We start from the raw sequence: 57671 nt of genomic DNA on the forward strand, positions 1-57671 counted from the left end.
CTCCGTACGGGCCGCCGGTGGCACCGGGCGCAGGAAGGCCAGCGTGAGGATCGAGGCCGCCGAGGTGACCGCACCGCCGACGAACGGCACGGCGTGGCCCAGGCCGAACAGCAGGCCCCCGACCGGGCGGCCGAGGAGCCCGGCCACGCTGGTCCTGGCCTCGTTCCCGGCCAGCGCGCCGGCGATCCTGGGCTGGTCGACGATGCCGCGCAGCAGGTTCACCTCGGCCAGCGAGTAGATCACCGCCGCCGTGCCGTCGGCCAGGGCGACCAGCGCGAACAGGGCGAAGCCGACCTCCCCGGCGACCACCCCGCTCACCACCACGGCGACCATCGCGAGCGCGGTGGCGAGCCGGGCGGTCTCCGCGCCGATCATCAGCGTGCGGGCGTCGCGGCGGTCGACGTACACCCCTCCCGGCAGGTAGAGGACCAGGTAGGGGACCATGCCGAACGAGGCGATCAGGCCGGCCGCGACCGGGGAGTCCAAGACGGCCAGGGCCAGCAGCGGGTAGGCGATCGCGGTGGCCCGGGTGCCGAGGAACGAGATCGTCGAACCCGTCCAGAACAGGACGTAGTCGCGGATCATGAACCGAGGGCGTGCCGGATGTCGGGGTCGTCGGGGTCGAGGTCGCAGGCCCTTCTCAGGTCCTCCCGGGCGGTCTCCTCCCGGCCCAGGGCCCGGTGGGCGACGGCGCGGTTGAAGTAGACGGCGGCGTTCTCGTCGAGTTCCAGGGATCTGGTGAGGTCGGCGACGGCGCCGGTGGGGTCGCCGGACTCGTACCGGAGGATGCCGCGGTTGGCCCAGATGGAGGCCAGGCCGGGGGCGCCTTCGAGGGCCACGTCGAAGGCGGCCATCGCGGCCGCGTGGTCGCCCTGGGCGGTTTCGAGCTGGCCGAGCACGGCGTGGAGGTGGGGGTTGCGCGGATCGAGCGCGAGACCCGCCACGACGTCGGCGCGGGCGGCCTCGTGGTCGTCGAGCATCTCCAGGATGCCGGCGCGGTTCACGTAGGCGTTGAGGAAGCCGGGGTCGAGGTCGATGACGTGGTCGAAGTCGGCTTTCGCGCCCTCCAGGTCGCCTTGGCCCAGGCGCAGTTCGCCCCGGTTGTAGTAGGCCTCCGGCAGCGGCGGGCTGACCGCGATCGCGGTCTCGTAGTCGGCCAGCGCGGCGTCGGTGTGGCCCAGGCGCAGGCGCAGGTTGCCCCGGTCGAGGTAGTGGTCGGGGACGGCCGGGTCGTAGGCGATGGCCCGGTCGAGGTCGTGCAGGGCTTCCTTGGGGTGGCCCAACGTGGCCAGGAGCTGGGCGCGGTTGGCGTGCAGGACCATGCGGTGGAGCGGGTGGGCGCCGTCGGGGAGTTCGTCGGCCAGGGCGATCGCCGACTCGACCAGGTCGAGGGCGGCGTCGAGGCGGCCCTGCCGGAGCTCGATCAGGGCTTTGCCGTTCTGGTCGAAACCGAGCTTGAAGGCGCGTTCGCGCGGGTCGGGGAGGATCGTGGAGATCGCGATGGCCTCGTTGATCCAGGCGGTCGCCCGGCCGAGGTCGCGCTGGGCGGGGTCGGGGTGGCGGGCGTCGAGCATCGCGGTGCCGTAGGCCGACGACGCGTGGACGGCCGGGTCGAGGCTGGTGCGGCGCGCCTGGTCGTACACGACCAGGGCCTCTGACCGGCGGCCCAGGCCGCCCAGAGCGGTCGCGGTGCGCTGCGCGAACCGCCACCAATCAGGCGAACCGGCTTCGGAGAGCGCCAGTCCCCGCTGCCCGAGGTCCACGACGGCGTGCAGGAAGCCCTCCCCCACGCAGCGGTCGACGGCGGCCCACAGCGCCTCGACGGCGGCGGCCGGGTCGCTGCCCCGCTCGAGGTGCCACGGGAGCGCGCCGAGCATCTCCTCCCACCCGAGCTCCGCGGCGCGGCGGTCGTGGAGCTCCTTCCGCACGGCCGGATCGAGCGCCTCGTAGGCGGCCCACGCCTCCGGATCGCCGGTGGTGCCGTCGGAGGCGATCACGTCGGCGGGCGCCGACGAGGCCTCGACCATGACCACGGTGACGCCGGGCAGCCGCCGCGACAGCACCTGGAGCAGCTCCAGATCGGTCGGGTCGGCCTCGTGGACGTTGTCGGCCACCAGCGAGACGCCTTCGGGCATGACGGCCAGGGCCAGCTCGGCGATGCCGTTGGCCAGGCGCAGCGTGCGGCGCGGCGCCGGGACCAGGATGCGCTCGTCTTCCGGGAGCGTCGCGTCGATCGGACGCCGTCGTCCCGGGGCTCGCTCGCGCATACCCGGGAGAACGGCGTCGATCTCGATGTCGTATCGGTCGGCAAGGCCGGGGGAACGCTCCAGTGCCTCGGTCACGAGCACACGGAGCAGTGCTCCGCCGAACGTGTAGGGCCCGCGCAGCCGCCGATGCGCGTTGACGGCGGCCATGAACAGAGGTGGCGCCCCGAGCGTGCGGAGCGCCGCCGAGCGGTCACGAGAGAGGTCTCCCCGAACCCAGATCTGCCGAGGCCCGGCACTCACCCCTTGTGGATGACGCTCGCGGTCCCGGTGAGTTTCACCGTGCCGGGCTTGCGGACAATGATCTTCTTCATCGTGCCTCTTTCCCCGCTAAAGGGTTCCCCACTTTGGGCAACAACGCACAATTATTAGTACGATTGTGCGTTTCGCCAATAGTAGAGACCGACTATCTGGGGGTGAATTCCGAAGAACGGGCAGAAGTCAGGATTTTCTCCCCATAAAGCACAACCGAAACGCCTCTTTCCTCCCTGCACACTTCGCGCCACCCGTACTTCCGGTAGAGCGACACCGCGGCGCCCTGCTGCAGGGTCGTGTCACCGCGCAGCACCGAATAGCCCAGCTCATGGGCCCGTTCCTCCAGGGTCTCCAGGATCAGCGCGCCGTAGCCGCGCCGCTGGTGGTCGGGGTGGACGCGCAGGCGGCACATCTCGGCCACCTCGTCGTCGACCCGGCGCAGGCCGCCCATCGCGGCGATGCGGCCGTTGGGCAGCTCGCCCACCAGGAACTCGCCCCGGTCGTCGAGGTAGACCTCTTTGATCCGGGGGAGGTCGTCGTCGTAGTAGACCCCGTCGCCGGGGGCCAGGCCGACCTGGGCCAGGCCCAGTTGGTGGAGCTCCCACACCTTGTCGAGATCGGTCAGGCCGAAGCGGCGCACCCGCAAGGGGGCCGTCATATGTTCATCGGCAGGTCGTCGAATGTGACCGGCGCGCGGAGCAGCGCCTCGTTCTTCAGGTCGTCGAGCCCCGGCACGTCGTTGCCGTTCTTCGCGACGACCGCCTTGATCAGATCGCCGACGCGACCCATGACCAGCTCCGTCCGGTGGATGTGGTCGATGCGGTGGAGGGCGTCGAGGCCCTGCTTGACCGCCTCTTCGGGGTCTCCCTCCAGCAACCGGCACATGGCCAGGTCGATGCGGATGAGGGTCTGGTCGAGGGGCTCGCCGGCGTACTGGCCCAGAGCCTGTTCCAGCACCACGTCGGCCTCGAGGGTCTCGCCCAGCTTGACCAGGACGTCGCCCTGGTAGAAGTAGAGCTGCCGCTCGGTGTATCCGAACGCGGCGTCCTCCTGCTCCGAGGGCACCATCTGGGCGAAGGCCGCCCGCGCCCGGGACAGGGCCCGCTTGGCCTGCTCGACGACGTCCTTCTTCTGGCCGGTCGCCCCGGCGAGCATCGCCAGCGCGCGGGCCTCCACGACCGGGGCCATCGTCTTGGCCGCGCACGGGGTCTGCCCCGCCAGGTCGCGGCTCTTCTTCGCGAGGGTCAGGGCCTCACGCGGGTCGCCGTAGTAGAGCGGCACCAGGGATTCGCGGGCGGTCACCCACGCCCGCAGCGCGCGGTCGCCGGTCTCGTCGGCGGCGGTGCGGCCGGTGCGGAAGAAGGTCCGGGCGAGCCGGTGGTCGCCCAGGTCGATCAGGATCATGCCGGTCAGGCCCGATAACTGCGCCGCCATGCGGCACAGCCGCTCCTGCAGGTCGACCGGCTGCCGCCGCTCCAGCGCCTTGCGGATCGCGGAGAACTCGAGCTGCACGTCGCAGAGCAGGCGTAAGGGCGGGGTGTTCATGTATTGCCGGCCGAAGCCGATGGTGGCCTCTTCCCACTGGTCGAGCATCGCCGGGGAAACCGTGGCGGACACCATGACGTCGTCCATCTTGCGCCGGTTGTTCTCCGTGGCGGCGAGCACCTGGGCGTCGAGCCCAACCGCCGTCGCACCGGCACCACCGGCGAGGAGCTTCAGCAGCGTCCTCCGTAGCACGTTCTCGTCCTCCTCGCCCCCGCCCTGCGCGGAGCCACCGCCGTCCGTCTGGAGCAGCAGTTCGCGCGGGACCGGGGAAACGTCGGGTCTTACCTCTTGGGGGTCGCCGCCGCGTACGACGCCCGGCATCCGGTGGCCGTGGCCGCAGATGCACGGACCCTCATATCCGAGGGCGACCGGTTCAACCCGGTAGACGGTGCACAGGTAATGGAGGTATTCGGGTCCGGGCCGCTTGAGCCCCGACTCGTACGCCGACAGGAGGGTCTCCCCGATCCCCGGAGGGTTCTTGCCGTCTCGCTCGAAGAGAGCGCGTACCTGCTCGATGACGTCGGCCAGGGCGATGCCGTGCGAGAGGCGGTGGCATTTGATCCGGGACGTACCGAACTGAACCGAGCATGCCTCGAAGATCTCCTCGGCGATGCTCGCCAGACTCCGCCCGTTGGCCAGGCCCCTGGCCCGCACCCGCCGGGCGGTCTCCGTTTCCTTGTGCTGCCTGCCGGACATACCGGCCCCTCTCCGTGGCCGGCCGTACGCGCCGTCCACATGTCCCGACCGGTCCACAATTCGTTGACACAGCGTAACCTTGAGGTTGCACTGCGCCCAGAAGAAATAATGGACCAGATTTGGTGTGGCCCGGATCTGCAATAGAACGTGCTGATAGAGGATCGTCCACCGGCGGACGACTTTCTTCAACCCACTTGGTGTTAACCGCATCCAACGCCCGCTTATCGCCTCGTTGACCCATCAAGCCGGGTGAGTCATCTTGGGCCAACCAGCACCGAACACAAGGTTCGGAATGCGGGAGAGGAAGGACGAATCGTTGGGGGAGGACGATTTCGGGCATCTGGAGCGCCTCGCTTCGGAGCTCGACTCGCGGGGACTCCTCGCACGGGTCGTAACCACCCAAACGGGGCGGGCCTTCGTGCGAGTGATCAACCCGAAGGCGACGAGTCTCACCGAGAACGTCGTCTGCAAGTCGGCCGACTACTGGTGGTCCTGGGGGGAACGGATGCATCGCGTCGATGATCCGGCCGGAGCCGCCACGAAAGTCGCCCGAGTTCTCGCCGCGGTGGGCGAGTAGATCGCAGACGGCGACGGGCCGGGTGAAGCGCAGTCACCCGGGGCCCGCCGCCACCGCCGCGGCCCCACGGAGCCGGCGGGCGGCCCGGTGCGGAACGTTCCCTCGGGAACGTTGTGGCCGGCCCGCCGGCTCCGAATCTCCTCACGGTTTCCACGGTTTTCCCTGGTCTGCCGCCCGCTGACGCGGGTGGCACTGGGGGGGATCCCCCTCTCGGAGAAAGGCACGAGACACGCTTCCGGGTGCGCGTCTCCGCCCCGCTGACCGCCACAGGAGCACCCGTCCCGCCGCCCTCCGCGGCCCGGTGGGACGATGCTCACGTCCCCCGGCGTGAATGTGACGACAGCCGGTTCGATCGGCAATATGGGTGCAGGCCTGCCCGAAACCGACGAGCCGATCCGAGGGGGATCCACTCCGTGTTCCTGCTCTCCCCGAGCCCTTCCCCGTCCCCTACGCAAACGGGCCTTCTGCCCGACGCCGGGACCGCAGCCAAGACCCTGTGCGAGACGGACGAACTCGGGATCTGCAATGTGGTCAGCAGCTGGATACCCAACGCCGACTGGGCCAAGATCATCGCCGGTCTGATCGGCGCGGGCATCGCGGTCATCCTGATTCTGCTGGTCGCCGTGCTGCTGCGCGCGATCGTGCACCGCCTGATCAAGCGCATCACCACCCGCGCCTCCTCCGTGTCGATGCCGGAGCGGCTGCGGTCCCGGTTCGGCGGTCCCCAGGAGGGCCTGGACGCGATCCTCGCCGAACGCCGCCGTCAGCGCTCCGAGACGCTGGGCTCCGTCCTGCGGCACGTCACGTCGATAGTGATCCTCGGCACCGCCCTGCTGATGATCATCTCCCGACTCGGACTCGACCTGGCGCCCCTGCTGACCAGCGTCGGAATCCTGGGCGTGGCCATAGGGTTCGGCGCCCAGGAGCTCGTCAAGGACTTCATCGCCGGCATGTTCATGCTGATGGAGGACCAGTACGGCGTCGGCGACGTGGTCGACGTCGGCGTCACCACGGGCACCGTCGAGGCGGTCAGCCTGCGCATCACCCGGCTCCGCGACGTCGACGGCAAGGTCTGGTACGTCCGCAACGGCACCATCACCCGGGTCGCCAACGAGTCGCAGGGCTGGTCGCGCGCCCTCGTGGACATCCCCGTGGCCTACGACTCCGACGTGGCCCAGACCAGGGAACTGCTGGTCGGCGTGACCACGGAGATGTGGGAGGAGCAGGACTACCGCGACACCATCATCGTCGAGGAGCCCCAGGTCTTCGGCATGGAGCAGATCTCCGGGACGGCCATCGTCTTCCGCGTCGTCGCCAAGACCGCGCCGGGCAAGCAGCACGAGGTGGCGCGCGAGTTGCGGACCCGGATCAAGAGGGCCTTCGACGCGCGTGGCATGGCCATCGCCACGATCGCGTGACACCGGCACTCGGGAGCTGTTTTAACCTGAACGGGTGAGCAGCGAGCAGACGTTTTACGACCTCGTCGGCGGCGAAGAGACCTTCAACCGCCTGGTTCGGCGATTCTACGAAGGCGTCCGCGAAGACCCGCTGCTCAAACCCCTCTATCCCGACGACGACTTCGAGGGCGCCGAAGATCGTCTGCGGATGTTCCTGGTGCAATATTGGGGTGGCCCGAATACCTACAGCGTCGAGCGCGGCCACCCCCGGCTTCGCATGCGCCACGCCCCGTTCGTGATCGGCGAGGCCGAGCGCGACGCCTGGCTGAGGCACATGGGCGACGCCGTCAACGAGCTCCAGCTCCCCGCCGAGCAGGAGAGCAAGCTGTGGCAGTACCTGGTTTACGCCGCCCACAGCCTGGTAAACGCATGAGATGACCTCCCCCTGGTGGCGTGACGCCGTCGTCTACGAGATCTACGTCCGCAGCTTCGCCGACGCCTCGGGAGACGGCGTCGGCGACCTCCCCGGAGTGACGAGCCGTCTCCCCTATCTGGCCGAACTGGGCGTCGACGCCATCTGGCTGACGCCCTTCTACACCTCGCCGATGGCCGACGGCGGTTATGACGTGGCCGATTACCGCGACGTCGATCCCCGTTTCGGCACTTTGGCCGATTTCGACGCCCTGGTCGAGGCGGCCCACGGGCTGGGCCTGCGGGTGATGATCGACATCGTCCCGAACCACAGCTCGATCGACCACCCGTGGTTCCAGGAGGCGCTGCGCGGCGTCAAGCGCGACCGCTACATCTTCCGGCAGACCACCAACGACTGGCAGTCGGTCTTCGGCGGCCCGGCCTGGACCCGCGTCGCCGACGGCTCCTACTACCTGCACCTGTTCGCCCCCGAGCAGCCCGATTTCAACTGGCGCAACCCCGAGGTGCACGCCGAGTTCCTCGACGTCCTGCGGTTCTGGCTCGACCGGGGCGTCGACGGCTTCCGGATCGACGTGGCCAACGGCCTCTACAAGGCCGAGGACCTGCCCGACACTTCGGCCGGGTTCGTCTCGGACAGCCCGATGTCGAGCCGCCCCGAGGTGCACGGCGTCTACCGGGAGTGGCGGGCCCTCATGGACACCTATCCCGGCGACCGGGCGTTCGTGGGCGAGGTGTGGACCGACACTCCGGAGGACCTCGCTCTCTACGTGCGTCCGGACGAACTCCACCAGAGCTTCAACTTCGCCTGGCTGAAGGCCCCGTGGTCGGCCGACGCGTTCCGGGCGGTGATCGACAAGACGCTGACCGAGATCGCCGCCCCGACGTGGGTGCTGTCCAACCACGACGTCGTGCGCCATGTGACCCGCTACGGCGAGGGATCGCTGTCGCCGTCGGGCGGAGTGGATCGGGCGAAAGCCGCACTCCTGGCCATGTTGGCCCTCCCCGGGTCGGCATACCTCTACCAGGGGGAGGAACTCGGCCTCCCCGAGGTAGTGGAAATTCCTCCGGACAGGCGGCAGGACCCCACCTTCTTCCAGACCGGCGGCGAGCTCCCCGGCCGCGACGGCTGCCGCGTCCCCCTGCCGTGGTCGGGCTCCGCGAGCCCCTACGGCTTCGGCACGGGAGAGCCGTGGCTTCCCCAGCCGTCGAGCTGGGCGCTGCTGACCGCCGAGCGCCAGTCGGCCGATCCGACCTCGACGCTGTCCTTCTACAAGGCGGCGCTGGCCTGGCGGAAGCAGATCATGTCCGGCGACGGGATCGAGTGGCTCCCCGGCCCGGCCGACACGCTGTTCTTCCGCCGGGGCTCGGCGATCTGCGCGGTCAACTGCGGCGACGAGGCGGTGCCGCTGCCCGGCCACAAGGAGATCGTCCTGGCGACGACCCCGCTGACCGACGGCCTCCTCCCGCCGGACGGCGGAGCCTGGCTGCTGACCTGAGACTTGTCCCGAGGAGGAAAAATTTCCACCTCGGGACTTCTCCCGGGAACTTCCCTCCCGGGTGAGGTTTCTTCACCCCGGCGTCAGCGCGACGGACGGGAGAGCGCATCCGGAGCGGAGGCGGAGGCGGTGAACACCACCGATTCAACGGGGACCACCGCATCGGTGTCGTCGACGAAGGTGACGCGGACCGGCCGGTCGCCGACCGCCGAGCGCCGCAGGACGGTGGGGCCCGAGCTCGGCGGCCGGTGCTCGTCGCCCCACTGCTGGAGGGCGGCGAGGACGACGAGCAGCTTCTCCCCGGCCGGGGTCAGGTGGTAGCTGTAGCGGGTGCGCGCGCCCGGCTCCCGGTAGGGCTGCTTCTCCAGCACGCCCGCGTCCAGCAGGACGTTCAGGCGGTTGCTGAGGATGTCGGGCGCGATGCGCAGGCCGTCGCGGAAGTCGGCGAAGCGGGTGGTCTTCCGCAGGACCGCCTCGCGCAGGATCAGGATGGTCCACTTGTCGCCGACGACCTCGATCGTGCGGGCGATCGAGCAGAGCTCCTCGGACGCGCAACTGACATCACTCATGTCCACCAGCCTAGTTCCTGAGTAGCGCATCCCTACTCAGTGGGGGGACTACCGGGCGACCGGCAGTCCCGGGTAGAGCAGGTCGAGCCCGCCGGACAGGGCCGACCTGACGTTGCGGCTCGTGTCGTCGGCGAGCACTTCGAGAGCGCGCTCCTGGACGCCGTCGAGGGCGAGGCCCGCGACCCACGCCGGGTCGACCTTGTCGGCGCTGTCGACGTGGCCGGCCATGTCGGTGTCCATGTAGCCGACGTGGAGCGCCGTGACGTCGATGCCGGCGGAGGCGAGCTCCTGGCGGATCACGTTGGTCATGCCCAGCTCGGCGGCCTTGGCGGCGCTGTAGCCGCCCACCGTGGGGAAATGGACCCAGGACAGGACGGACAGGACGTTGAGGATCGCCCCTCCCCCGTTGGCCGTGAGGACCGGGGCGAAGGCCCGGGTGACGTTGAGGGTCCCGAAGTAGTGGGTCTCCATCTCCAGCCGGATGTCGGCGATGTCGCCGGTGACCAGACCCGCGTTGGTGCTGATGCCGGCGTTGTTGATCAGCAGGGTGACGTCGGGCGCGCTCTCCGCCGCCTTCGCCACCGAGTCGAGGTCGGTGATGTCCAGCTGGATCGGCACCACACCCGGCAGGTCGACCGACTCGGGCCGCCGCGCGCCCGCGTAGACCTTCGCGGCCCCGCGCTTGAGCAGTTCGGCGGCCAGGCTCCGGCCGAGCCCGCGGTTGGCGCCGGTCACCAGTGCGACGGAGTTCGTGATGTCCATAGTTGAATCCCCCTCTGAGTCCTGAATACGTATCCAGAACCTAGCCCATCTGAGTAGGCATCTACAACTCAGGGGGTCGCCTCGCCGAGGAACGCGGGGATCTCGCGCAGGCAGGCCATCGCGTCGGGGTAGAGCTTCACCTCGGCGTGCCGGGCGCGCATGTACACGCTGTGGACGTTGCCGATGAACGCGCCGGTGGCACCGGTCCGCCGGCCGCACTCGTCGAAGGCGACCCGCCGGATGTCCTCCATGCGGGCGCGGGCGAAGGCGGGGCGTGCCGCCACGTCGTCGCGGACCTGGGTCAGCCACGCCGCCGTGACCGGCTCGCCGTCCAGGGTCAGGCCTTCGGCGGCGAACAGGTCCGCGGCCAGCGCCAGCGCCCGGCGCATCGCCCCCTGGAAGTCCCACAACGTCTCGTCACCGTCGAAGGTGACCACGGAGATGCTCATGGCACCCATCGTGGCGTCGCGGTGCGGTGCGGGAGCGGTGGTCGGCGCCGGTCGCGGCGGGCGGCGGAGGCGGCGGGCGGGGCCAGGGTGGGCGGAGCCGTAACGGAAGGAAGGCTTGAAAGATTTTTTCTGACTTCTTCGAAGTTTCCGTTATCCGGTGGTGACCTGCGGGTCTCCTGTGTGGCGGCGCTCGTGAGCGCCCCCTCCACGTCTCCAACAGGACAAGGACTTCATCCACCATGAGCACTACCGCCTCGCGCGGCGTAGGCCGGGCCCGCCGCCTGGCGCTGGCCGGTGTCCTTTCCGGTCTCCTCGGCACCTCTCTGGTGAGCGTCACCTCCCCGGCCGTCGCGGCCGAGGTGCCCCTGTCGCAGGGCCGCACCGCCACCGCCTCGTCGGCGGAGCGCGGTGACCTGTCCCCCGCGGCCGCCTTCGACGGCAAGACCGCCACCCGCTGGTCCAGCAAGTTCAGCGACCCGCAGTGGCTCGCGGTCGACCTCGGCAAGTCCACCGCCATCAAGCAGATCGTGATCAACTGGGAGCGGGCCTACGCCACCGCCTTCCAGATCCAGACCGCCGCCACCGCCGGCGGCCCCTGGACGACCGTGCACACCACCACCGCCGGCAAGGGCGGCGTCCAGACCATCAACGTCTCGGCCACCGGCCGTTTCGTGCGCCTGTACGCCACCAAGCGCTCCAGCCAGTACGGCGTCTCCCTGTGGGAGTTCCAGGTCTTCGGCACCGGCGGCGGCACCACGCAGCCGACCCCGACCCCCACCCCCACCAAGCCCACGCCCAGCACCGACCCGACCACCACGCCGCCCACCAGCTCGCCCGCCGGTTGGGTGCCTGTGGACCAGGCCGCGTGGAAGAAGGCGCTGGACGCCTACAACAGCGTCCCCTTCGAGTCGGTCCCCGCCAACATCGTGCGGGTGCCCGAGTTCCACACCAACTGCACCGTCGCCAACGAGGCCAAGGACGACCCGATCGTCCTGCCCGGCCTGGTCGGCGCCTCCCACCTGCACACCTTCTTCGGCCCGAAGGTCTCGGCCAACACCACGACCGCCGACCTGCTCAAGAGCGCCACGACCTGTGACGCCCCCGGGGACAAGAGCGCCTACTGGGCGCCCACCCTGCTGAAGAACGGCCAGCCGGTCGAGATGAAGAACTTCCGCGTCTACTACGGCTCGCGCCTCAAGGACCCGTCGGAGGTCCGGCCGTTCCCGCCGGGCCTGCGCATCGTCCAGGGTGACGCCAAGCGTCAGGTCGCGACGCCGAAGGGCGCCTCCGGCCAGTTCTGGTGCGCCGGCAGCGCCGAGACCGGCCGTAGCTCCGACGGCAACTGGCCCGTCTGCGCCCCGGGCGGCAACCTGATCTACCAGCTCACCTTCCAGGACTGCTGGGACGGCAAGCACATCGACTCGCCCGACCACAAGTCGCACATGGGCCCGGCCAAGAACGGCACCTGCACCGGCGACTACCCCGTCGCGGTCCCGAACCTGTCGTTCATGCTCGGCTACGACTCCCTCGGCGGCAACGGCCTGGCCCTGTCGTCGGGCATGCCGTCGTCGATCCACGGCGACTTCATGAACGCCTGGACGCCGGAAGCGCTCGGCGCCATGGTCAAGGTCTGCATCAACCAGGACGCCAAGTGCGGCGTCACTCCTGGCTGGAAGAAGTGACCTAACCGGTGATCCCGTCTTGCGGGCGGGATCACCGGCACCAGCTCAACGAGAAGGCCACCCGCGACGATCGCGGGTGGCCTTCTCCGTTGGATGTGAGCCCTAGTCGCGGGTCAGCTTCCGGTAGGTCACGCGGTGCGGCCGGGCCGCGTCGGCGCCGAGGCGCTCGATCTTGTTCTTCTCGTAGTCGGCGAAGTTGCCCTCGAACCAGAACCAGTTCGAGCCCTCTTCCCACGCCAGGATGTGGGTCGCGATCCGGTCGAGGAACCACCGGTCGTGAGAGGTGATCACGGCGCAGCCGGGGAACTCCAGGAGCGCGTTCTCCAGCGACGACAGGGTCTCGGTGTCGAGGTCGTTGGTCGGCTCGTCGAGCAGCAGCACGTTGCCGCCCTGCTTGAGGGTGAGCGCCAGGTTGAGCCGGTTGCGCTCGCCGCCCGACAGGACGCCGGCCTTCTTCTGCTGGTCGGGACCCTTGAAGCCGAACGCGGCGATGTAGGCCCGCGAGGGCATCTCCACGTTGCCGACCTTGATGAAGTCGAGCCCGTCGGACACGACCTCCCACACGTTCTTGGCCGGGTCGATGCCGCCGCGCGACTGGTCGGCGTAGGACAGCTTCACGGTGTCGCCGATGACGATCGCGCCCTTGTCGGGGGTCTCGCCGCCGGTGATCATGCGGAACAGGGTGGTCTTGCCGACGCCGTTGGGGCCGATGATGCCGACGATGCCGTTGCGGGGCAGGTCGAAGTCGAGGTCGTCCATCAGGACCCGGTCGTCGAAGCCCTTGGTCAGGTGTTCGGCCCGGATCACGGTCGTGCCCAGACGCGGGCCCGGCGGGATCTGGATCTCCTCGAAGTCGAGCTTGCGGAACTTGTCGGCCTCGGCGGCCATCTCCTCGTAGCGCTGGAGACGGGCCTTGCTCTTGGTCTGGCGGGCGCGGGCGTTCGAGCGGACCCACTCGAGCTCACCCTCCAGGCGCTTCTTTCGCTTGGCGTCCTTCTGCCCCTCGACCTTCAGACGGGCGGCCTTGGCCTCGAGGTAGGTCGAGTAGTTGCCCTCGTAGGGGAAGCAGCGGCCCCGGTCGAGCTCCAGGATCCAGGTCGCCACGTTGTCGAGGAAGTAGCGGTCGTGGGTGACAGCCAGGACGGTTCCGGGGTACTTCTCAAGATGGGACTCCAACCAGTTGACACTCTCGGCGTCGAGGTGGTTGGTGGGCTCGTCGAGCAGCAGCAGGTCGGGCTGCTCCAGCAGCAGCTTGCAGAGCGCGACCCGGCGGCGCTCACCACCGGAGAGGGTGGTCACGTCGGAGTCGGGCGGGGGGCAGCGGAGCGCGTCCATCGCCTGTTCGAGCTGGGCGTCGAGGTCCCACGCGTTGCGGTGGTCGAGCTCGTCTTGCAGCTTGCCCATCTCTTCGAGCAGCGCGTCGCTGTAGTCGGTGGCCATCTGCTCGGCGATGGCGTTGAAGCGGTCGAGCATCGCCTTGGTCTCGGCGACGCCCTCCTCGACGTTGCCCAGAACGGTCTTGGACTCGTTGAGCGGCGGCTCCTGCTGCAGCATGCCCACGGTGTAACCGGGCATCAGGCGGGCCTCGCCGTTGGAGGTCGGTTCGAGCCCGGCCATCATGCGCAGCAGGGTGGACTTGCCCGTTCCGTTCGGGCCAAGCACCCCGATCTTCGCTCCGGGCAGGAAGGACAGCGTGACGTCGTCAAGGATCACCTTGTCGCCGTGTGCTTTGCGCACGCGCTGCAGGGTGTAGATGTACTCGGCCATGCAGTCAAGCTTAGTGGCAACTCAGCACGCGGTTGCTGGCTTACCGCCGGGCGGCGGCATCTGCTGGGCCGGCAGGCAGACCCGATCCCGCCCCAGCTCCTTGGCCCGGTAGAGCGCCAGGTCAGCGGCGGCCAGCAGCTCGATGAGATCGTGCCCGTGGACGTTCATGATCGCGACCCCCAGTGAGATCGTGACCGTGATCATCGCGTCGTCGGCGGGCACCGCCATGCGGCCCACCCGGCTGCGCAGCCGCTCGGCCACCCGCCGCGCCTCGGCCAGATCGGCCCGGGGCAGCAGGACCACGAACTCCTCACCGCCGAACCGCCCGACCACGTCGTAGTCGCGCAACTGGCTGCGCAGCGTGGCGGCCACCCCGATGAGGACCTGGTCGCCGACGAGATGGCCGTAGGTGTCGTTGACCCGCTTGAAGTGGTCGATGTCCACGATCAGCAGCGCGAGCATCTCACCCGTCCGGTGGGCCCGGACGATCTCCGTGTCGGCCTCCCGCTGCCAGGCGGCGGCGTTGAGCAGCCCGGTCTTCGGGTCGGTGCGGGCGGCGGCCTGGAGCTGGGCGTGCATCAGACTGCGCTGGAGCAGCATCACCGGCGGGAGCGCCAGCACCAGAAGCAGCAGGTTGAGCCCGCACATGATCGCGACGATCAGCCCGAGGCACAGCTCCACCGCGTCGAGCAGCAGGCTCTCCCGATCCCACAGCACGTCACGCCAGCGGACGTCGGGATCGGCGGTGTGGGCGGCCACCGCGATCAGGGCGGTGTTGAGGATGGTGAACAGCGCCGCGCAGCCGACGGCCAGCGCGATCGGCCACCCCACCCCCTCGTTGAGCCGGCCGGGGTCGTCGACCTGCGAGTGGAAGACCAGCGAGGCGGCCCCCGCCGCCAGCCCGATCGCCGCCGAGGTGACGACCCGCCGGTAGACGACCGTCGCCCGGACCCGCAGCTGAAGAAGGATCTGCAGCGGGATCGGCGCCAGCAGCGCGTAGACCGGCGGCAGCAGCAACGCCACCGGCAGCCACCAGGCCGAGAGCAGGTCACGGGACACCCCGGCGGGCATCCCGAGCCGCCGGGTCGCCTCGATGCACACGGCTCCGCAGGCCATGAGCGAGCAGAACACCAACAGATCGCCGACCGAAGGCGCCGTCCCCAGGGCGAGCCCGACGATCGCGGCCAGATCGATGGTGACGATCAGAAAGAGATAGCCGACCAGTGGGCGTCGCTGAGCCATCAAAGGCCAGCGGCCCGCCCGTGTCGCAGGCCCCCCGATTGGTTTGGCCGAGGTCTGACTGGGCGCTGTCATCCCGTCCCCCAAACGCCTTCTCATCCGCTGAACGCAGCGTCTCACGATGTGTAACACAATAGTTGCGGAGTGTGCGGCGCGCGACGGGAACCGCTACCTTGGGCAAGGTGGTCATCACATTCGGGTGGCCCGCACGGAGGTTAACCGCTCAACCGGAGCGGGTTGTGCGTGGAAAGGAGCAGCCATGGCTCGGGGCGTTGTCTGGACCTGACCTGTCTGGTGCTCTCGCAGCGACACGTGTAGTCGCCATCGGCCGTCCTTCCCACGCTGGTAAGACAGCGCCAGGGATACCGGCCGCGCACGGCCGATGCCCCCTCCATCGCGCACCAGCGTCCATTTCTCAGAAGTTCGGCTAGCAGACGGCCGCTTCCGGCTCTCCCCGGCCGGGGCGGCGAACCGGGTCCTCCAACTTTTCCGGGGCCTGGAGATCACCGACCAGATCTGGCGAACGCCTGCCAGGTCTGGTTTTTGGTTTGCGTGGGGGTTTGGCGGTTTTGGGCGCGGCTGGCGGCTGGGAGTGGCCACAGGGCCTCAGTGATCTTCGGGCAGTGACCGAAGGCGGGACCATGGTTTGCCCTGGTGTCCTCGCATCCGCCTACCTGGCCTACCCGCGCCCTGGATTCGGTCTCCCTCGACCCTGAACGCGGACCGCGCTTGTGACATTCGGACCCGCCTCGGACCCAGAGCCGAATCTGGAAACTGGCCCATGACCTGAGATTGCGGGATGCCGAGACCTGCCGCATCAGGCTCGTGGAGTGACCGATCTTGCGAGCGGCTTCTGATCAGGCGGGACTGACGACCTTCTGGGCTCGGAGACGGCGTTACCTCTCCCCAGATTCGCTTTCCACAGGTTTCGTGGCGCCGAGCGGTTATCCACAGAATCGGATTCTGTCCCTGTGGCCGTGGGGTGCGCGGGCCAATGTTGTGCCCGAGCCCGGCGAGGGTCCGGGCACAACGGAGGACAGAGAGTAATGAGCGAGATCTACGTGACGCTGACCGGCAATGTCACCGACGACCCCAAGCAGTTCACGTTCGGCGACGGGTCCCGGGCCACCTCCATGCGGGTGGCCGTCGACCGCCGGGTCCTCGACCGTCAGTCGCAGACCTGGCGTGACGGCGAGACGACCTTCTACACCGTCAGGTCCTACCGGGGGCTGGCCGACCACGTCGCCCAGTCGGTCCGGCGGGGTCAGCCGGTCGTGGTGGTCGGCAAGCTGCGGGTCAAGCAGTTCGAGCGCGAGGGAGAGCAGCGCTTCTGGGTCGAGGTGGAGGCCACCTCCATCGGCCACGACCTGAAGTGGGGCATCTCCAGCTTCGAGCGCCCACCCCGCAACAACTCGCGCGGCCCCGCCACCGAAGACGACCTGCGGGCGATGGAAGACGACACCCGCGACTGGGAGCTCAACACTCCCGGCCTGCGCGTCCTGGAGGGCGGCGCGGGCGAGGACGAACCGTCGGAGGACGGCGACTCCGAGTCGTGGCCCAACGAGATGGTCCCCGTGGCCGCCTGACAATTGACGGCCCCACCGTCGAGGGCCGGCCTGCTTCTCTTCCCCCAGCAGGCCGGCCTGTCAGGCATGCCACGGGACGTGCGGACTCATGATCGAAGCCTGCCACCTGCCGAGCACAAGCGACCTGGGGATCACATTCGGCGGTTTCATCCAGGAGATGAGCGAACGTCCGTGGTCTTCTCATGAACGCTCGAGGCGCTGCGCGAAGAAGCTCGGCAGACAGCCCCGCCTCCGCCATCCCGGCGGGTTCGCATTTCGTCGTCGGGACGAGCACGACCGGCCCCAACGACCGTGATGCCTGGAATCGTGCGGTCGGGCCTGATCTCTCGCTGATGAGCTAATACGGTGCTCGACCGGCCCGTTCAGGGTGACAGCCCGCCGGGATCGCTTCCCCATCTGGCCGGCGAGCTTGGGCGTCGTCTGGCAGGTGATCAAGCAGGAGTCAGCGCCGAGAGGTTTCCAGAGCTGCGAAGTAGTCGTTGTATCTGGTCAGTTCGCGTTCCACCGGCTCGATCACCAGGTCCTGGGCCACGCTCGCCACCCGGCGCCGCATCTCCCGTTCCAGGCGGTCGCGTTCCCGGCCCGCCGCCATCACCACGAAGTTGCGGCTGGCGATGGCGGACAGCAACCCCACGCCGAGCACGCTGACCATCATCAGCAGCACCCATGGCAGCGCCGCCACGTCCCCCAGCAGCTCGACGGGAGGTTCGCCTGCTTGGAACACCCCATAAGCCACGATCGCCCCGGTCAACCCCAGGCCCGCCACGAACAGCAGCACGAGGAGGTACTGCCACACCTTGGCGAGACGCCACCACGCCGGCACCCGGTCGAGAGGAGGGGCGATCTCGGCGAGTTCGTCGGTCAGGACCTTCGGGAGCTGACCCGAGCGGGAGCGGGCCGCGTCGCGGACGGAGTCCTGCCACGGTTCGGGCATGCCCTGGGTCAGGCCGTCGGACAGGGCCTGGACGGCGTTGTCGACCTCGGCGGGCTGGGCTCTGACCGAGTCGGCCACCAGGCTGCGGATCTCCTCTTTGACGTCGCCCAGCTTCAGGTGCTTCAGCGGGTCACCGCGGAAGCGGGCGGCCCAGCGGCCCCACGGCCAGCCGACGTAGTCGATCGACCTGGTCCCGTGGACGTTCTCCAGGGCCTCGCCGACCGCGGGGGAGCCGACCGCGTCGCACAGGGCGTCGGTCAGGCCGGCGCGGCGGGCGGGGTCGATGGTGGGTTCGACCTTGAGCATGGCCGGCATGTCCTTGGCCAGGCGCAGCATCAGGCGGTCGAGGTCGGCCTCCAGGCGCAGGTAGCCGGCCCGGCGGGCGCTGACCGACTCGGCCAGTTCGGCCTTCAGGTCGACGATGCCGCCGCCCGTGACGGCCGAGGTGGCGACCACGCGGGGGTGTTCGACGCCCTCGCGGGCGAGCAGGGCGCGGAGGTCGTCGAGGCACTCCTCGACCTCCTCCGGGGTCAGCTTGTCGGCCTGGTTCAGGGCGAAGACCGTCACGGCGTCGTGGCCGGCGAGTTCGGTCACGTAGCGGCGGTGGGTGGAGGCGTCGGCGTACTTCTGGGGGTCGAGGACCCAGACGATGAGGTCGGCGGCCGTGATCAGGCGGTCGGCCTCGGTGTCGGTCAGGGCGCGGATGGAGTCGTGGTCGGGGAGGTCCATGAGGATCAGGCCGTGGAGCTGGCCGTCGTCCTTGTCGAGGGCGCTCGACCGGGAGAAGCGGTGGCGCCACTGGATCTGGAGCCAGTCGAGCAGGGGGGCGGCGCCCTCCAGGCCCCAGACGCACGCGTGGGTGCGGGCGGTGGTCGGGCGGCGGACGCCGGTGGGCGACAGTTCCAGGCCCGAGATGGCGTTGAACAGGGAGGACTTGCCGCTGCCGGTGCCGCCGGCCAGGGCGACCACGGTGTGGTCGGGCGACAGTTTGAGGCGGTTGCCGGCCCGGATGATCAGCTGGGTCGCCTCGGTCAGCAGGTCGGGGTCCTCGCGGCCCTGGCCGAGATCGACCACCCGGGTCAGGGCGGCCAGCCGCGCGCCGAGGCCGTGCCTGGGCTCGGCGGTTATCGTCATCGGGCTACCTCAAGGTTGTACGTGGCCTGGTAGAGCCGGGTCGCCGCGGCCTCGTCGGGGATCCCGGCTCCGTCGAGCGCGTCGACGTAACGGAGCGTCTCGTCGTCGAACAGTAAACCGATGCGGGCTCGCAGGTCGGAGCGGGCCTTGCCGCTGATGCTGCGGAGCGACTCGGCGCCGAGCAGGCCGCGCAGGAGCCGCTGCGGGAGGGCTCCGTTGCCTCCAGGGGCGTCGCCGGTGCCGTAGCCGAGCAGGCCGACGGTGAAGATCAGCGCCAGCGACTCGACGTCGAAGGAGACCAGGCGGGCGACCGAGCGCTTCGTCACGCCCTCGGTGCGGACCAGCTCGGTCACGTGGTCCTGCCACGAGGCGACCATGCGGGCGGTGCGGCGGTCGATGTCGTCTTCCGGGCGGCCGAGGCCGGGCAGGGCGGCCAGGCGGTCACCGGCTCCGGCGCGCTGGCGCCAGCGGGTGACGACCTCTTCGGAGGCGCGGTGGACGGCCGTGCTGATGACCGATTCGAGGCCGCTGCGCAGGGCGCCGCGCAGTGCGCCGATGCGTTCGGGGCCGTGGTTCTTGGCCTTGCGGATCTGGAGAGTTCGCATCAGGTCACCGGAGCCGGCGAAGTCCTGCCAGCGGGCCAGCACCTCACCGCGCAGCAACGAGCCGTCGCGGGTCGATTCCTCGATCTCGGCCAGGGCGCCGGAGAACGCGGCGTCGATGTCGGAGCGCAGGTCGGCCCGGAGCGCGACCTGGGTCTCCAGGTGGCGGGCCAGGGCGGGGACGCGGGCGCGGAAGCTGTTGAGCACGCCGTTCAGCGTCGCCTGGACGGCCAGCGCGCGGCGCTGCTCGTCGACGGAGAGCTCCGACAGCCACATGCGCAGGTCGGCCACCTCCTCGTCGGGCAGCCGTCCGTTGGTGACCGTGGTCTCGTTGATGATGAAGCGCTCCACCTCGCCGAGCCCGTATTCGTCGAGCATGCGGGTGAAGTGCTTGGAGACGACCTCGCGGGAGCGCGCCGGGACCCGGGACAGCACGATCACCAGGCGGGCGCCGCGCTCCTTGGCCAGCTTGAGCAGGCCCCACGAGGGGGCGTCGGCGTAGCGGGAGGCGCTGGTGACGAAGACCCACAGGTCGGCCGCGTCGAGCATGCGGTGGGCGATGTCGTGGTGCTCCTCGACGACCGAGTCGATGTCGGGGGTGTCGAGCAGGGCGACGCCGTGGGGCAGCCACTTGGTCGAGGCGACCACGATCGAGCCGGAGCCGGGGCCCTCCCCCGGTTCCTCGACCCGCTCCAGGCCGCTGAGCAGCGTGCCCTTCTTGAACCAGCCCTCGTCGGCGGGGTTGCAGACCAGGACGGGGGTGCCGGTGGTGGGGCGGCGGACGCCGGTGGCGCTGACGGTCTGCGCGGCGAGGGTGTTGACCAGGGTGGACTTCCCGGCCCCGGTCGATCCGGCGACGACGATCAGGGCGGGGGCGGTGCTCATGTGGACGCGGGGGATGACGTAGTCGTCGAGCTGGGCCAGCACGGCCGCCTGGGACTTGCGGGCCTCGTCGGCGCCGGGCACGTCCAGGCCCAGGTGGAGGCCGGTGACGGCTTCACGGAGCTGGCTGAGGGCCTCGGTCAGCGCGCCGGACACCTGCTCGGGGAGGTCGAACTCCTCCTCCGGCGCGTCGAAGGAGTCCAGGTCGTCGAAGGAGTCCAGGTCGTCGGCGGAGTCCAGGTCGTCGGCGGAGTCCGGCTCGTCAGCGGAGTCCAGTTCGTCGGAGGGGTCCAGCTCATCGGAGGGGTCCAGGTTGTCGGCGGAGGCCAGCTCGTCCGAGGGGTCTGGTTCGTCGGAGATGTCCGCGTCGGGAGGGGCTTCGTCTTCTTTGATCGCCCGGAAGCTGAGTGTCTGCTCGCCGGGCGACTCGGGTTCTTCCTCGGGCATGACGGCCTCGTCTGCGGGTTCGGACCGCGGTGTCTGGTTGGCAGCCTTCATCGGGCTCGCTCCGCTCGCACCATCTCGATCTCCTGACCGACCTTGACGACGTCGCCGACGATGACGATCGCCGGTGGCCGTACGCCCGCGGAGGTGACGCGCTCGGCCACGTCGTGCAAGGTGGCGCGCACCGCCCGTTGGGTGGGAAGAGTACCGTCCTGTACCACCATTACGGGTGTTTCCGGCGAACGTCCCTCACGGAGCAGAGCGTCGGCGATCTCCGCGATGCGTTCCACGGCCATCAGCAGTATCAGGGTTCCCTCTGATCTCGCCAAGAGCCTCCAGTCGACGGTCGACGCCGGATGTCCGGGCGCGACGTGCACGGAGACGACGTGGAAGTCCTGGCTGACGCCACGATGGGTGACCGGCACGCCCGCCGCGGCGGGCACCGCGACCGCGCTGGTGATCCCCGGCACGACCGTCACGGGGACCCCCGCCTCGGCGCAGGCGATCATCTCCTCGCCGCCGCGGCCGAAGACGAACGGGTCGCCGCCCTTGAGCCGGACGACGAACTTCCCGGCGAGGGCCCGGTCGACGAGCAGCTCGTTGATCTTCTCCTGGGCCAGGAACCTTCCATAGGGGACCTTGGCGGCGTCGATCAGCTCGACGTCGGCGGAGAGTTCGTCCAGAAGGGAACGGGGGATGAGGCGGTCGGCGATCACGACGTCGGCCTGGGCCAGGAGCTGGCGGCCCCGGACGGTGATCAGGCCCGGGTCGCCCGGTCCGCCGCCGACGAGGGCGACGCCGACGGGCTTGTCGCGGTGGCGGCGGGCGTCGATGGCGCCGTCGCGCAGCGCGTCGACCACCGCGTCGCGGATGCCGGCCGCGCGGCGCGGGTCTCCCCCGGCGGTGACGGCGACGCCGATCTCGTCGACCCGGCCGCTCGCGGGCGTCCAGGCGGCGGAGGCGTCCTTGTCGTCGGCGCGGACGCACCAGATGCGCTTGGCCTCGGCCTCCTCGGCGATGGCGGCGTTGGCGGCCCGATCGCTCGTGCAGGCGTGGACCAGCCAGGCGTCGTCGACGTCACCCTCTTGGTAGCGGCGGCGTTCCCAGGTGACGCGACCGTCGGCGATCAGGTCGTCGAGCGCCGGGGTCGCACTGGGTGAGACCAGCGTGACCGAGGCGCCGGCGTCGAGCAGAGCGGGAATGCGGCGCTGGGCGACCCGGCCGCCACCGACGACCAGCACCCGCCGCCCGTCGAGCCGCAGGCCGAGCAGATAGGGGGCCATTTCTCCCTCGTTGTGGCACAGGTTTCGTTAGGCAGTAAACCTACCGGCTGGCCTGGGACGCGACTCAAGAGATCGCCGTTATCGGTCTTGTCACCCCTTGGGGGTGACGTCGGTCACAGGACCGCCGAACGCGTATTTGACCACAGAACGGGGCTTTCCCGACTCCTAATGTCATCCGCAAGCACCCAGAACGACACACAGGAGTTGCCCGAAATGCTGCGCAAGCTGATCGTCCCCGGTCTCGCCCTCGCCGCCGCCGCCACCGCGGTCACCGCCTCCCCCGCCGCCGCCCACCCCGGCCACGGCGCGCCCTCCGGCCGGCAGGCGACCACCGAATCCGTCCAGCTGCCCTCGACCCCGCAGGCGGGCGACACCTACTTCGCGGCGACGCTGCTGGGCAAGAACGAGGTCCCCGCGCCGGGCGTCAAGGTGGGCGACAAGAACGGCGTCGCGGTCGCGGTCTTCCGCATCCACGGCAACCAGATGGAGTACGCCGTTCGCTGGGCGGGCACCGCCGCCCCCAGCGCCTTCCACATCCACCAGGGCGTCAAGGGCAAGAACGGAGACGTGAAGATCCCGTTCTTCGGGGCCGCCCTCCCCTCCACCCTCAGCGCCGTCAAGGGCGTCGTGACGATCAAGGACTCGGCCTTGCTGAACCGGATCAAGCGGAACCCCGCCGGCTGGTACGCCAACCTGCACACCGGTGAGTTCCCCGGCGGCGCGGTGCGCGCCCAGCTCCACCGGATCCGGCCGGTCCACCTCGACTCGGTCCTGGCCAACGGCTCGCGCTCCACGCTCACCGCGATCGCCGACGGCCGCCAGGAGGTGCCCGCCCCCGGCACGAAGGTCGGCGACAAGAACGGCAAGGCCGTCTGGCTGGTCTGGGTGAAGGGCACCAAGGTCCACTTCGCGACCGTGTGGAAGAACATCGCCCAGCCGACCCTCGCGCACATCCACAAGGCGCCCAAGGGCAAGAACGGCCCGGTCGTCGTCGACTTCCTGGCGGCCCCCTCGGGCCTCCCGGCCGGCGTCAACGGCATCGCCGGCACGGGCACGGCCTCGTCGTCGGTGGCCAAGGGCATCAAGAAGAACCCGAAGAACTGGTACACCAACCTGCACACCAGCGAGTTCCCCGGCGGCGCGGTGCGCGGTCAGCTGCACGGCGGCGGCTGGTAGAGACCCCTCAGCGCCCGTCCAGCAGCGGCTGACCGGGGTCCCACGGCTCGCCCGACCGTCTGCGGGCGATCGCCGACAGGGCCTCCAGCACGACCCGGTTGCCCAGCAGGGCGGTGATGTCGGCGTGGTCGTAGGGCGGCGCGACCTCCACGACCTCCAGGCCGACGACCGGGAGTTCATAACAGATCCGGCGGACGGAATCGAGGAGCTCCCGGGCCGACAGGCCCCCCGGTTCGGGGGTGCCGGTGCCGGGGGCGTGGCCCGGGTCGCAGACGTCGATGTCGACCGACAGGAAGATGCCGTCGCAGTCGTCGAGGGCGATCGCGAAGGCCTCGGTCAGGCAGGCGTTCAATCCCCTGTGGACGATCTCCGTCATCTCGTACGAGCGCATGTTCTGCCTGGCCATCCAGGTCAGGACCTCGGGGCCGGGCCAGTAGCCGCGCAGGCCGATCTGGAGGAACCGGTCGCCCCGGATGGCGCCCGACTCGATCAGGCGGCGCATGGGCTGGCCGTGGCCGTAGAGGTGGCCGAACTCGATCTCGCCGGTGTCGGCGTGGGCGTCGAAGTGGATCATCGAGACCCGGCCGAAGCCGTGGTGGCGGGCCACGCCCCGGGCGTCGGGGAGCGCGATCGAGTGGTCGCCGCCGAGGATCACGGGGATGGCGCCGGAGGCGGCGATCGTGTGCACGGCCGCCTCGATGTCGCGGATCGAGGTCTCCAGGTCGCCGGAGAAGCACTCGACGTCGCCCGCGTCCCGCACCCGCAGATCGCGCAGGCCGTCGACCCGCAGGGCGAGGCTCGGGCGGGAGCCGTCGTGGGCCAGGTAGCAGGCCTGGCGCATGGCCGAGGGGCCGAAGCGGGCCCCCGGGCGGTGGCTGGTGCCGCCGTCGAAGGGCGCGCCGAGGATGACCACGTCGGCGCCGTCCAGCGACGCGGGGTCGGTCAGGTCGCAGCGGTCGACGCCGAGGAAGGTGATGTCGGGGCCGTACATGGGACCGTAGCGGGTCATGCCAGGGCCTCCTTGTCGGTGACCCCGGCCGCGTCGAAGGTGGCGACCTCGTGGAGCACCCGGGCCGCCGCGACGACCAGCGGGTGGGCGAGCAGGCCGCCCGTCCCCTCGCCCAGGCGGAGCTCCAGGTCGACCAGCGGGCGCAGGCCGAGATGGGCCAGCGCGGCGGCGTGACCGGGCTCGGCCGAACGGTGGCCCGCGATCCAGTATCCGGCGGCGTCGGGCTCCAGCGCGGCGGCGGCCAGCGCGGCCGATCCGGCGATCACGCCGTCCAGAATCACGGGGATCCGCAGTTCGGCGGCCTTCAGCAGGAACCCGGCGAGGGCGGCGTGCTCCAGCCCGCCCAGCGCGGCCAGCGGGTCGCGCCCCCGGTTGACCTCCAGTGCCCTGGCCACCACGTTGATCTTGTGGGCGAGCATGGCGTCGTCGATGCCGGTCCCGCGTCCCGTGACCTCGCCCGGCTCCTTCCCCGTGTACGAACAGATCAAGGCCGCCGACGCCGTGGTGTTGGCGATGCCCATGTCCCCGGTGACCAGGCACCTGGCTCCCTGCGCCACCAGCCGCTCGGCCACCTCGGCGCCGACCGCGCGGGCCTGTTCCGCCTCCGCGCCGGTCATCGCCGGGCCCAGCGACAGGTCGGCGGTGCCCCGCCGGACCTTGCGGGCGACCAGGCCGGGGGCGTCCGGCAGGTCTCCGTTCACACCGACGTCGACCACGGTCACCGACGCGCCGACCTGGCCCGCGAAGGCGTTCGCCACCGCGCCGCCGGCCAGGAAGTTGGCGACCATCTGCTGGGTCACCTCTTGGGGCCAGGGAGAGACCCCCTGGTCGTGTACGCCGTGATCCGCCGCGAAGATCGCCAGCGCCACCGGCTCGGGCAGCGGCGGAGGTGAGAGGGCCGCGATGCCCGCCAGCTGGACCGCCACGTCTTCGAGGACGCCGAGGGCGCCCCGGGGTTTGGTCAGGCGGTCGTGGTGGGACCTGGCCTCGGCCATGGCTGCGGGGTCAAGCGGGCTGATCATCGCGGGCCTCCTTCAGCGCCGCCAGGAAGGCGGCCGTCGTCCCATCGTCGCGCACGGCGACACGTAGCCATTCCGGGCCCAGGCCCGGGAAGGTGTCGGCCCTCCGGACCGCGAAGCCCCTCTCCCGCAGGAGAGCTCTGAGGTGGAGGGCGTGCGGGAGACGTACACAGACGAAGGAGCCCTGGGGATCGGGCACGACGTAGGCGCCGAGATCGGTCAGGCCGTCGACCAGGACCTGGCGCTGACCGGCCATCTCCTCGGCCCACTTGAACGCCTCCGCCTGCGCGCGCGGCGAGACGCACGCCTCGGCGGCGGCCAGCGCGGGCGTGGAGACCGCCCAGAGCGGCTGCGCCTCCCGCATGGCGGCGATCAGCTCGGGCGGCCCGATGCCGTAGCCGATCCGGAGGCCGGCCAGCCCCCAGGTCTTGGTCAGGCTGCGGATGACGACCAGACCGGGGAGCCTGGCCGAGGCCAGCGATTCTGGCTCACCCGGGACACAGTCGGCGAAGGCCTCGTCGACGACGAGATACCTGCCCTCCCGGGCGAGCGTGGCGATCGTCGCGGCGGGGTGCAGGACCGACGTCGGGTTGGTCGGATTGCCGATCATCACCAGATCGGCGTCGTCGGGGACGAGCGCCGCGTCCAGGACGAACGGATCGGGCAGCAGCACCCGCCCCGGCTCGACCCCGACCGCCCGCAACGCCGCCTCGGGCTCGGTGAACTGCGGGTGCACCACGACCGGCCTCGACACAGCGGGCCCGCCGGAGCGGCGCGGCATGGCGAGGACCCTCGCGAGGAGGGTGAAGGCTTCCGCCGCGCCCACTGTCAGCAGGACCTCGTCAGGGGTTCGCCCGTGGTGTTCGGCGACGATCCGGGTGGCCCGGTCGGCGTTCGGGTATGCCGAAATTTCCGACATGGAGGCGGCGAGAATCTGCCGAAGCCATGCCGGGGGCATGCCCTGGCGGACGTTCACCGCCAAGTCCACCAAACCCGGCCCGACCTCCCTGTCCCCATGGTGGCGGAGATCATGATGATCAGGCCAACGATGGTCAGGCCCGTGGTGATCAGGCCCCCGCTCGTCGAGCTGAGGGCCGTCGGCCTTGGGGGGCATCAGACGCGGGCCGGGACCGGGAAGATCTCCTGGAGTCTCTCGGTGGCCAGGGCCTGGGCGTAGCGCTGGCGGGCGGTCGTGGCGGCGGCGCCCGCGAGGGCCTCCTCGTAGCGGTCGATCACCACGTCGGCCAGGCCCTCGCAGTCGCCGATGACCTCGGCGCAGCGGATGTCCAGGCCCTCGTGGTTGGCGCCGTAGGCCAGGGCCGCGGCCCAGATGCGCTCCAGCACGCCGCCCGCGAACAGCACGTAGGGCAGCACGATGACCCGCTTGGCGCCCAGGCGACGGCAGCGCTCCAGGCCGCCGGGGACCCCGGGACGCGCGTGGGACACGTAGGCCGTCTCGACGGTCAGGTAGTCGGCCGCGTGGGTCTCCCAGAACAGCCGGGACACCCGGTGGACCTCGGCGTTGGCCGCGGTGCTGGGCGAGCCGTGGCCGACCAGCACGACCGCCGTCTCGGCGGGCGTGATCGGCTCGGCGTCCTCGAAGAAGGCGCCGCGCACGAACGTGGGCATGTCGTCGGCCGCGTCGGCGAGGCGTTCGGCCAGGAGTTCCAGGATGCGGGGATCGGGGCCGAGCGGGCGGCCCAGGTCGTATCCGAGCGTCGGGTGGAGTTCCTGGGCCAGCGCGAGCGTGCCGGGGATGTCGCCCAGCGCGGCGCGGTCGCCGGTGAGGCTCAGCGGCTGGGCGACGAGGTGGTGGTGGCCGCGTGCGACGAGCGAGGCGACCGACTCCGCGAGCGGCGGGCGGGCTCCGGTGACGAAGCCGCCGGACACGTCGGCGACGTCCCGGTCGAGGCGGCAACGGAGCCGATGAACGAACCGGCCGAATTCGGCTACGCCGGTTTCGTCATGCGTGCCGTGCCCGATGAGCAGCAGCGGCGGTCTCATCTCAACGATCTCCCCTGGCTTGACCTGCTCCGCAAAGATAGCCGAGCTTGTCGTGCAATGGGGCATTCTTCTTGGGTTTGCCCAGCTCAGAGCTCACCGATCAAGAGGCCGTAAACCGCTGTGTCGGCCCTTCCACCGGGAATCGGGATGGCCCCGCGCAGGATGCCCTCCTCGGCGAAACCGGCTTTCTCGGCGACTTTCCGGCTCGCCAGGTTGCCCTCCGCGATCATCAGCTGGACCCGCGCGAAACCCTGCGCGAACAGGAAGGCGGTGAGGGTGCGGACGGCCTCGACGGCGTAACCCTGCCGCCGCGCCCACGGCGAAATCCAGTAGCCGATCTCGGCGTCGCCGCGCTCGCGGTCGGCCCGTACGACGGAGACCGCCCCGGCCAGCCGCCCGCCCTCGACCGGTTCGAGCGCGTAGGTGACGCTCTGCCGCCGGTCGCTGTGGGCCTGGTGGGTGCACCAGTCGAGCGCCTTCTCCAGGGTGTAGCCGACCGCCCACGGCATCCAGCGGGCGATCTCGGTGTCGTCGCGCACCGCCGCGAGCACGTCGAACGCGTCGCGCTTGGCGAAGGGCCGCAGCTCCAGCCGGTCGGCCGCCAGCCGCGACGGGAACCCAGTCGGCCGGTCGCCGCGCAGCAGGCCGAAGACGACCACGTCGTGAGGTCCGTCGTCCTCGAAACCCGCGCCGCGCAGCAGGCCCTCACGGGTGAACCCGGCCTTCTCGGCGACCCTGATCGAGGCGGCGTTGCCCGCGATGGCGCGCAGCTCCACCCGCCGCAGCCGGGCCGGGCCGAGCGCCCAGCGGGCCAGCCCGCCGAGCGCCTCGGGCGCGTAGCCGTTGCCCCGGTGGGCGGGGTGGACGCCGTAGCCGACCTCGGTCGTCCCGGCGCCCCAGTGGGTCTTGAACAGGCTGATCGCCCCGACGATCCGCCCGTGACGCTCCATGGCCAGGTGGATGCCCTGGTTCGAGCGGCGCAGCTCGTGGACGCCGTTGACGAGCCACGAGACGATGCCGCCCGCGTAACCGGGGGCTCCCGGCGGCAGGGCGGTCGGGTGGGCGCCGTCCTGCACGATCGCCCGGACCTGCTCGTGGTCGGCCGGGCGGAAGTTACGCAGGACGAGCCGGTCGGTCGCGATGGACAGGCGCTCGTCGAACACGCCCCATACCGTACGACTACCCGGTGGCGATGACGACCTCGAGCGTCCGCGGCCCGTGCACGCCCTCGACCCGGTTCAGCTCGATGTCGCTCGTGGCGGACGGGCCGCTGATCCAGGTGAGCGGGCGGGCGGCGTCCAGGCGGGCGATCGCGTCGGGGACGTTCGGCACGATCTGGTCCTCCCGGACCACGCACAGGTGGTAGTCGGGGATGAGGGTCTGCGCGCGGGCGCCCTGGCCGGGCCCGGCGTCGAGCACGATCGTGCCGGTCTCGGCGATGGCGACCGCGCAGGTGGAGATGACGCCGTCGGTCTCGCCCTCGGAGGGGGCGTACCAGTGCGAGGGGAACCCTTCGGGCACGGCCAGCGCCCTGCCGCCGGTGATCTCCGCGATCGTCGCGGCCACCTCGGCGCGCGGGACGACGTGCACGACCGCTCTGTAGTCGCGGACCCGTTCGGCGAACAGCTCCACGTCGCCCGGTTCGCCGGTCGCGCCCCGGTAGCCGCGGACGATCTCCGCCTCGGGCGCGCCCTCGACGGCCGACCGGATGCGCCGCAGGATGACCTCACGTGCCGCCGCGCTCATTTCTTCCTGCTTTCCTGAGGCAGATTCCCGACGGGAGGCACGGCCGGCCTCCGGCCGTCCGCGCCTCCCTCCCTGACCCACCAGTCGCGGAACGACTCGGCGGGGATGTCCGGCAGGTCGCGGGTGTCGGTCCAGCCCGACAGCGGGCCGGGCAGGCGCTTGGGCACCAGCCTGCGCATCCGGCCGCCGAACCGCTGCGCCTTGGCCAGCCGCTTCGAGCGGTTGAACACCCATCCGGCGGCGGCCATGCCGGCCTTCTCCGTACGGGGATGCCGCGCCTTCCCGCGCAGGTCGACGAGCACCGACGGGATGTCGATCGCGACCGGGCAGACCTCGTAGCAGGCCCCGCACAGCGACGACGCGTAGGGCAGCGACCGGTCGAGCGGCGTGTCCATGCCCCGCAGCTGCGGCGTCAGGATCGCGCCGATCGGCCCGGGGTAGACCGAACCGTAGGAGTGGCCGCCGGCGCGCTCGTAGACCGGGCAGACGTTGAGGCAGGCCGAGCAGCGGATGCAGCGCAGCGCCTGGCGTCCCACCTTGTCGGCCAGCACCGAGGTGCGCCCGTTGTCGAGCAGCACGAGATGGAACTCCTGGCCTTCGGTCGCGCCGGTCCACATCGAGGTGTACGGGTTCATCCGCTCCCCCGTGGAGCTGCGCGGCAGCAGCTGGAGGAACACCTCCAGGTCCTGCCAGGCGGGCAGCAGCTTCTCGATGCCGACCACGCTGATCAGCGTCTTCGGCAGCGTGAGGCACATCCGCCCGTTGCCCTCTGACTCCAGGACCACCAGCGTGCCGGTCTCGGCGATCATGAAGTTGGCGCCCGAGATGGCGACCTTGGCCTCCAGGAACCGTTGACGCAGGTAGAGCCGCGCGGCCTCGGCCAGGGCACGCGGCTCGTCGGTCAGGTCCTTCGGCGCTCCGGCCATCTTCTTCAGGAAGAGCTCGCGGATCTCGGCCCGGTTGCGGTGGATCGCGGGGACCAGGATGTGCGAGGGGAAGTCGTCGCCGAGCTGCACGATCAACTCGGCCAGGTCGGTCTCGAACGCCTCGATGCCCTCTTCGGCGAGCGCCTCGTTGAGGCCGATCTCCATGGTGGCCATCGACTTGACCTTGACGACCTCGGTCTCGCCGGTCTCCTTGACCAGCCGGGCGACGATCCGGTTGGCCTCGGCGGCGTCCCTCGCCCAGTGGACGGTGCCGCCCGCCTCGGTGACCTTCTCCTCCATCTGGAGCAGGTACCGGTCGAGGTTCCGCAGCGTGTGGTCCTTGATCGCCTTGCCCGCCTCGCGCAGCTCGGCCCAGTCGTCGAGCTCTCCGACGACGGCGGCCCGCTTGCCCCGGATCGTGTGGGTGGCCTTGCGCAGGTTGAACCTGAGCTGACTGTTCTGGACGGCCTTGGCGGCGTTCTTCGGGAACGCCGGCATGCCGACGAAGGTGCCGCTCATTCGGCGCTCTCTTCGGTCGAGGCGAGGATCTCGGCGAGGTGCAGGACGCGTACACCCGATTTCTGGCGTCTGAGGGTGCCGCCGATGTGCAGCAGGCACGAGTTGTCGGCGGCGCAGAGCACCTCGGCCCCGGTCTTCATGACGTTGCCGATCTTGTCAGCGCACATCGCGGCGCTCACGTCGCGGTTCTTGACCGCGAAGGTGCCGCCGAAGCCGCAGCACTCCTCGGCGCCCGGGAGCGGGACCAGCTCCAGCCCTCTGACCATCTTGAGCAGGTCGGTCGGTCTGTCGCCGACCTTCAGGCCGCGCAGCGAGTGGCAGGTCGGGTGGTAGGTCACCTTGTGCGGGAAGTAGGCCCCCACGTCGGTGACCTTGAGGACGTCGACCAGGAACTCCGACAGGTCGTACACCTTCGGGATGTCCTCGATGTCGAGGTGGGGATACTGCTCGCGGACCATCGCGGCGCACGAGCCCGACGGGGCGACGACGGCGTCGTAGCCGGCGAAGGTCTCGGTGAACCGGTTGGCCAGTTTGACCGCTTCGTCGCGGTAGCCGGTGTTCAGGTGCATCTGCCCGCAGCACGTCTGGGCGAGGGGGAACTCGACGTCGACCCCGAGTCTTCGGAGCAGCCCGACGGCGGCCTTCCCCGTGCCGGGGAAGAGCGTGTCGTTGACACAGGTGATGAAGAGCGCGACCCGCACCGGGACTCCCGCAGGTATGGTCAGACCAAATATGGTCAGACCATACACCTACCGGGCGGAAGGATCACGGTGCGGACCTTCGAAACGGTTCTTGCCCAAATCGAGCAGCGCATCGCCGCCGACGGCCTGACGGTCGGCGACCGCCTCCCCGGAGAGCGGCAGCTCGCCGAACAGCTCCAGGTGAGCCGGTCGTCGGTACGTGAGGCCCTGCGCGTGCTGGAGACCCTGGGCGTGGTCTCGTCGCAGGTGGGACGGGGTCCGGACGCCGGCGCGGTGCTGACCTCACGCCCCGACGGGACGCTGGCCGACCTCCTGCGGCTCAACCTCGGCCTGACGACCATGTCGGCCCGCGAGGTCCTCGACACCCGCCTGATGATCGAACGCTGGTCGGCGGCCCGGGTGACCTCGGCCCCGGCGGAGATGACCGAGGCCCTCGCCGCGATGGACGCGGCGGCCTCCCCGGAGGAGTTCGTGACCCACGACATCGCCTTCCACGTGGCGCTCACCGACGCGGCGGGCAACCGGCTGCTTTCGGCCGTCATGCGGGCCCTGCGCGACGCCCTGGTGTCGAACGCGGTCGAGGCGGTGCGCCGCCTGGGCCACACGGACGACCTCCAGGCCGACCACCGGCGAATCCACGCGGCCATCGAGTCGGGCGACGGGGCCGAGGCGGTCGAAGCGGTGACCGCCCACCTGGCCAGAGCCTACGAGAACGTCTTCCACTGACGGACCGCGCGGCCTTCCAGCACGGCTCATCTGGCCCGCCCTTACGAGAGAGTCAGGCTGTCCACCGGCGCGGTCATCCGGCCTGAGGGCGACGGTCTTTCACTAGCGCTCATCTGGCCCGCGCCTAGCTGACGTGGCCAAGCGGTCATCCACAGGCGTGATCGTTCAGCGCGAGGATGTCGGTCGCCCGGGGGACGATGATCCGGCCCCGGGTGGGTGGGCCATGGGCTGTCTCTTCGGGTCAGAACGTGTTCTAGTTTTCGGTATGAAGCTGGGTCTGAACCTCGGTTACTGGCAGCGCACCCCCTCTGACGCGACCGCTCTGGTCCAGGCCGCCGAGCGGCTCGGTTACGACTCGGTGTGGACGGCCGAGGCCTACGGCAGCGACGCCTTCACGCCGCTGGCCTGGTACGGAGCCCGGACCTCGCGGATCAAGCTGGGCACCTCGGTGGTGCAGCTCAGCGCCCGGACCCCGGCGGCGACCGCGATGACCGCGATGACGCTCGACCACCTCACCGGCGGCCGGCTGCTGCTCGGCCTCGGGGCCTCGGGACCGCAGGTGGTCGAAGGGTGGTACGGCGTCCCGTTCGCCCGCCCGCTGGCGCGGACCCGCGAATACGTCGAGATCATGCGGAAGATCTGGCGGCGGGAGGAACCCGTCACCAACGACGGCCCCCACTACCCGCTGCCCTTGCCGCTGGGCAAACCGCTCAAGCTGATCACCCACCCGCTGCGCGCCGACATCCCCGTCTACCTGGGCGCCGAAGGGCCGAAGAACGTCGCCCTGGCCGCCGAGATCGGCCAGGGCTGGCTCCCGCTGTTCGCCATCCCTTCCAAGATCGAGTCCATGTACGGGGAGGCGCTCGCCACCCGTACCGACGACTTCGACATCGCCGCGATGGTCATGGTGCTGATCACCGACGACGTCCGGGCCGGGCTCGACGTGGTGAAGATGATGCTGAGCCTCTACATCGGCGGGATGGGGTCGTCCAAGAGGAACTTCCACGCCGACATCATCGGCCGCATGGGCTTCGCCGAGGAGGCCGCCCACATCCAGGCCCTCTTCCTCGACGGCCGCCGGGACGAGGCCTTCGCCGCCATCCCCGACGAACTGGCCGACGGGATCTCCTTGGTCGGCCCGCCGGGACGAATCAAGGAACGACTGGCACCATGGCGGGACAGCCCGGTGACGAGCCTGCTCGTCATGGGCCCCAGGGACGAGGACGAACTGAGGACGATCAGGGACCTGGTCGTCGAATAGGGGGGTTATCCAGGCGGGTGGCGGTCGGGGTGCTGGTTCTGGCACTGGCGGGATGCGGCGAGGAGCTCCCGCCCCGTACGGAACTGGTGGTCGCCACCGCCGACCCGCCCTCGTCGCTCGGCCCCTCCCCCGTGATGATCAGTCTCCCGCCGGGACATCCCAGCGCCTCACCGCCATCGGACGCGCTGCCGGAGCCCGAGTTGCCCGCGATCGGCCGGGGCGCCGACCCCGTCGACCTGCCGCTCTCGCCCTACAAGCTGCCCATGTCGGCCATGGCCGAGCTGGCCCTCGCCGTCGAGCAGGCTGAGTTCGACTGCATGCGCGAGCAGGGCCACACCGGCTGGGAGAAGGGCATGAGCCGGAGCTGGGACCCGCAGTCGTTCGTCGAGCACGAGTTCTACGAGCATCTCGACCCGGCCCGCGCCGCCGAGACGGGCTATCCCCGCCCGGCCCTCGACCCCGGCCTGGTGAAGAAGGCGGCGGCCCGGCCGTCCCGAGGGCCCACCCGCGAGGAGAGCATCGCCTATCCGGAGTGCGAGAAGGCCGCGCGGGCCCGGATCTACGTCCCGGCCGACCTGCTCATGGGCCCCAGGGACCTGGTCACCAACGCGAAGCTCGCCACCCAGCGCGACAGCAGGATGAGGGCGGCGGTCGACGCGTGGCGGGTCTGCATGGGACGCCAGGGCTTCGCCTACCAGTCGCCGATCATGCCGCCGCTCGACCCCCGCTGGGAGTCGCGCCCCGCTGATCGTCCGGCGGGCGAGGAGGAGCGCCGGACCGCACGGGTCGACGCCGAGTGCCGGGAGAAGGTCAACCTGGTCGGGGTGTACAAGACACTGCGGGTGGCCTACGAGGCCGAACTGCTCCGCCGAAACCGCGACGCGATCGTGGCCGCCCAGAAGGTGACGGCCGGCTGGCTCGACCGGGCCCGCGCGATCCTCGCGGAATCATGACCCGAAACATCTCACCGCCCGGCGGCGGTAGCGACGCAGCTGCGGCCAGATGCGTGAGCACCCCCGGTGTGCCGACAGGACGTTCACGACCTGCGGCCAGGCCGCCTGCGGATGCGACGGCGCGCAGCCCAAGGCGGCCCTGAAGATCATGCGAGGGCGACATCCGCAGCCCAGGCCACCTGCGGATGCGACAGCGCGCAGCCCGAGACAGTTCTGAAGACCATGCGAGGGCGACGCCCGCGTGGCCCCCGGTCTAGCCGGGCAGGGAGGTCCAGCCCGAGTCGAGATAGGCGTAGGCGGTGCCCTGCTGGGCCGGGAACGCCCTTGTGCCCGGTGGGGTGTCGACGGGCTTCTCGTCCTCGCCGTTGTAGACGTAGGCGAGCAGCTTCGCGGTGGACGGGTCTACCGCGAGCGTGTGGTCGCCCGTCGCGTCGGTGATCGACAGGGCCGGCCTGCCGGTCGGGTCCTTCGTGTTCTCGTCGAGGCGGAGGCCCTGCTGGTCGGCGAGGATGCGCAGGAGGGCGGCCCGGGTCCCGGTGGAGGCGGGCGAGGTCAGGATGTGGCGGGCGGCGCCGAAGGTGAACGACCCCGCGTCCTCCCCGGCGGGCCTCGCCTCGTCGAGCCACTTCTGGAGGGCGGGCCGGTCGGCCGGCAGCTTCTTCAGGTCGTCCTGCCTGACGTCCTTGGTGCCGATCCGCCAGGACAGGGCGATGCCGTTGAAGGCCTGTTCCTTTTTCTCCTCCGGGAGTCCGGGCCGGCCCCGGGCGCGCCAGGCCTTCGCGGCCTTCTCGTCGGCGAAGGTGGTCTCCACGTCCCGGGTCGCGCCGATCTTCCCGTTCCGGCCGTCGTACCAGGTCTCGCCGGTCGACGCCACGACCACGCCGTCCATGGGCGAGGTGAAGGTCCGTACCTTCTCGTGCCAGTACGTCCCGGTCTCCGCCGGCGTCCTCTCCAGCGTCTCGGCCCCGGCCAGCAGCACGCTCCGCGCGGTCAGCCGGTGAGTCACCTCGACGGCCGCCGGCGGCCGGGTGGACGACGACGGCGGGACCACCAGGAACGCGACGACCGCCGCCGCGACCAGGCCGGAGGCGGCCAGCAGCGGAGTCCTCCGCCCGGCGGGCTTGGCGGCCAGCGCCCTGCGCAGGTCGTCGGCACGCCTGGCCTGGTAGGACGCCTCGGTCACGTCGTCGGGGCGCAGGGTCTTCACAAGGTCGTCGATCATGACTGCTCCTGGAGGGTCCGGGGGCGCAGGGCCTCGGTGAGGCGGCGGCGCGCGCGGTGGAGTCGGACGGTGAACGCGCCCTGGGCGCAGCCCGCGATCTTCGCGGCCTCGCGGGGAGCCAGGCCGTACCAGCTGGTGAGGATCAGCGCCTCGGCGTCGGCCTCGGCCATCGCGGCGAGCGCGCGCAGCGCCGTCTCCCGCTCGGCGACCTGGTCGGCGACGTCGGGGCTGTCCCCCGTCGGCAGGTGGGCGAGCAGCCGGTCGGCCCGGATACCCGAGTCGCGCTGTTTGCGGAGCAGGTTCCTGGCCACGCCGAGCAGCCACGGCAGCGGCTCCGGCGGCAGGTCGGCGAAGCGCCGCCAGGCGATCAGGAAGGTCTCCCCCGCCACGTCCTCGGCGGCGGACCGGTCGGCCCGCAGCAGCGCGTATCCGAGCACGGCCCGGTAGTGCGCGTCGTACAGGTCGGTGAATCGTGTCTCTGGATCGTCCACACCCAGTAGTCCCGCCAGTGGAGCCCCGATTACACATGACATCATTCCGGGGTGAAGGTGCTGATAGCCGACGATCAGGAACTGGTCCGCACGGGCTTTCGGATGATCCTCGACGCGCAGCCCGACATCGAGGTCGTCGCGACCGTGGCCGACGGGGCGGAGGCGGTCGCCGAGGCCCGGCGGCTCCGCCCCGACGTGTGCCTGCTCGACATCCGCATGCCGAAGCTCGACGGCATCGAGGTCACCCGCCTGCTGGCCGGTCCGGGCGTCCCCGACCCCATGCGGGTCGTCATCGTCACCACGTTCGACCTCGACGACTACGTCTACGGCGCGCTGCGGGCAGGAGCCTGCGGCTTCCTGCTCAAGGACAGCGGCCCCGCCCTGCTCATCGAGGCGGTCCGCGCCGCCGCCGCGGGCGACGCGCTGGTCTCCCCTTCCGTGACGGTACGTCTCCTCGCCCACCTCGCCCGTCCCCGCCAACCGGCCAGTCCCCCCGAATCGCTGACCGACCGCGAGCTCGACGTGGTCCGCCTGGTCGCCAGGGGCCGGACCAACCAGGAGGTCGCCGCCGAACTGTTCGTCTCGCTGTCGACGGTCAAGACGCACCTCGCGAGCGTCCAGTCGAAACTGGGCCTGCGGAACCGCGTGGAGGTCGCCGCGTGGGCCTGGGAGTCCGGTGTCGTGAGTTGACCGGATTAGCGGAGGTTCTCCCTGGAAACGATCGGGTCAGGTAACACCGGGGGGAGAGTTCCGTGCGCACGCCACAGAGATCCGCGTTCGGGGTCTATGCCGCCCTGACCAGCCAGATCACCTCCCTGGCGGCCCTGGTGGCCTTCGAGGAACTCCGCGGCCACGACCTGGCCCGGCAGATAGCCGTCTTCGGCGGCGACCCCAAGGCCCCGGGCGCCGAGGCGGTCGTCGGCGACGTGACGATCTTCGCCGTCCTGGTGATGGCCGTGGTCGTGACGACCCTGATGGCGGCGGCGGCCTATGTGAGCTGGCTGTCCGGAACGGCCCGGGTCGGGAAACCGACGGCGGTCGCGGCGTGGCTGATCCCCGGCGTGAACCTGGTCGCGCCCATGGTGCTGGCCGACCAGGCGTGGCGCGAACGGGGCAAGGAGTCGCGCCTGCGCTGGCTCCTGCTGCTGGGCGGCTGGTGGGCCGCCGGCCTCACCACGGCCTGGCTGATCGCCGAGGGCCACGCCACCCATACCAATCTGACGGGCCTGGGCCTCGGAGAGCTCACGGCGGCGACGGTGACGGCCGTGCTGTGCGCGGCGACGGTGTGGGAGGTCTCGTCCCCGCGCACAATCCGGCTGTCGAGCCGTCAGGCCATCGTCGTCTCGAAATAGCGTCAGGCGACCTTGCCTGAGCTGCCCATGCTGGCGTGCCACAGCACCCGTTGCGGTTCCTTCACGCCCAGGTCCGCGTACGGCGACAGCTCGAAGCCGTTCTCGTAGGTGATCTTCTTGCCGCCGATCGTGCCACGCTGTTCCTCCGGGCGGGCGGCGAGGAGGGTGCGGACCGCGTCGATGCCCTGGGTGCGCCACACGCCGTCCAGGTCGGTCAGGTTCCAGGCGTGGACGGCGCGCATGGAGATCCCGCGGCGGCCCGTGCGCCGGATCACCCCCCGTGCCATTATCAGCCACGACCCGAAGACCGTCGCCGCCGTGTGGGCCTGGACCGACTCGAAGAACGTCAGGTCGATCGGGCCCGTGGAGTCGTCGAGGGTGGTGAAGATGACGCGCTGGCCCGAGCGGACGGCCGGGGTCTGGGTGGCCACCTTCACGCCCGCGACCAGGATCTCCGCGCCGTTGCGCTGGCGGAGGAGGTCGCGGGCGCGGACCACGCCGATGGCGTCGAGGAAGTCGTCGTGGAAGGCGATCACGTGGCGGGTGACGTCGAGGCCCAGGACGCTCAGTTCCGCTTCGACCGCCTCCGCCTCGCTCATCTCGGGCAGTTCGCCCGGGACCACGTGGTCGGCGAAGTTCATCGGGAGCTGGCCCGAGCCCTGGCCGCCCGCCCGGTCGAGGGCGCCGACCTGGGCCATCAGGTCGCGGCGGGTCAGGCGGCCGGGGCGCCAGCGGGGTTCTCCGGGGCGCAGGCCGTGGACGGCGTCGAGGCCGCCGACCTCGATGACGTGTTCGGCCACCGGCCTGGAGGGGCGGGCGCGCTCCCAGAAGTCGGCCATCGACACGTACGGCTGGCCGGCGATCATGCGGTCGACCTCGGCGGTGCTGATGCCCTTGATGGCGGAGAAGGGGACGCGGAGGCCGTACCCGCGGCCGAAATACGGCGGGTCGCCGGAGACGGTCCCGAGTTTCTCCACGCGCCAGTCGCGGGCGGAGCGGTTGACGTCCAGCGGGAGGACCTCCACCCCGCACTGGCGGGCTTCGTCGAGGATGACGCGGTTGGGGTACATGCCCGGTTCGTGGGTGAGGACGCCGGCGAAGAAGGCGGCCGTGTGGTGGCGTTTCAGCCACGCCGACTGGTAGGTGGGCAGGCCGAACGCCGCCGCGTGGGCCTTGCAGAAGCCGAAGGCGCCGAACGCGTCGAGCACCCGCCAGGTCTCCTCGACCGTGGCCGCGTCGAACTCGGGGCGGACGTTCATCTCCCACCAGGTCCTGACCCGGGAGCGGCCGTCGGGCGAGGACAGCGAGCGGCGGATCTTCTCGGCCTGGGACAGGCCGCAGCCGGTCATGGCGTCGACGATCTTCAGGACCTGCTCGTGGAAGACCACGACGCCGTTGGTCTCGGCCAGCGCCGCGCGCAGCGCCGGATGCGGGTAGACGGACGGGCGGAAGCCGTGCCGGGACTCCAGGTAAGGGGTGATCATGTCGGAGTTGACCGGGCCGGGGCGGAACAGCGAGATGTCCACGATCAGGTCGTGCATGGTGCGGGGTTCCAGCTTGGCGACGAGTTCGCGCTGGCCGGGCGACTCGATCTGGAAGCAGCCGATGGTCCGGCTCTCGCGGACCATGTCGTAGGTCGCCGTGTCGTCGTGGGGGACCGCGTCGAGGTCCACCGAGACGTCGTCGACGCGGCGGATCTCGTCGAGCGCGTAGGCCATCGCCGACTGCATCCGCACGCCGAGCACGTCGAGCTTCAGCAGCCCCGCGTCCTCGACGTCGTCCTTGTCGAACTGCGACATCGGGAACTCCAGCAGGCTGCGCTCGACCGGGGTGCGGCCCCGCAGGCCCATGTTCCCGACCAGCACGCCGCAGGGGTGCAGCGCGATGTGCCGGGGCAGGCCGTCGAGGCGTTCGGCCAGCCGGAAGACCGTCTCCAAAGCCCGGCCGCCCAGCCCGCTGTCGCGCAGTTCGGGCAGGTCGTCGAGGGCCGCCCGGATCTGCTTGGCCCTGACGTGGGGGAACGCCTTGGCGATGGCGTCGACCTCGTGGGGCGGCAGGCCCATCGCGGCCCCCACGTCGCGGATGGCGCTCCTCGCCCGGTAGGTCTCCATCATCGAGACGCAGGCGACGCGCGACTCCCCGTACCGGTCGAGGATGGCCCGGTAGCAGTCGAGGCGGCGGGCCGACTCGACGTCCATGTCGATGTCGGGCAGCCCGACGCGGCCCTCGGACAGGAAGCGCTCCATCAGGAGGCCGTGTTCCAGGGGGTTCACCTCGCCGATCTTGATCAGGTAGTTCACCAGACTGCCCGCGCCGGAGCCCCGGATCGCGCAGCGGACGCCCATGCCGCGGATCATGTCGGTGATCCCGGCGACGGCGACGAAGTAGCCCGACAGCCGTTTCCTCTCGATGATCGCCAGCTCGGCGGCCAGCCGGTCGCGCGCCTCCCGGGAGGAGCCCAGGCCCCGGTCGAGCAGGCCGTCCTCACAGCGGTGCCGCAGCAGCGGGACGGGGTCGCTGCCGACCTCCGGCAGGTGCAGCCGGGGGTCGGTCTCGTCGATGAGCGGGACGATCTCGACCGGGTCGAGCACGCACGCCTCGGCCGCCCGCCGGGTCACGCCGAGCAGCCGGGTCGCCCGCGCCCGGTCGCCGCCGCACACCCGCAGGGCGACGCGCTCCATCTCCTCGCCGCTCTTCAGGTAGGCGTGCGACGACGACTCGATGTGCCGTCCGTGCAGCGGGACGAGTTTGCGCGCCGCGTCCAGCACGTTGCCCACCTGGTAGTCGGCCGGGTCGAGGTGCCTGACGGCGTTGGTGAGGATCGCGGGCAGGCCGAGCGAGTCGGCCAGGGCGAGCAGGTGGGTGGCGGTGTTGACGTCGCGGTAGCCGTACAGGTCGACGATCTCCACGGCCGCGCCCGGCACCGCGGCGCGCCAGCGCTGGAGCAGCTCGCGGGCCTGCTGGTCGCGGCGGGCGGCGACCGCGCGGCCGACCTCCGAGCGCGGGCCGAGCAGCACGATCAGCCGGCCGTCGGCGGCGTGCCGCCCGACCAGGTCCATGGTGACCCGGGGTTCGCCGCGCTCGCCCGCGTAGTGGGCCGCGGTGACCAGACGGCACAGATCGGACCAGCCGTCGCGCTTGGCCAGGACGACGACGCGGTCCTCCTCGCCGGACATGGCCAGGTCGACGCCGGCGATCGCGCCGATGCCCGCCTCGTGGCAGGCCCGGACGTGTTTGATCGCGCCGTAGAGGCCGTCGCGGTCGGTCAGCGCGAGGGCGTCCATGCCGTGTTCGGCCGCCCGCGCGACCAGCGCCGGGGGGAAGGCCGAGCCGTAGCGCAGCGAATAGGCGGAGGCGACGTGGAGGTGCGGGAAGGAGGCCATCAGTCCCACGCCCGCAGCAGCAGCCACGCCTCGGTGGCGGTGTCGAACCGCAGTTCGTAGGTGCCCGACTGGGCCTCCACCCGCCAGAAGCGGCGTTCGCCCGGGTCGGTCTCGGACGTCTTCCACCATTCCCTGGCGACCACCCAGTGGTCGAGGGTCTGCCGGACCACATAAAGCCGGTCACGCCAGACGAACCGAACAGGCTGGCCGTCTCTGACCCAGACCTCGATCGGATCGCCATAGAGTCTGCTCACGGACCTTCTCCCGATGGCTCCCAGTTACCTGTGATCGCCACCCGGGGGAAGGGCGGGCGGTGCTGTATCGAACATATGTTCTCAGCACCCTGAACGCAAGTTCGAACGTCGGACTATGACGTAGTTCATTTCCCCCGGTATCTGTACGGTTGGTCGTCGTGGCGAACGAACCTCAGCAGATAGGGCCCTATCGCATCACCGGCCGCCTCGGCCGGGGCGGGATGGGCACCGTCTACCTCGGCCAGGACGAGGCCGCCCGCAAGGTCGCCATCAAGGTGATCAACGCGGAGTACAGCCAGAACGAGAACTTCCGGGTGAGGTTCCGGCGTGAGGCCGAGTCGGCCCAGCGGGTCCGCCGCTTCTGCACCGCCGCCGTGCTCGCCGCCGACCTCGACGGCGAGCAGCTCTACGTCGTCACCGAATACGTCGACGGCCCCAACCTCGAACAGGCCGTGGAGAGGTCGGGGCCGCTCACCGGGTCGAGCCTGGAGGCCCTGGCGGTCGGGGTGGCCACCGCGCTCACCGCGATCCACGCCGCCGGGATCGTCCACCGCGACCTCAAGCCGTCCAACGTGCTGCTCTCCCCGGTCGGCCCCCGGGTGATCGACTTCGGCATCGCCCGCGCGCTCGACACCTTCGGCGGGGTCACCCACACCGGCGAGCTCGTCGGCACCCCCCGCTACATGGCGCCCGAGGTGCTGCGCGGCGAGGCGATCTCCCCCGCCTGCGACGTGTTCTCGTGGGGCTGCCTGGTGGCGTTCGCGGCCAGCGGCCGGGCCCCGTTCAACGGCGAGGCGCTGCCCGCGGTGATCTTCCAGGTGCTCAACGCCGAGCCGGTGCTCGACAACCTGGAGCCGCAGATGCGCCAGCTGGTGCTGGCCGCGCTCGACAAGGACCCGCGCAACCGCCCGAGCGCCCAGCAGCTCCTCGACAGCATGGTCGGCCGGGTCACCCCGGAGATCGCCCAGCACACCGTGGCGCAGACCTGGCAGCAGAGCGCGCCGACCCTGCGCCGGCGCACGCCGAACCGCAGCCGCCTGATCGCCGGGGTCGCCGTCGCGGCGGCGGTCGCGATCACGGCGGGCGTCATCGGCGTGCGCGCCCTGGCCGGGCCGGACGGCCCGCCGGAGAACCTGGCGCGCCTCTATCTGGAGGACTTCACCAGCAACGGCGACTGGCCCGGCACCTACGACCCGGGGAACGGCTCGCTCTACGGCTACACCCCGCAGGGCGCCTACGCGCTGGACCTCAACACCGACAACCCCGAGGGCGTCGTCCCGGCGCCGATCCCGTTCGTCGCGGTGCAGAAGGAGAGCCCCGGCCCGTCGCCGACGCCGGTCACCCCGCTCAACCTGTTCGTCAGCGTCTTCGCCGAGGCCGCCGACCCGGTCGGCAACGGCGAGTACGGCCTGTTCTGCCGCGGCAGCGAGAGCAACTACAAGCCCAGCCGCTACGAGTTCCTGCTGACCACCTCCGGCGAGGCCCGCATCCGCCGGGTCTCCGGAGGCGCCGGGGGCATCGTCGGCAGGGGCGACGTGGAACTCGCGTCCGGCAAGAACAGCCTGGCCGTCTCCTGCGAGCCGGGCGACGGCAAGACCGTCACGCTGACCATGTGGGTGAACGGGACCCAGGTCGCCACAGCAGTGGACAACAACGGCCTGCCCACCGGCGACGTCGGGATCATCGGCCGGGTCCAGGCGGACGGGGAGTCGTCGATCAAACTGGCCTTCGACGACTTCGAGCTCAGAGGCCAGCTCGACGGGTAGGACAGGCGCTATGCGAGCGATCATCGTCAACACACCAGGCGGCTCATCGGCTCTCGACCACACGGAGGTGCCCGACCCCGTTCCCGGGGACGGCGAGGTCCTGGTCGAGGTCGCCGCGAGCGGCGTCAACTTCATCGACGTCTACCAGCGCGAGGGCCGCTATCCCCTCCCCACCCCGTTCGTCGCGGGTTCCGAGGGCGCCGGCACGATCTCCGCCACCGGCCCCGGCGTCACCGAGTTCGCCGTGGGCGACCGGGTGGCCTGGGCCAACGTGCTGGGCAGCTACGCCGAGAAGCAGGCCGTGCCGGTGGAGAAGCTGGTGCCCGTCCCCGGCGGGCTCGACCTCGACCTGGCCGCGGCGGTGCTGCTCCAGGGCATGACGGCCCACTACCTGACCCACTCGACCTACGCCGTCCAGCCGGGCGACGAGGTCCTGATCCACGCCGCCGCCGGCGGCATGGGCCTGCTGCTCACCCAGCTGGCCAAGAAGCGCGGCGCCCACGTGACCGCCACCGTCTCCTCCGACGCCAAGGAGAAGCTGGCCCGCGCGGCCGGCGCCGACGTGGTGCTCCGCTACGCCGACGTGGCCGCCAACGTGCGGAAGAGCTGTCAGGTCGTGTACGACGGCGTCGGCGCCGCCACCTTCGAGGACTCCCTCGCGGCCCTGCGCCCGCGCGGGGTGCTGGCCCTCTACGGCGCGGCCAGCGGCCCGGTCCCGCCGTTCGACCTCCAGCGCCTCAACCCGGCCGGGTCGCTGTTCGTCACCCGCCCGACCCTGGGTCACTACGTGGCCACCCGCGCCGAGTTGCTGGAGCGGGCGAACGACGTGCTGGGCTGGGTGGCCGACGGCTCGCTCGACGTGGCGGTCTACCACCGCTATCCGCTGGCCGAGGCCCGGCAGGCCCACGACGACCTCGAAGGTCGCAAGACGACCGGCAAACTCCTGCTCATCCCTTGATTTAGGTTGGGAAACGTGAACCAGACGGCGTTCGTGCTCGGTGGCGGCGGAGTCCTCGGCGCCCATGAGGTCGGCATGCTGCGCGCGCTCTCGGAGGCCGGGATCAAGCCCGACCTCATCGTCGGCACCTCGGTCGGGGCGCTGAACGGGGTCGTGCTGGCCGCCAACCCGGCGGACGCCGTCGACCGGCTCAGCGAGCTCTGGAGCTCCCACATCGTCCGGACGGCGTTCGCCGGTTCGTGGATGACCCGCCTGTCCACCCTGGCCAGGACCGGCACCCACCTCCACCCGATCGACCCGCTGCGCCGCCTGCTGGGCGGCCACCTGCCGGACACGTTCGAGGAGCTGGAGATCCCGTTCCAGTGCGTCGCCGCGTCGATCCAGAAGGCCCGCGCCCACTGGTTCACCGAGGGCCCGCTGGCCGACGCGGTGCTCGCGTCGTGTGCGGTGCCGGGCCTGCTGCCGCCCGTCCGCATCGACGGCGAGCACTTCCTCGACGGCGGCCTGGTGCACAGCATCCCGGTCGGCCGGGCGGTCGCCCTGGGGGCCACCCGCATCTTCGTCCTGCACGTCGGCCGCATCGAGAGGCCGCTCGAACCGCCCGCGAAACCGTGGGAGGTCGGCCTGGTCGCCTTCGAGATCGCCCGCCGCCACCGCTTCGCCGAGGAGATGGCCGCCCTGTCCGACGACGTCGAGGTCCACGTGATGCCGGCGGCCTTCGGCGGCCGTCCCGGCCTCTCCGACCTGCGCTACCGGGACGCCTCCCGGATCGCCCGGCACGCCGGGCGCGCCTACGAGGCCTCCGCCGCCTACCTGGCAGAGCTATGAACTAAGGAGACGGTCATGCTCCCTCCCCGGATCGTCCGGCGGCTGATCTTCGCGCCGCTGGTGATCGTGCTGACCGTCGCCGTCGTCGTCACCCTGCCGGTCTGGCTCGTCTTCGGCCTCATCGTCAGCCTCCGGCTGCCGCCGCCGCGCCGCCGGGGCCTGCGGCTCGTGGTGTTCGCGGTGGTGTGGCTCGCGCTGGAGTCGGCGGCCCTGATCGCCAGCCTGGAACTGTGGGTCGCGTCGGGGTTCGGGGGGCGCCTGCGCGAGGCCAGCCACCAGGAACGCCACTACGCCCTGATCCGCTGGCTGCTGACCAACGTCTACGGCGCGGCCGTGGCCATCTTCCGGCTGTCGGTCACGATCGAGGAGCCCGCGCTGACCGCGGCGGAGATCGAACGCCGGCTGACCCGCCCGATCATCGTGCTGTCCCGCCACGCCGGGCCGGGCGACTCGTTCCTGCTCGTCTACCACCTGCTGGCCCGCTACCAGCGGCGGCCCCGGATCGTCATGAAGGCGGCGCTCCAGTTCGACCCGTCGCTCGACGTCGTGATCAACCGGCTGCCCAACGCGTTCGTGCCGAGGAAGACCGCCGAGAGCGGGGTTACGGCGGAGATCTCCCGGCTGGCCGCCGACATGGACGCCGACGACGCGCTCGTGATCTTCCCCGAGGGGGGCAACTTCACCCCGGCCCGCCGCTTCAGGGCGATCAGGCGGCTGCGCGAACGGGGCCTGCGCAAGGAGGCGGCCCGCGCCGAACGCCTCGACCACCTGCTGCCGCCCCGCCCCAACGGGGCCATCGCGGCGATGACCGCCTGCCCGGAGGCCGACGTCATCTTCGTGGCCCACACCGGCCTCGACGACCTGATCACCCTCGGCGACGTCTGGAACCACCTGCCGGAGGAGGCCCGCATCACCGCGAAGTGGTGGCGCTGGGCGGCCGAGGACGTGCCCCGGGAGCGCGAGGCCCAGATCGCCTGGCTGTTCGACCAGTGGACGGCCATCGACAACTGGATCACCGCCCAGAAGGACTTAGCCGCCAGGAGCCGCGCGACGCCACCGGAACACCTTGAACCGGAGCAGGACAGGCTTGGCTGACCCCGGCACCGACCGGCAGCCGTGATCGGCGGTCACCACTTGCGCGGGCGGCGCCGGTGGTGCCGGACTGTCGCGAGCAGGGCGATCCCGACCAGCAACCCCATGACGGCGACGACGGCCGCCGCCGCGATCAGGCCCATCGAGGGCCTCCCGGCGGGATGACCGCCTTCGCCGACCCCGCTCCCCTGTCGATCAGCTCGCTGAGCGCGGCGGTGTCCAGGTGGTGTTCGATCAGGTCGCCGATGGCGTCGAGGCGGTCTTCGCGGAGCCGGGCGAAGTCGACCGTGCTCTCGACCGGGAGGCCGGCCTCGGCCAGGAACGCGCGGCGGAAGCCGTCGTTCTCCAGCGCGCCGTGCCAGGTGGTGCCCCAGACGTCGCCCCGGCGGCACCCGTCGAGGAACGGTTCCGCGCCGGGGGCGGGGGTGACGATTCCGTGGTGGATCTCGTACGCGGCCACGCGGTGACCGTATGCCGCTCCGGTGGGCCTGGCCAGCACTTTTTCCTGGACGAACCGGACTGTGGCCGGGAGGAGGCCAAGCCCTGACACTTGTCCCACCTGCGACTCGACGTCGTCGTGGATGGTCTCGGCGAGCATCTGGTAGCCGCCGCAGATGCCGAGGATCGGGCCCGTCCGGCGGGCGAGGGCGGCGGCGATGCCGCGCTCCCTGAGCCAGGCCAGGTCGCTCACGGTGGCCCGGGAGCCGGGCAGCACGACCAGGTCGGCGCGGGCGATGTCGCGAGGGGAGGTGACGAAGCGGACGTTCACCCCGGGTTCGGCCGCGAGGGCGTCGATGTCGGTGAAGTTGGAGATGCGCGGATATCTCACCACCACGACGTCGATGTGACCGTCGCCCGTCTGCGGGCGGGCGTCCAGCGCGAGGGAGTCCTCGACGTCCATCCAGAGCCCGTCGAGCCAGGGCAGCACGCCGTAGACCTCGCGGTGGGTGAGGCCGCGCAGCATGTCGAGACCGGGTTCCAGCAGCTCCAGCGCGCCCCGGAACTTGTTGATCACGAAGCCGGAGATGAGCGCCTGGTCCTCGGGTTCCAGCAGGGCCAGGGTGCCGTAGAGGTGGGCGAACACGCCGCCCCGGTCGATGTCGCCGACGACGACGACCGGCAGGTCGGCCGCCCGTGCGAGGCCCATGTTGGCGATGTCGTTGGCCCGCAGGTTGATCTCCGCCGGGCTGCCGGCGCCCTCGCAGACGACGACGTCGTACTCGGCGCGGAGGCGGGCCAGCGACTCCAGCGCGACCGTCTTGAGGTGCTTCTTCAGGTTCGGGTACGTGAGCGCGTCGACGTCCGCCAGCGGCCTGCCCTTCACCACGACCTGGCTGCGGCGGTCGCTGCCCGGCTTGAGCAGGACGGGGTTCATGTCGGCGGTCGGCTCGATGCCGCAGGCGGCGGCCTGGGTGGCCTGCGCCCGGCCGATCTCGGCGCCGTCGGCGGTGACGTAGGAGTTGAGCGACATGTTCTGCGCCTTGAACGGCGCGACCTTCACGCCCCGGCGGGCCAGCCAGCGGCAGATCCCGGTGGTGACGACGCTCTTCCCGGCGTCGGAGGTGGTCCCGGCGACCAGCAGCGCGCCCTTCACTTCCGCCTCGCCGCGACCGCCGCGACCGCCAGGGCCGCCGCCGCCCAGGCCACCCGCCGGGTCAGCGTCACGGCCCGGGAGATGTCCCCCGTCGTCGGCCGGGGGCCGTCGCCCAGCTCGGGGCGGTGCTCCACCCGGCCGCCGTAGTCGTTGACGCCGCCCAGAGTCACGTTCAGGGCTCCGGCGAAAGCGGCCTCGCACTGACCGGAATTGGGACTGGGATGGCGGGAGCCGTACAGAGAGATCGCTCTGAGGGTGGGCCGGAAGCGACCGGAGCAGAGCGCGGTGAGCAACCCCGTCAGACGGGCGGGAACGTAGTTGGCCGCGTCGTCGAGGCGGGCCGCCGCCCAGCCGAACCGCTCGTAGCGGGGCGAGCGGTGGCCGACCATCGCGTCGAGGGTGTTGATCGCCCGGTAGGCCAGCAGGCCGGGCACGCCCGCGACCGCGCCCCAGAAGAGCGGGGCGACCACGGCGTCGGAGGTGTTCTCGGCGAGCGACTCGACGGTGGCGCGGGCCAGTTCGTCTTCACCCAGGCTGCCGGGGTCGCGGCCGCACAGGTGCGGGAGCCGGTTCCTGGCGGCCTCGATGTCGTCGCCGGCCAGGTGGCGGGCCATGGTCGCGCCCTCGCGGGCCAGCGTGGTGCCGCCGAGGACCGCCCAGGTTGCCAGAGCCGTCACGGCGGTCCGCTTCGGGAGCAGCGCCCCCAGAGCGGTCACCGAGCCGACGCAGAGCGCGGTGAAGAGCAGTCCTCGGGTCCGCGAGTCGCGGTAGACCCGCCGTTCCAGCCGTGTCGCGGCGGTCCCGAACAGCGCCACCGGATGCCCCCGACGGGGATCCCCTATTAACGCGTCCAGAGCCACCCCGAGCGCGATCCCCCGCGCCTGTTCCCCCATCACGCACGCATTGTCCCCTATTGGAGAAAACGGTGCAGATCATCCTCATTCGCATCAAGCCACGCGGCAGCCCGCCGGATGCGCTGCCCCGCCCCCGACTCCCACATGACCGCCCAGCCGCCGCCCTCGGTCTCGGCCTTGTGCTTCATGGCCGTGTACGAGCGGTCGAACCGCAGCCGCGCGGTGGGCAGCAGCCGCAGCCTCTCGGCGGCGCTCAGCCCGTAGGCGTCGGCGAAGATCCGGATGCGCCGCCCGGTGTCGAGATCGGGATGGTCGCGGTCGACCGGGTCGGCGATCGGCGCCCAGTGACGCAGCGTGGTGACGACGTCGAACAGCCGCGACACCGGCCGGGCCATGTCGAAGTCGATCAGCGCCACCGGCAGCCCGTCGCGGAACACGACGTTCTCCGGCGTGATGTCGCAGTGGCCCACCACCTCGGGCTCGGCGTCGTCGGCCGACCCGCTCTCCCAGCGGGCGTCGGGCATGAACCCGCGCACCGCGTCGTGGTAGCGCCGCTGCAACCGGGCCAGCTCGGCGAGCACGTCGTCGCCGGGCGGAAAAGGGCTGTACACCTCCCCCGGCACGAAGCTCAGCACCTCGCGCCCCAGCTCGTCGATGCCGAGCACGCGCGGCGCGGCGTCGAACCCGGCGGCCTCCAGATGACGGAGCAGGGCGTGGACGGCGGACGAGGTGGCCTTCAAGGGGCGGCGGACCGTGTCGCCGACCCGGACCACGCCCGCGGTGACATCGCCGCCGGACAGCGGGACTTCATCGGCCCGCGACACAACGAACATACGAATTGAGGCTAGCGGAAGCGGGCTGCGGACGGCCGGAGGTCGGCCGCAGCCCGCGCCATGAATCTGCCCGGATGACAGGGTTCGGACGGCACTGGAAAAACGCGCGACGACCTGCTACGGAGCGTGACTACCGTCGGGTAGGCTCGCGGCAAGCAAGGGCTTGATCGTTTGAGTCACTGCGCTGCGAAGGGACCAGGACACGAAATGTCTCTCCCGTGAACGCCAGGTGGGTGGTGCCCACATCGAGCGCGGCAGCCGCCGCGGGGTCATTCGCGATGGCCCCGGAGGATTCCACCGGACTGTTCCTCGCGGTCGCGCTCGGAGTCGCGGCCGTGCTCGCCATATTGCTGGTCGTCGAGGCGTCGGCGGCGACCTTCTCGGAGAAGCACAGCGCCAGGGCCCTGAAGGTGCTGGCCCTGCTGTTCGGCCGGGACGAACCGGCCGACGAGCCGCAGCCCGAGGAACCTCGTGAATAAGAGGAGGTTGGCGCGCCCTGAGGGATTCGAACCCCCGACCGGTGGATTAGAAGTCCACTGCTCTATCCGACTGAGCTAAGGGCGCCCAGTGCCTTATTCTGCATGATCCCCGCAGTGGTTTCACACCGCAATTGCGGGGCGCCGGCGCGGACGCCGGATTCGCACCGGCGTTCGACCCGGAAAATGTCGGCGCGGGTCGCTAGCGTAGAGAGATGGACTCTCAGCTCATCGGGCGGGCTCACCCCGCGGGGCTGCTGCGTGCGGAGATCGGCCGGGCCCTCGACAGCCACGGCGGTCTCGTGCTGGTGACCGGCGAGGCCGGGATCGGCAAGACCACTCTGGTCACCGGCGGGGTCGAAGACGCCAAACGGGCCGGGGCCCTCGTGCTCGGGGGGTCGTGCTGGCAGTCCGACGGCGCGCCCGGCTACTGGCCGTGGGTCCAGGTGATCCGGGGGCTGCGCCGGGCCGCCGAGTGGTCGTCGGTGGGGGCCGAGACCGCCGACGTGCTGGCCATCCTGCTGGGCGAGCGGTCCGGCGCGGGCAAGGAGCCGTTCGAGGGCTTCCGGCTCTACGACGCGGTGACGACGGCGCTGGTGGCGGTGGCGCAGCGCCGTCCGGTCGTGGTGGTGATCGACGATCTCCACTGGGCCGACACGGCGTCGCTGAAGCTGCTGGAGTTCGCCGCGCAGCACACCTGGTTCGAGCGGCTGCTGCTGGTCGGCACCTACCGCGACGTCGAGGCCGAGGCGCCCGGCCATCCGCTGGCGCCGCTGATCATGCCGCTGGTGGCGAAGGCGACGTGCATCTCGCTGACCGGCCTGGGCCGCGACGAGGTGGGCTCGCTGATGGCCCGCACCGCCGGGCGGACGCCCGAGCCCGCGCTGGTCGACGAGGTCCACCGGCGCACCGGCGGCAATCCGTTCTTCGTCGAGCAGACCGCCCGGCTCTGGCAGGGCGGCGGCTCGGTGACCGCGATCGCGCCAGGCGTCCGCGATGCGCTGCAGAAACGCATCTCGCTGCTGTCGCCGCAGGTGGCGACGTTACTGACCGACGCGTCGGTGCTGGGGAGCGAGTTCCATCGCGACGTGCTGGCCGCGCTGGCGGGGCTGCCGGCCGCCCGCGTCGACGGGCTCCTCGGCCAGGCGACGGCCGCGCGGCTGGTCGTCGAGCTGACAGAGGGGCGGCTGGGCTTCGCCCATGACCTCGTCCGCGAGACGCTCTACGAATCCCTCGGCGAGGGCGCGGCCGGTCGTCACGCCCGGGTGATCACGGCGCTCGACGCCGACCCGGCCCTGCGCGCCCACGTCCTCCCGGCCGACCAGGCCCGCCACGCCTACCAGGCGGGCCGCGAGCTGCCGCCGGCGGTCACGGTCGAACGGCTGCTGTCGGCGGCCGACGAGGCCCACCGGCGCATGGCCGTCGAGGAGTCGATCGGCCATCTGCGCAAGGCCGCCGTCCGGGGCGAGGCGCTGGAGCCGCGCCGCCGGGCGATGATCGCGATGGAGCTGAGCGCCTGCCTGTTCCACGTCGACGACATGGGCGAGACCCGGGCCACGCTCGAATCCGCCTGGCTGTTCGCCACCCAGACCGGCGACGCCGACGTGCTGGCCCGGGTGGCGGTCAGCTACTACCGGATCGACGGCCCCGGCATGCTCGGCGGCCCGAGCGGCGGGCGCAGCGCCGAGGTGGTCCGGATGGCCCACCGCGCCCTGATCGGCGACGGCCCGGCCGCCTCACCCGACGCGATGGCCCACGAGCTGACGCTCCACATCGCGGCGACCGCCCGCGCGGGCGACGACGACGAGGCGCTGGCCTTCGGCCTGGCCGCCCGCCACGACGTGCTGTTCGGGCTCGGCACGGCCGCCGAGCGCATCGAGCTGACCAGCGAGATGGAGACGGTCGCCCGGCGCAGCGCCGACACCGACACCGAACACTTCGCCGCCTCGCTGCGCTGGGTGGCGCTGCTGGAGGCGGGCGACCCCGTCTATCTCGACCAGTTCGCCGAGTCGACCGCCTTCGCGCTGCGCGTCGGCGGCGAACGCATGATCTTCTCCGCCCGCGTCGACCAGTCGATCATCATGACCCTGGCCGGCCGGTTCGCCGAGGCCGAGGAGTTCCTGCGCGGCGCGATCGAGGTGATCGCCCACGACAGCCGCCACACGCTCGCCTTCATGGTCGACCACGTGCTGTGGGCGGTGCTGCTCCACCAGGGCCGGTTCACCGAGATCCCGGCGGTGCTGGCCCGGCTGGAGACCTCCGGCCACTCGCAGGCCGACCTGCTGAGGGGCATCACCGCCCTCCAGGCGGGCGACCTCGACGCCGCCCTGCGGGCGCTGCCCGACGACGGTCTCGACTCCTACCCCCGCGCGTTCGCCCCGCTGGCGCTGCGCTTCCTCGCCCATGCGGCGGCCGAGTCGGCCGACGCGACGCTGACCGCCTGGGCGGCCGAGACGCTGGCACCCCACTCGGGCAACTGGCTGGTCAGCATCGGCGGCTGCGACATCGCCGGGCCGGTCGACCACTGGCTCGGCGTGCTGGCCGCCGCGCGTGGCCGGTGGGACGAGGCGACCGCCCTGCTGACCAGGGCCCGTGAGTCGGCGGTGGCCATGGAGGCCCGGCCGTGGGTGGTGGAGGCCGGGGTGCGACTCGGGCGCGCCCTGCTGGCGGTCGGCGACCGCGAGCGGGCCGGGGCGCTGCTCGACGAGTCGGCGGCCGAGGCGGCCGAGATGGGCATGCGGCACATCGGGGCGAAGATCGCCCAGATCCGGCGGGAAACGGCGGGCCCGGCGGCTGGTCGGCCGGTGACGGCAGAGCCGTCTCCGGGGCGCGCCTTCGCGGAGGCCGGGCGGCCGCATCACCTCGCTCCCGCTTTCCGGCGTGACGGCGACGTCTGGGAGCTGGCCTACGACGGCGTCGTGGTCCGGATGCCCGACGCCAAGGGCCTGCGCGACCTCCACACCCTGCTGGGAGCTCCCGGCACCGACATCCCGGCGGTCCGGCTGCTCACCCCCGAGGGCGGAAGGGAGGCGGTGGCGGCGCGGAGCTTCGGCGGCGATCCCGTGCTCGACGACGAGGCCAAGGCGCGCTACCGGCGTCACCTGGCCCGGCTCGACGAGGAGATCGACCGGGCCGCCTCCCTCGGCGACGACGTCCGGGCGGCGACCCTCGACCGGGAGCGCGAGGCGCTGCTCGCCGAGCTGCGCGCCGCCGCCGGGCTGGCCGGCCGCGACCGGAGGCTGGGCGACGAGGCGGAGCGGGCCCGCAAGACGGTGACCGCCCGCATCCGCGACACCCTGCGCAAACTCGGCGAACGCCATCCCTCTCTCGCCTCCCATCTGCGTGAGTCGATCACCACCGGTTCGTCGTGCCGCTACCGGCCCGAGTCGCCGGTCGGATGGCGGCTCTGAGATGGCGGCTCTGAGACCGCCGCGCCCCCGTCCGGCGGCGGCCTCAGAGCCCTACTTCCGGTTGTAGGCCCGCATCGTCAGCGGCCCGAAGACGGCCAGCAGCGCCGCCGTGGCGACGAACACCCAGGTCAGTTCGCCCATGTCCGGGGTGCCGTTCATCAGCGACCGGACCGCCGCGACGAGCCGGGTGATCGGGTTGACCTCGACGAAGGCCTGCAGCCAGCCGGGCATCGTCGACGGGTCGACGAAGATGTTGCTCAGGAAGGTCAACGGGAACAGCACGAGCATGCTGACCCCCATCACCGACTTCTCGCTGCGCAGGTAGAGGCCGCACATCGTCCAGATCCACGAGAACGCGAACGAGAACACGACCAGCAGCCCGATCCCCGCCGCCACGCCCGCCACGCCGCCGGCCGGCCGGAACCCCAGGATCAGCCCGACCACAGTGATCACCAGCGAGGCCAGCACATAGCGCAGCACGTCACCCAGCAGGTTCCCGACCAGGGCGGCGGGCCGCCAGATCGGCAGCGACTTGAACCGGTCGAACACGCCCTTGGCGATGTCGATGTTCACCGCCAGCCCGCTGTACATGGTCGTCATGACGACGCTCTGCACCATGATCCCGGGCAGCAGGAACTGCAGGTACTCCCCCGTCGACCCGGCCAGCGCACCGCCGAACAGGTAGGTGAACATGAGCGTCATCATGATCGGGAACGCCGTCACGTCGAACAGCTGCTCCGGCACGTGCTTGATCTTCAGGACGGCGCGCCACCCGAACGTCAGCGACGCCGACAGCGCGCTCGGCCGGGCCGGCCGCTCCCGGGGGTCGAGGACCGCGCCGATGGTCTCGGCGGCGGGGACGTAGACCTGCTCGGCGGTCTCGGTCGTGGTGGCGGTCATGCCGCGGCCTCCTTCTCGGTGGCGGGCTGGGTGGCGGGGTGGTCGGTCAGGGCCAGGAAGACCTCGTCGAGCGACGGCTGGCCGAGGGAGAAGTCGTCGACGACGATCCCGGCGACGGCCAGTTCGGAGAGCGCGCGGGCGGCGTCCTCGGCCGCGCCGTGCTCGGTGCCGTGGCCGGGGACCCGGATCACGACCCTGCGGGGATCGGGGTCGGGGGTCGCGGTGGCGCCGAGGGCGGCCGAGAGCAGCTTCTCGGCGTCGGCCCGCTGGGCGGGGTCGCGCAGCCGCACGTGGACGGTGCCCGCGCCGACCGACGACTTGAGCTCGCCGGGGGTGCCCTCGGCGATGAGCTTCCCATGGTCGATCACCCCGATGCGGGCGGCGAGCTGGTCGGCCTCGTCGAGATACTGCGTGGTCAGCAGCACGGTCGTGCCGTAGCTGACGACGGCCCGGACGATGTCCCACACCTGGTTGCGGCTGCGCGGGTCGAGGCCCGTCGTGGGTTCGTCGAGGAACAGCAGGCGGGGCGTGTTCAGCAGGGTCGCCGAGATGTCGAGCCGCCGCCGCATGCCGCCGGAGTAGTTCTTGACCTGCCGTTCGGCGGCCGCGGTGAGGCCGAACGCCTCCAGGAGCTCGTCGGCGCGGACGCGGGCGGCCGGGGTGCGGAAGCCGAGCAGGCGGCCGATGAGGATGAGGTTCTCGCGGCCGGTCATGTCCTCGTCGAGGGAGGCGTACTGGCCGGTGAGACCGACCAGCGAGCGCACGGCGTCGGCCTCGGCGACCACGTCGTGGCCGAAGACGCGGGCGGCGCCGCCGTCGGGGCGCAGCAGGGTGGCCAGCATCCGGACGGCGGTGGTCTTGCCGGCGCCGTTGGGGCCGAGCACGCCGAACACGGCGCCGGCCGGGACCGTCAGGTCGAGCCCGTCGACGGCGCGGTTGTCGCCGAAGACCTTGACGAGACCGTTCGTCTCGATCGCGGTTTCTGTCATGCCCTTGAGGCGCGAGACCGCGTGCTAGATCGGATCTAGCGGCCCGCGAGATACGGTCGGATCGGAGATCAACGGGAGGAAGAGATGGCAGACGTCTTCGACGTGATCGTTATGGGCGCGGGGCCGGTCGGGGAGAACGTGGTCGACCGGGCCGTGCGCGGCGGCCTGTCGGTCGCCGTGATCGAGGCGGAGCTCGCCGGTGGCGAGTGCTCCTATTGGGCGTGCGTGCCGAGCAAGGCGCTGCTGCGCCCCGTCGACCTGGCCGGAGAGGTGGAGCGGGCGCCGGGGCTGACGGCGGGGCCGATCGACGTCCAGGCGGTGCTGGCGCGGCGTGACTGGGCGGTGAACGACTACAGCGACAACGGCCAGGCCCGCTGGCTGGAGTCGCTGCCGTCCACGTACATCAGGGGCCGGGCGCGGATCGCCGGGGAGAAGAAGGTCGACGTCGGCGGCCGGGTGCTGACCGCGCGGCACGCCGTGGTGGTGGCGACGGGCAGCCTGGCGGCCATCCCCGACATCCCGGGGCTGGCCGAGGCGAACCCGTGGACCAACCGCGAGGCCACCGGCGTGAAGAAGGTGCCGGGACGGCTGATCGTGCTGGGCGGCGGTGTGGTGGCGTGCGAGATGTCCCAGGCGCTGCACGCGCTCGGCGCGACCGAGACGACCATGGTCGTGCGCGGCCACGGCCTGCTCGACCGGTGTGAGAGCTTCGCCGCCACGATGGTCGCCGACGCGCTCGCGGCCCGCGGCGTCGACATCCGGTTCGGCACCCGGATCGAGCGGGTCGAGCGGATCGGCAGCGAGGTCACGGCGCACCTGTCCGACGGCACGACGCTGACCGCCGACGAGATCCTGGTCGCGGCCGGCCGCCGCATCGGCGTGGACATCGGCCTCGACACCGTCGGCCTGCCCGACGGCCGCCCGATCGAGGTCGACGACAGCATGCGCTCGACCAGCCACGACTGGCTCTACGCGGTCGGCGACGCCAACGGCCGGGCGCTCCTCACCCACATGGGCAAATACCAGGCCCGGCTGTGCGGCGACGTGATCGCGGCCCGCGCCAACCGCCGCGCCGACGACCTGCCGTCGATGCGCGACCAGGGCGACCACTACGGCCCGCCCCAGGTGATCTTCACCGACCCGCAGGTCGCCGCGGTCGGCATCACCGAGAAGGAGGCGCGGCGCCGGGGTCTCAACGTCCGTTCCGTCGAGTACGACATGAGCGGCATCACCGGCGCCTACCTGTCGGCGGAGAACTACATCGGGCGCGCGAAGGCCGTGGTCGACGAGGACCGCAAGGTGCTCGTCGGGGTCACCTTCGCGGGCCCGGCGGTGGCGGACATGCTCCACTCCGCGACCATCGCGATCACCGCCGAGGTGCCGATCGACAAGCTCTGGCACGCGGTGCCGTCGTTCCCGACGGTCAGCGAGGTGTGGCTGCGCCTGCTGGAGACCTATGGCCTCTAGACCTGATAGGCCGAGTCCCGGACGTCGGTGATCGCCATGTGCCCCGGCGCGTGGCCGATCGCGAACGGGATCCCGGCCGCCATCACCGCGGCCTGCGGAGTGACTCCGCAGGCCCAGAACACCGGCACCTCCCCCGGCCGGACCTCCACCGGATCGCCGAAGTCGGGCGCGCCGAGGTCGTCGATCCCCAGCCCCGCCGGATCGCCGATGTGCACCGGCGCGCCGTGGACCTGCGGGTAACGCGCGGAGACGCGCACCGCGTCGGCCACCTGCGCCGCCGGGATCGGCCGCATCGACACCACCAGCGGCCCCGACAGCCGCCCGGCCGGACGGCACGGCACCGACGTGCGGTACATGGGCACGTTCAGGCCCATCTCCAGATGCCTGACCGGAATGTCATCTCTGATCAGGGCGTCTTCGAAGGTGAAACTGCACCCGATCAGGAACGGTACGAGATCGTCCCGCCAGAACCGGGAGACATCGGTCACCTCGGCGACGGGCGCGCCGTTCTCGTACACGACATAGCCCGGCAGATCGGTCCGGAGGTCACCCGCGAAGATCGGCATACTGGTGGCCCCAGGATCTCCGACGTCCAGCACCGGACAGGGCTTGGGATTGCGCTGCGCGAAGAGCAGCATGTCGTATGCGAGGTCGGCGGGCACCGCGAGCAGGTTGGCCTGGGCGTAACCCGGACACCACCCTGCGGTGGGCGTCTTCAGCCCGGCCCGGAAGCGGCTCCGGGCCTCGTGAGGGGTCATTCGGGGACGTCCTCCGGAATAGTTGAATTCTCAACCAAGTTGGGGGTGCATAGCTGACACACAGGAAGGAGCCCCAAGATGCCCGCCGTAACCGTGGACAACCCGCTCACCCTCCCCCGGCTGCCCGAGCCCCTCGCGGCCGTGCACGAGCGCAAGGTCCTGACCGTCGCCACCGCGCCCACGGGCTTCGAGGGCGAGGGATTCCCGGTCAGAAGAGCACTGGCCACGATCAAGCCAAAGTATCTCGATCCGTTCATCATGATGGACCAGATGGGCGAGGTGGACTACGCGCCGGGCGAGCCCAAGGGCACGCCGTGGCACCCCCACCGGGGCTTCGAGACGGTGACGTACATCATCGACGGCGTCTTCGACCACACCGACTCCCACGGCGGCGGCGGAACCATCACCAACGGGGACACCCAGTGGATGACGGCCGGCTCCGGCCTCCTCCACAAGGAGGCCCCGCCGGAGTGGCTCGTCCAGAAGGGCGGCCTGTTCCACGGCATCCAGCTCTGGGTGAACCTGCCCTCCAAGTCGAAGATGCTCGCGCCGAAATACCAGGACATCGGGCGGTCCAACGTGGTCCTGCTGAGCAGCCACGACGGCGGCGCGCTGGTCAGGGTCATCGCCGGCGACGTGGCCGGTCACCTCGGCCCCGGCGCCACCCACACGCCGATCACGCTCATCCACGCGAGCATCACCCCCGGAGCCCGGCTGACGATCCCGTGGCGGTCCGACTTCAACGCGCTCGCCTACGTGCTCTCGGGCCGGGGAACCGCCGGGACCGACGGCCAGCCGATCGAGATGGGACAGCTCGCGGTGTACGAGGGCTTCGGGGCCACCCAGGCCGAGACGATCACCCTGTCGGCGTCGAAGGCGCAGGACTCCCGGTCGCCGAACATGGAAGTGATCATCCTCGGCGGCAAGCCGATCGGTGAGCCGGTGGAGCACTACGGGCCGTTCGTGATGAACACGAAGGCGGAACTGGCCCAGGCCTTCGCCGACTTCC

Annotated in this window: 50 protein-coding genes and 1 tRNA gene (2 of these 51 running past the window's edge); 20 read left to right on the forward strand and 31 right to left on the reverse strand. The window is 71.1% G+C overall.

Annotated features, from left to right (window positions below):
* From AW270_RS33510 to AW270_RS33525, 4 genes are all read right to left on the reverse strand, one after another.
* On the reverse strand, positions 1-585 hold the 5' portion of the coding sequence (locus tag AW270_RS33510; protein ID WP_061300147.1) for an MFS transporter. Its footprint begins 576 nt before the window's first position; only the first 585 of its 1161 coding nucleotides appear in the window; its start codon is at positions 583-585; its stop codon lies beyond the left edge, outside the window.
* A complete protein-coding gene (locus tag AW270_RS33515) occupies positions 582-2414 on the reverse strand; it encodes a tetratricopeptide repeat protein (protein WP_082802034.1) in 1833 nt (610 codons plus the stop codon). Before AW270_RS33515 ends, AW270_RS33510 begins: the two co-directional genes overlap by 4 nt.
* A gap of 256 nt (positions 2415-2670) precedes the next feature.
* Positions 2671-3177: a GNAT family N-acetyltransferase gene (locus AW270_RS33520; protein ID WP_061300149.1), complete on the reverse strand. Its 507-nt coding sequence runs from the start codon at positions 3175-3177 to the stop codon at positions 2671-2673.
* A complete protein-coding gene (locus AW270_RS33525; protein ID WP_061300150.1) occupies positions 3174-4760 on the reverse strand; it encodes a tetratricopeptide repeat protein in 1587 nt (528 codons plus the stop codon). Before AW270_RS33525 ends, AW270_RS33520 begins: the two co-directional genes overlap by 4 nt.
* Positions 4761-5052: 292 nt before the next feature.
* On the opposite strand from AW270_RS33525, the gene AW270_RS33530 reads away from it, so the two are divergent.
* From AW270_RS33530 to AW270_RS33545, 4 genes are all read left to right on the forward strand, one after another.
* Positions 5053-5337 (forward strand): hypothetical protein, encoded by a 285-nt coding sequence (locus AW270_RS33530; protein WP_245674991.1) that lies wholly within the window; start codon positions 5053-5055, stop codon positions 5335-5337.
* Between the two features lie 527 nt (positions 5338-5864).
* Positions 5865-6755: a mechanosensitive ion channel family protein gene (locus AW270_RS33535; protein ID WP_245674992.1), complete on the forward strand. Its 891-nt coding sequence runs from the start codon at positions 5865-5867 to the stop codon at positions 6753-6755.
* 34 nt (positions 6756-6789) lie between these two features.
* Entirely contained in the window at positions 6790-7167 is a 378-nt protein-coding gene (locus AW270_RS33540) for a globin (RefSeq protein WP_061300152.1), read from the forward strand.
* 1 nt (position 7168) lies between these two features.
* Positions 7169-8662 carry a glycoside hydrolase family 13 protein gene (locus AW270_RS33545; protein ID WP_061300153.1) on the forward strand — a complete coding sequence of 498 codons (1494 nt, stop codon included), beginning with the start codon at positions 7169-7171 and terminating at the stop codon, positions 8660-8662.
* A gap of 83 nt (positions 8663-8745) precedes the next feature.
* Here the strand turns inward: AW270_RS33545 and AW270_RS33550 are convergent, their stop codons facing one another.
* The 3 genes from AW270_RS33550 to AW270_RS33560 form a co-directional block, all read right to left on the reverse strand.
* The gene (locus AW270_RS33550) at positions 8746-9231 is read right to left on the reverse strand and encodes a winged helix-turn-helix transcriptional regulator (RefSeq protein WP_061300204.1); all 486 of its coding nucleotides are present in this window, start codon (positions 9229-9231) and stop codon (positions 8746-8748) included.
* A 48-nt stretch (positions 9232-9279) separates the two neighbouring features.
* Complete coding sequence (locus AW270_RS33555; protein ID WP_061300154.1) at positions 9280-9993, reverse strand: SDR family oxidoreductase; 714 nt, start codon at positions 9991-9993, stop codon at positions 9280-9282.
* 68 nt (positions 9994-10061) lie between these two features.
* On the reverse strand, positions 10062-10442 hold the full coding sequence (locus AW270_RS33560) for an HAD family hydrolase (protein WP_061300155.1): 381 nt from the start codon (positions 10440-10442) through the stop codon (positions 10062-10064).
* Positions 10443-10681: 239 nt separating this feature from the next.
* Here AW270_RS33560 and AW270_RS40815 point away from each other — a divergent pair, with 239 nt between their 5' ends.
* A complete protein-coding gene (locus AW270_RS40815) occupies positions 10682-12124 on the forward strand; it encodes a DUF1996 domain-containing protein (protein WP_063819432.1) in 1443 nt (480 codons plus the stop codon).
* Between the two features lie 102 nt (positions 12125-12226).
* Here AW270_RS40815 and ettA read toward each other — a convergent pair whose 3' ends face one another.
* Entirely contained in the window at positions 12227-13891 is a 1665-nt protein-coding gene (gene ettA, locus AW270_RS33570) for an energy-dependent translational throttle protein EttA (RefSeq protein ID WP_061300156.1), read from the reverse strand.
* A gap of 21 nt (positions 13892-13912) precedes the next feature.
* On the reverse strand, positions 13913-15133 hold the full coding sequence (locus AW270_RS33575; RefSeq protein ID WP_245674993.1) for a GGDEF domain-containing protein: 1221 nt from the start codon (positions 15131-15133) through the stop codon (positions 13913-13915).
* 1043 nt (positions 15134-16176) lie between these two features.
* Between AW270_RS33575 and ssb the strand changes: the two genes are divergently transcribed.
* Entirely contained in the window at positions 16177-16716 is a 540-nt protein-coding gene (gene ssb / locus AW270_RS33580) for a single-stranded DNA-binding protein (protein WP_061300158.1), read from the forward strand.
* Positions 16717-17158: 442 nt separating this feature from the next.
* On the opposite strand, the gene AW270_RS33585 is transcribed toward ssb, so the two are convergent.
* Genes AW270_RS33585 through cobA form a run of 3 tightly spaced genes read right to left on the reverse strand, consistent with a single transcriptional unit; the run spans position 17159 to position 21995 of the window.
* Entirely contained in the window at positions 17159-18784 is a 1626-nt protein-coding gene (locus tag AW270_RS33585) for a GTPase (RefSeq protein ID WP_061300159.1), read from the reverse strand.
* Positions 18781-20715, reverse strand: a complete 1935-nt coding sequence (locus AW270_RS33590) for a GTPase family protein (RefSeq protein ID WP_157523020.1) — start codon at positions 20713-20715, stop codon at positions 18781-18783. Before AW270_RS33590 ends, AW270_RS33585 begins: the two co-directional genes overlap by 4 nt.
* A 47-nt stretch (positions 20716-20762) precedes the next feature.
* Entirely contained in the window at positions 20763-21995 is a 1233-nt protein-coding gene (gene cobA / locus AW270_RS33595) for a uroporphyrinogen-III C-methyltransferase (RefSeq protein WP_061300160.1), read from the reverse strand.
* Positions 21996-22208: 213 nt separating this feature from the next.
* Here cobA and AW270_RS33600 point away from each other — a divergent pair, with 213 nt between their 5' ends.
* On the forward strand, positions 22209-23171 hold the full coding sequence (locus AW270_RS33600; RefSeq protein ID WP_061300161.1) for a CHRD domain-containing protein: 963 nt from the start codon (positions 22209-22211) through the stop codon (positions 23169-23171).
* Between the two features lie 7 nt (positions 23172-23178).
* On the opposite strand, the gene speB is transcribed toward AW270_RS33600, so the two are convergent.
* The 8 genes from speB to AW270_RS33640 form a co-directional block, all read right to left on the reverse strand.
* Positions 23179-24180: an agmatinase gene (gene speB / locus AW270_RS33605; RefSeq protein ID WP_061300162.1), complete on the reverse strand. Its 1002-nt coding sequence runs from the start codon at positions 24178-24180 to the stop codon at positions 23179-23181.
* The gene (gene cobT / locus AW270_RS33610) at positions 24177-25202 is read right to left on the reverse strand and encodes a nicotinate-nucleotide--dimethylbenzimidazole phosphoribosyltransferase (RefSeq protein WP_061300163.1); all 1026 of its coding nucleotides are present in this window, start codon (positions 25200-25202) and stop codon (positions 24177-24179) included. The genes speB and cobT overlap by 4 nt, the downstream gene beginning before the upstream one ends.
* Entirely contained in the window at positions 25186-26313 is a 1128-nt protein-coding gene (cobC, locus tag AW270_RS33615; RefSeq protein WP_082802036.1) for an Rv2231c family histidinol phosphate aminotransferase CobC, read from the reverse strand. Before cobC ends, cobT begins: the two co-directional genes overlap by 17 nt.
* A complete protein-coding gene (locus AW270_RS33620; RefSeq protein ID WP_082802037.1) occupies positions 26313-27203 on the reverse strand; it encodes a sirohydrochlorin chelatase in 891 nt (296 codons plus the stop codon). The genes cobC and AW270_RS33620 overlap by 1 nt, the downstream gene beginning before the upstream one ends.
* A gap of 86 nt (positions 27204-27289) precedes the next feature.
* The gene (locus AW270_RS38190; RefSeq protein ID WP_061300165.1) at positions 27290-28366 is read right to left on the reverse strand and encodes a GNAT family N-acetyltransferase; all 1077 of its coding nucleotides are present in this window, start codon (positions 28364-28366) and stop codon (positions 27290-27292) included.
* 16 nt (positions 28367-28382) lie between these two features.
* A complete protein-coding gene (locus AW270_RS33630; RefSeq protein ID WP_061300166.1) occupies positions 28383-28949 on the reverse strand; it encodes a LutC/YkgG family protein in 567 nt (188 codons plus the stop codon).
* Positions 28946-30394 carry a lactate utilization protein B gene (locus AW270_RS33635; protein WP_061300167.1) on the reverse strand — a complete coding sequence of 483 codons (1449 nt, stop codon included), beginning with the start codon at positions 30392-30394 and terminating at the stop codon, positions 28946-28948. Before AW270_RS33635 ends, AW270_RS33630 begins: the two co-directional genes overlap by 4 nt.
* Positions 30391-31095 (reverse strand): (Fe-S)-binding protein, encoded by a 705-nt coding sequence (locus tag AW270_RS33640; RefSeq protein WP_061300168.1) that lies wholly within the window; start codon positions 31093-31095, stop codon positions 30391-30393. Before AW270_RS33640 ends, AW270_RS33635 begins: the two co-directional genes overlap by 4 nt.
* Before the next feature lie 69 nt (positions 31096-31164).
* Between AW270_RS33640 and AW270_RS33645 the strand changes: the two genes are divergently transcribed.
* The 3 genes from AW270_RS33645 (at position 31165) to AW270_RS33655 (ending at position 34035) form a co-directional block, all read left to right on the forward strand.
* Entirely contained in the window at positions 31165-31821 is a 657-nt protein-coding gene (locus tag AW270_RS33645) for a FadR/GntR family transcriptional regulator (RefSeq protein ID WP_063819433.1), read from the forward strand.
* Positions 31822-32086: 265 nt separating this feature from the next.
* A complete protein-coding gene (locus AW270_RS33650) occupies positions 32087-33082 on the forward strand; it encodes an LLM class F420-dependent oxidoreductase (protein ID WP_061300169.1) in 996 nt (331 codons plus the stop codon).
* A gap of 29 nt (positions 33083-33111) precedes the next feature.
* Entirely contained in the window at positions 33112-34035 is a 924-nt protein-coding gene (locus tag AW270_RS33655) for a hypothetical protein (protein WP_157523023.1), read from the forward strand.
* Between the two features lie 253 nt (positions 34036-34288).
* Here the strand turns inward: AW270_RS33655 and AW270_RS33660 are convergent, their stop codons facing one another.
* Together AW270_RS33660 and AW270_RS33665 are read right to left on the reverse strand one after the other, a co-directional pair.
* A complete protein-coding gene (locus AW270_RS33660) occupies positions 34289-35257 on the reverse strand; it encodes a hypothetical protein (protein ID WP_061300171.1) in 969 nt (322 codons plus the stop codon).
* Positions 35254-35748, reverse strand: a complete 495-nt coding sequence (locus tag AW270_RS33665; RefSeq protein WP_061300172.1) for an RNA polymerase sigma factor — start codon at positions 35746-35748, stop codon at positions 35254-35256. Before AW270_RS33665 ends, AW270_RS33660 begins: the two co-directional genes overlap by 4 nt.
* A gap of 51 nt (positions 35749-35799) precedes the next feature.
* Here AW270_RS33665 and AW270_RS33670 point away from each other — a divergent pair, with 51 nt between their 5' ends.
* Both AW270_RS33670 and AW270_RS33675 read left to right on the forward strand, forming a co-directional pair.
* Positions 35800-36438, forward strand: coding sequence for a response regulator (locus AW270_RS33670; RefSeq protein ID WP_275477793.1), 639 nt, complete (start codon positions 35800-35802; stop codon positions 36436-36438).
* Positions 36439-36500: 62 nt separating this feature from the next.
* On the forward strand, positions 36501-37100 hold the full coding sequence (locus tag AW270_RS33675; RefSeq protein ID WP_061300173.1) for a hypothetical protein: 600 nt from the start codon (positions 36501-36503) through the stop codon (positions 37098-37100).
* A 2-nt stretch (positions 37101-37102) separates the two neighbouring features.
* Here the strand turns inward: AW270_RS33675 and AW270_RS33680 are convergent, their stop codons facing one another.
* Both AW270_RS33680 and AW270_RS33685 read right to left on the reverse strand, forming a co-directional pair.
* Positions 37103-40483 (reverse strand): DNA polymerase III subunit alpha, encoded by a 3381-nt coding sequence (locus tag AW270_RS33680; protein ID WP_061300208.1) that lies wholly within the window; start codon positions 40481-40483, stop codon positions 37103-37105.
* Entirely contained in the window at positions 40483-40737 is a 255-nt protein-coding gene (locus tag AW270_RS33685) for a DUF6504 family protein (RefSeq protein WP_061300174.1), read from the reverse strand. Before AW270_RS33685 ends, AW270_RS33680 begins: the two co-directional genes overlap by 1 nt.
* A gap of 158 nt (positions 40738-40895) precedes the next feature.
* Between AW270_RS33685 and AW270_RS33690 the strand changes: the two genes are divergently transcribed.
* Genes AW270_RS33690 through AW270_RS33705 form a run of 4 tightly spaced genes read left to right on the forward strand, consistent with a single transcriptional unit; the run spans position 40896 to position 45384 of the window.
* Complete coding sequence (locus AW270_RS33690; RefSeq protein WP_245674994.1) at positions 40896-42503, forward strand: serine/threonine-protein kinase; 1608 nt, start codon at positions 40896-40898, stop codon at positions 42501-42503.
* A 10-nt stretch (positions 42504-42513) separates the two neighbouring features.
* On the forward strand, positions 42514-43461 hold the full coding sequence (locus AW270_RS33695; protein ID WP_061300176.1) for a quinone oxidoreductase family protein: 948 nt from the start codon (positions 42514-42516) through the stop codon (positions 43459-43461).
* A gap of 15 nt (positions 43462-43476) precedes the next feature.
* Positions 43477-44289, forward strand: coding sequence for a patatin-like phospholipase family protein (locus tag AW270_RS33700; RefSeq protein ID WP_245674995.1), 813 nt, complete (start codon positions 43477-43479; stop codon positions 44287-44289).
* 15 nt (positions 44290-44304) lie between these two features.
* Positions 44305-45384 carry a 1-acyl-sn-glycerol-3-phosphate acyltransferase gene (locus AW270_RS33705; RefSeq protein WP_063819435.1) on the forward strand — a complete coding sequence of 360 codons (1080 nt, stop codon included), beginning with the start codon at positions 44305-44307 and terminating at the stop codon, positions 45382-45384.
* A gap of 130 nt (positions 45385-45514) precedes the next feature.
* Here AW270_RS33705 and AW270_RS33710 read toward each other — a convergent pair whose 3' ends face one another.
* Genes AW270_RS33710 through AW270_RS33720 form a run of 3 tightly spaced genes read right to left on the reverse strand, consistent with a single transcriptional unit; the run spans position 45515 to position 48662 of the window.
* Complete coding sequence (locus AW270_RS33710; protein WP_061300178.1) at positions 45515-46975, reverse strand: cobyric acid synthase; 1461 nt, start codon at positions 46973-46975, stop codon at positions 45515-45517.
* Positions 46972-47868 (reverse strand): cobalamin biosynthesis protein, encoded by an 897-nt coding sequence (locus AW270_RS33715; RefSeq protein ID WP_061300179.1) that lies wholly within the window; start codon positions 47866-47868, stop codon positions 46972-46974. Before AW270_RS33715 ends, AW270_RS33710 begins: the two co-directional genes overlap by 4 nt.
* 17 nt (positions 47869-47885) lie before the next feature.
* Entirely contained in the window at positions 47886-48662 is a 777-nt protein-coding gene (locus AW270_RS33720) for a phosphotransferase (RefSeq protein ID WP_061300180.1), read from the reverse strand.
* Between the two features lie 278 nt (positions 48663-48940).
* Here AW270_RS33720 and AW270_RS33725 point away from each other — a divergent pair, with 278 nt between their 5' ends.
* Positions 48941-49141 carry a hypothetical protein gene (locus AW270_RS33725; RefSeq protein WP_061300181.1) on the forward strand — a complete coding sequence of 67 codons (201 nt, stop codon included), beginning with the start codon at positions 48941-48943 and terminating at the stop codon, positions 49139-49141.
* 8 nt (positions 49142-49149) lie between these two features.
* Here the strand turns inward: AW270_RS33725 and AW270_RS33730 are convergent.
* Positions 49150-49226: transfer RNA gene (locus AW270_RS33730), tRNA-Arg, on the reverse strand.
* 127 nt (positions 49227-49353) lie between these two features.
* On the opposite strand from AW270_RS33730, the gene AW270_RS33735 reads away from it, so the two are divergent.
* A complete protein-coding gene (locus tag AW270_RS33735; protein ID WP_061300182.1) occupies positions 49354-52548 on the forward strand; it encodes an ATP-binding protein in 3195 nt (1064 codons plus the stop codon).
* Positions 52549-52599: 51 nt separating this feature from the next.
* On the opposite strand, the gene AW270_RS33740 is transcribed toward AW270_RS33735, so the two are convergent.
* On the reverse strand, positions 52600-53448 hold the full coding sequence (locus tag AW270_RS33740; protein ID WP_061300183.1) for an ABC transporter permease: 849 nt from the start codon (positions 53446-53448) through the stop codon (positions 52600-52602).
* Entirely contained in the window at positions 53445-54437 is a 993-nt protein-coding gene (locus AW270_RS33745) for an ATP-binding cassette domain-containing protein (RefSeq protein WP_061300184.1), read from the reverse strand. The genes AW270_RS33740 and AW270_RS33745 overlap by 4 nt, the downstream gene beginning before the upstream one ends.
* Positions 54438-54521: 84 nt before the next feature.
* On the opposite strand from AW270_RS33745, the gene AW270_RS33750 reads away from it, so the two are divergent.
* Positions 54522-55904, forward strand: coding sequence for a dihydrolipoyl dehydrogenase family protein (locus AW270_RS33750; protein WP_061300185.1), 1383 nt, complete (start codon positions 54522-54524; stop codon positions 55902-55904).
* On the opposite strand, the gene AW270_RS33755 is transcribed toward AW270_RS33750, so the two are convergent.
* Positions 55901-56662 carry a putative hydro-lyase gene (locus AW270_RS33755; protein ID WP_061300186.1) on the reverse strand — a complete coding sequence of 254 codons (762 nt, stop codon included), beginning with the start codon at positions 56660-56662 and terminating at the stop codon, positions 55901-55903. The genes AW270_RS33750 and AW270_RS33755 overlap by 4 nt on opposite strands.
* Before the next feature lie 78 nt (positions 56663-56740).
* On the opposite strand from AW270_RS33755, the gene AW270_RS33760 reads away from it, so the two are divergent.
* Positions 56741-57671, forward strand: partial view of a pirin family protein gene (locus AW270_RS33760; protein WP_061300187.1) — the 5' portion only. 41 nt of this gene lie beyond the right edge of the window; only the first 931 of its 972 coding nucleotides appear in the window; it begins with the start codon at positions 56741-56743; the stop codon falls past the right edge of the window.

The organism is Herbidospora cretacea, assembly GCF_001570605.1.
GTDB classification, from domain to species: domain Bacteria; phylum Actinomycetota; class Actinomycetes; order Streptosporangiales; family Streptosporangiaceae; genus Herbidospora; species Herbidospora cretacea.

Bases quoted from the DNA above. Each gene is read 5' to 3' on its own strand.
- AW270_RS33720 (WP_061300180.1), bottom strand. From the start codon at position 48,662: ATGTTCGTTGTGTCGCGGGCCGATGAAGTCCCGCTGTCCGGCGGCGAT.
- AW270_RS33755 (WP_061300186.1), bottom strand. From the start codon at position 56,662: ATGACCCCTCACGAGGCCCGGAGCCGCTTCCGGGCCGGGCTGAAGACG.
- AW270_RS33630 (WP_061300166.1), bottom strand. From the start codon at position 28,949: ATGAGCGCGGCGGCACGTGAGGTCATCCTGCGGCGCATCCGGTCGGCC.
- AW270_RS33550 (WP_061300204.1), bottom strand. From the start codon at position 9,231: ATGAGTGATGTCAGTTGCGCGTCCGAGGAGCTCTGCTCGATCGCCCGC.
- AW270_RS33515 (WP_082802034.1), bottom strand. From the start codon at position 2,414: ATGGCCGCCGTCAACGCGCATCGGCGGCTGCGCGGGCCCTACACGTTC.
- AW270_RS33735 (WP_061300182.1), top strand. From the start codon at position 49,354: ATGGACTCTCAGCTCATCGGGCGGGCTCACCCCGCGGGGCTGCTGCGT.
- AW270_RS33600 (WP_061300161.1), top strand. From the start codon at position 22,209: ATGCTGCGCAAGCTGATCGTCCCCGGTCTCGCCCTCGCCGCCGCCGCC.
- AW270_RS33740 (WP_061300183.1), bottom strand. From the start codon at position 53,448: ATGACCGCCACCACGACCGAGACCGCCGAGCAGGTCTACGTCCCCGCC.
- cobC (WP_082802036.1), bottom strand. From the start codon at position 26,313: ATGCCCCCCAAGGCCGACGGCCCTCAGCTCGACGAGCGGGGGCCTGAT.
- AW270_RS33745 (WP_061300184.1), bottom strand. From the start codon at position 54,437: ATGACAGAAACCGCGATCGAGACGAACGGTCTCGTCAAGGTCTTCGGC.
- AW270_RS40815 (WP_063819432.1), top strand. From the start codon at position 10,682: ATGAGCACTACCGCCTCGCGCGGCGTAGGCCGGGCCCGCCGCCTGGCG.
- AW270_RS33525 (WP_061300150.1), bottom strand. From the start codon at position 4,760: ATGTCCGGCAGGCAGCACAAGGAAACGGAGACCGCCCGGCGGGTGCGG.
- AW270_RS33590 (WP_157523020.1), bottom strand. From the start codon at position 20,715: ATGCCCGAGGAAGAACCCGAGTCGCCCGGCGAGCAGACACTCAGCTTC.
- ssb (WP_061300158.1), top strand. From the start codon at position 16,177: ATGAGCGAGATCTACGTGACGCTGACCGGCAATGTCACCGACGACCCC.
- ettA (WP_061300156.1), bottom strand. From the start codon at position 13,891: ATGGCCGAGTACATCTACACCCTGCAGCGCGTGCGCAAAGCACACGGC.
- AW270_RS33695 (WP_061300176.1), top strand. From the start codon at position 42,514: ATGCGAGCGATCATCGTCAACACACCAGGCGGCTCATCGGCTCTCGAC.
- AW270_RS33650 (WP_061300169.1), top strand. From the start codon at position 32,087: ATGAAGCTGGGTCTGAACCTCGGTTACTGGCAGCGCACCCCCTCTGAC.
- AW270_RS33575 (WP_245674993.1), bottom strand. From the start codon at position 15,133: ATGGCTCAGCGACGCCCACTGGTCGGCTATCTCTTTCTGATCGTCACC.
- AW270_RS33555 (WP_061300154.1), bottom strand. From the start codon at position 9,993: ATGGACATCACGAACTCCGTCGCACTGGTGACCGGCGCCAACCGCGGG.
- cobA (WP_061300160.1), bottom strand. From the start codon at position 21,995: ATGGCCCCCTATCTGCTCGGCCTGCGGCTCGACGGGCGGCGGGTGCTG.
- AW270_RS33660 (WP_061300171.1), bottom strand. From the start codon at position 35,257: ATGATCGACGACCTTGTGAAGACCCTGCGCCCCGACGACGTGACCGAG.
- AW270_RS33560 (WP_061300155.1), bottom strand. From the start codon at position 10,442: ATGAGCATCTCCGTGGTCACCTTCGACGGTGACGAGACGTTGTGGGAC.
- AW270_RS33545 (WP_061300153.1), top strand. From the start codon at position 7,169: ATGACCTCCCCCTGGTGGCGTGACGCCGTCGTCTACGAGATCTACGTC.
- cobT (WP_061300163.1), bottom strand. From the start codon at position 25,202: ATGATCAGCCCGCTTGACCCCGCAGCCATGGCCGAGGCCAGGTCCCAC.
- AW270_RS33620 (WP_082802037.1), bottom strand. From the start codon at position 27,203: ATGAGACCGCCGCTGCTGCTCATCGGGCACGGCACGCATGACGAAACC.
- speB (WP_061300162.1), bottom strand. From the start codon at position 24,180: ATGACCCGCTACGGTCCCATGTACGGCCCCGACATCACCTTCCTCGGC.
- AW270_RS33680 (WP_061300208.1), bottom strand. From the start codon at position 40,483: ATGGCCTCCTTCCCGCACCTCCACGTCGCCTCCGCCTATTCGCTGCGC.
- AW270_RS33530 (WP_245674991.1), top strand. From the start codon at position 5,053: ATGCGGGAGAGGAAGGACGAATCGTTGGGGGAGGACGATTTCGGGCAT.
- AW270_RS33585 (WP_061300159.1), bottom strand. From the start codon at position 18,784: ATGACGATAACCGCCGAGCCCAGGCACGGCCTCGGCGCGCGGCTGGCC.
- AW270_RS33705 (WP_063819435.1), top strand. From the start codon at position 44,305: ATGCTCCCTCCCCGGATCGTCCGGCGGCTGATCTTCGCGCCGCTGGTG.
- AW270_RS33715 (WP_061300179.1), bottom strand. From the start codon at position 47,868: ATGGGGGAACAGGCGCGGGGGATCGCGCTCGGGGTGGCTCTGGACGCG.
- AW270_RS33635 (WP_061300167.1), bottom strand. From the start codon at position 30,394: ATGAGCGGCACCTTCGTCGGCATGCCGGCGTTCCCGAAGAACGCCGCC.
- AW270_RS33725 (WP_061300181.1), top strand. From the start codon at position 48,941: ATGGCCCCGGAGGATTCCACCGGACTGTTCCTCGCGGTCGCGCTCGGA.
- AW270_RS33520 (WP_061300149.1), bottom strand. From the start codon at position 3,177: ATGACGGCCCCCTTGCGGGTGCGCCGCTTCGGCCTGACCGATCTCGAC.
- AW270_RS33750 (WP_061300185.1), top strand. From the start codon at position 54,522: ATGGCAGACGTCTTCGACGTGATCGTTATGGGCGCGGGGCCGGTCGGG.